The sequence below is a fragment of the Streptomyces sp. NPDC006691 genome (assembly GCF_042869955.1).
Lineage (GTDB): Bacteria > Actinomycetota > Actinomycetes > Streptomycetales > Streptomycetaceae > Streptomyces.
This window is the reverse complement of record NZ_JBIAGW010000016.1, coordinates 89,699-143,908: the sequence shown is the minus strand read 5'-3', so window position 1 is coordinate 143,908 and position 54,210 is coordinate 89,699. Positions and strand designations below refer to the sequence as shown.

Sequence of the window (54,210 nt, the reverse complement as noted above, 5' to 3'; positions counted from 1 at the left end):
TCTGGCTGATCCAGGAGGTGGGCGAGGGCGGCACCTTCACGAAGGAGCGCCTACGCGACGCCTTCCCCGGAGTCTCCCAGGCTGATCGCCGTCTGCGAGACCTACGTGCCTACTCGTGGCAGATCCTGACGAACACCGAAGACGCGACGTTGCAGGCTGAAGACCAGCGCTTCATTAAGGCGGGGGTTCCAGTTTGGGATCCCGTAGCCCGCCGCACTGCGGCACCGCAGAAGGCGGTGTCCGCCAAGGAAACACAGGCTGTCCTCGCACGGGATGACTACATGTGCACCGTTTGCGGCATCTCCGCCAGCGAGCCGTACTTCGACGACTCAAACCAGACCGGCGTCCTCTCCGTCACCCGTCGGGAAACAGTGCTGCCCGACGGGGCCACAGAGACTCTGTTGGTAACAGAGTGCAAACGCTGCCGCGCTGGCCTCGGCGGCAGCCCTTCCCGTGCCGATGAGGTCCTCCAGAGCATCGAAGACCTCACACCGGACGACCGGCGCCGACTGACTCGTTGGATGGAACGTGGCCGCCGAGGTACCACGGCGTTGGATCGGGCGTGGACGGGGTACCGGCGCCTTCCAGGGGATGCCCAGGATGAAGTGCGCGCTGCCCTGGAAGGTTGACCTCTTCAGCCCTTACGCACCAGGCAAGAGCCCAGGCTGTTCTTGGGGAGAGCAGAGGCCACAGATGGCAGGCGGACTGTGTGGGGCCCTTTAGACTTCACAGTCCTGCCTGCTCGTCACGCCGCGGCCCCGCCTCTTGCCACCTGCGGCTATGGTGCAACCGGGTGTTGCCCGTGTGGTCGCGGATGTCTGTACAGCCAATGCGGAGACACTGCAGCTTTGCTTATTCGTGCGCTGGCCTGTCTGGCGCGTCTGGAAGGGGATCACGTGTCGACAGCGAAGCGCGAGGAGCGACTCGAAGCCGTCGAGATCTGCGCAGGCGCTGGAGGGCAATCCCTCGGACTTGAGCGAGCAGGTTTCACACACAAGCTGGCAATCGAACTCGACGCTAATGCCGCGGCGACTCTGAGGCACAATCTCCCGAATGGCAATCAAGTCGTCCGGGTTGGAGATGTCGCCGATCCGAGCACATGGGACCCTGCCGAGTTCAAGGGAATTGATCTCCTGGCTGGTGGCGTACCTTGCCCGCCTTTTAGCTTCGCGGGGAAGCAACTAGGGGCGAATGATGAGCGAGACCTGTTCGCTTGGGCAATTAACAGTGTCGCAGTAGTCAAGCCTCGGGCTCTCATGCTGGAGAACGTCCGAGGGCTCAGCGCCAACCGGTTTTCCGCCTACCGACAGCACGTGCTCGACACCTTGCACGAATACGGCTATATCGCCGAATGGAAACTGCTGCATGCTTCGGACTTCGGCGTGCCGCAACTGCGGCCCCGATTCGTTCTCATCGCCCTGCAACCTGAGTATGCCGAGTACTTCACCTGGCCTGAGCCCAGCCAAGAAAAGGCACCCACCGTCGGCGAAGCGCTGGCGGACCTCATGGGGGAGGGCGGCTGGGGCGAGGCAGAGGTCGAGAAATGGGTAGCGAAGGCCAATAGCATCGCGCCTACGATCGTTGGCGGGTCCAAGAAGCACGGCGGTGCCGACCTCGGGCCCACGCGCGCAAAGCGTGCCTGGGCTGAACTGGGCGTCGATGCAATGGGCGTTGCAAATCATGCTCCCAAGCCCGGATGGGTGCCGATCAACGGCGCCCCGGGCCCTAAGCTCACCACGCCGATGGTCGCCCGCATCCAAGGGTGGAGAGGCAAAGAGTTCGCAGACTGGGAATTCCAGGGAAAGAAAACCAGTGTGTACCGGCAGATCGGTAACGCGTTCCCTCCCCCCGTAGCCAAGGCTCTGGGCCTGGCGATCAAGAGAGCCCTCTTCAAAGAAGGGGAAAAGCGAATCCTTATCGAAACGGTCAACACCGTACAAGATCCAGTATATAAGCTTCTGCGCGAGGCTAAGCGTCCGATGACTGTGGAACAGATCATCGTTGTACTCGCCAAGGCGGGGGTCACCATGGACCAACCTGAAGTCGAGCGCCATTTGAATCACATCAGTCACGATTTCGAGCTGAACATGACGGAACGCAAGACGGGCGGGACGACGTACGGTCTCGGCGAGTTCAAGGCGTTCATTGGGCAGGACGACCACCAACGTCATGACCTGTTCTCCCAGCACCGCACAAGAATCAGCTGATTTAGCAAGGACGGGGATCGCCCTGCCGACGCTCCCTCCCCGGCCCGCCGCCAAGCCACCGGACCCCCCGAGCTAGCCTCAAAGGAAACCGCATTCCAGGAGGCAGACCATGGCAAAGGTGCCCGCAACGTTGATCGCGGCCGGTGGGCTCGTCGGGGGGTATGGGGTGGCCCGGTGGACCAAGAAGCGGCCGCTTGGCGGGGTGGCGCTGGCCGGGGCCGGGGCGCTGGCGGCTCGGCAGTGGCAGCAGGCGGCCGGGACGAAGGCGGCCGTCGGGCTGACCGCCGCGTACGTCGCCGCGTTCGCCGGGTCGCACCCGCTGGCCAAGAAGGTCGGCGCCTGGCCCTCCGTGTTCGGGGTGGCCGGGGCCGTCGCCCTCGCGTCCTGGGCCGTCACGCGCACCTCGGGTGAGGAGTAGTCCCACCCCGCGGAAAAGAAGGTTCGGGGGGCGTGAACGCGCGGCGCCCCACGCCCGTACTTAGGGGCAACTCCCCCTGGTGGTCGGGTGCATGGCCTTACGTTCGGCAGGGACAGGCAGAAGCCGGCCGTTCTCGGTTGTGCACCCGGCGGGAGGGGGCCGTCGAGCCGCGGCACGCGCGTCGGCCAAGCCCCGGCGCCCAAGCCCGGGCCCGGGCCCGGGCCCGGGCCCGGGCCCGTCACAGCGTCCCCGGATCGATCGCCGCCCCCACCGCCCGGTACCCCGCATCGCTCGGGTGCAGGTGGTCCCCCGAGTCGTACGGGGGCGACAGCTCGCGCGGGGAGTCGGGGGCTCTCAAGGTGCGGTCCATGTCGATGACGCCCTCGTAGACCCCGCCCCTCCGGATCGCCGCGTTCACCGTTTCCCGTACCGCCTCGACCTCCGCCGTGCAGGCGCGCAGGCCGCCGCACGGCGCAAGGGTGGTGCCCAGGACTCGTACGCCCCGCGCGTGGCCGCGCCGCACCAGGTCCCGCATGCCGGCGAGCAGCGCGTCCGCGTTGCGTTCGCCGTCGCTGAGCAGGTCGTTGATGCCCAGCTCGACGATGACCGTCCGCACCCCTGCCCGGCCCAGCGCGTCCCGCTGGAAGCGGTCCAGGCCGCTCGGGCCGCTGCGCCCTGTGAGCAGGCCGTTTCCGCCGATTCCGGCGTTCAGGACGGCCCGTGGCGCACCGGCCGCCCGCTCCCGCAGGTTCCTCAGGCGTTCGGCCAGCACATCCGTCCAGCGACGGTCCGCGCCCGGCGTGGAGCCGACCCCCTCCGTGATCGAGTCGCCGAGCACCACGACGCTGCCGTCCGCCGACTCCGGGCCTTGTACGTCCAGCGCGGTCACGTACCGCCAGGCGCCTGTCGTGCCCGCGAACGCCCCAGGATCGGCGGCGCGGTCCGTCTCGCCCGGTACCGCGTACGAGGTCCCCAGCGCCTGAGGGTGCCAGGTGACGGGGCCGGCCGCGTACACGGATACGTACAGGTCGGCCGCTGCCGGTACCTCGAACGTCAGCGGGTCGCTCACGGCCTGCCCGCCCGGCGGTACGGAGATCCTCGCGCGGCCGTGGAAGGTCAGCGTCCGCATGGTCCGGGCCGGGGCGGCCGCGGTCGCGAGGGTGGCGTGGCGCAGGTCGAGCGGGGCCGTTCCGAACAGGTTCGAGACGGTGATGCGGGCCCGGCTGCCGCCCATCGTGGTGTGCACGACATTGCGTACGGTCCGCGCCGCGCCGCCCCCCGGCTCGGCCTCGACGGGGGCGGAGTACCAGGTTCCGGCCCAGCCATCACCCCCTGTTCCCGGGTCCGGGCCCGCCTCCGGGCCCGCCTCCGGGCCCGCCTCCGGGCTCGGGCCGGCTCCAGGGTCCGCGCCCGCCACGGAATCGAAGCCCCTCCCCATGCTCCCGCCCACCCCCACGCCCGCCGCCGCCTCCGCCCCGCTCGGCACGACCACCGCACACAGGACGGCGACAACCAGCACCGTCACCGCCGCGAGCCAGGCCGGACGAGTCCGCGTGGACATGATCCGAATGTACGGAGCCACGGCCAGTCCGGCCACGCGAACGGGTGACGGGACGCCTGTACGGGAACTGAACATGCGGCCCACGAGTACTTCCTGTAGAGGTCGGTGGAGGTGAGCGGAGGGCCGCCACAGGCACAGGGGCCGTACGGAGGTCGTACGGAGGTCGTACGGAGGCCGCACAGGGCCACCGGCCGAATCCGGCCTCGTGGACGTGAATGATCGGGGCGCGGGTACCCGCGGACAGGTGGAGCGAATGGATCGGGAACGGGAACGTACGAGAACGGGGCCCGGGGCCGAGAACGCCGGGAACGCCGAGAACGCCGAGAACGCCGGAGATTCCGGGGCCGACGGGAACGCCGCGGTGATGGCCGCGGCGGGCACCGCCGCGCGCACGCCCCGCGCGGCCTCCTCGTCCCCCTTCGCCTATACGGCGGCGGACGAGGAGAAGCGCCGGGGCGTGCGCCGGATGAAGGCCACCGCGACCGGGCTGCTGCTCCTGGTCGCGGTGATCTTCGGGCTCGCCACCTGGGCGGACCGGTCGGGCGCGGGCGCCTGGGCCGGGTACGTGGCGGCGGCGGCCGAGGCCGGCATGGTGGGCGCCCTCGCCGACTGGTTCGCGGTGACCGCGCTGTTCCGCCGCCCGCTGGGCCTGCCCATCCCGCACACGGCGATCATCCAGAACAAGAAGGACCAGTTCGGGGCCTCGCTCGGCACCTTCGTGGGCGAGAACTTCCTGTCCGCCGCCGTGGTGCGCACGCGCCTTCAAGCGCTCGGCATCGGCCGCCGCCTCGGCACCTGGCTCGCCGAGCCCGATCACGCCGAGCGCGTCACGTCGGAGCTGGCCACAGCACTGCGCGGGGCGCTCACAGTGCTGCGGGACTCCGACGTCCAGGCCGTGGTCGGCGAGGCCATCACGCGCCGGGCGGACGCGGCGGAGATCGCGCCGGGCGTCGGCAAGGCCCTGGAGCGGATCGTCGCCGACGGCAGCCACCGCAGGGCCGTGGACCTGGTGTGCGTCCGGGCCCACGACTGGCTGGTCACGCACGGGGACTCGGTGATGGACGCGGTGCAGGGCGGCGCCCCCGGCTGGACCCCCCGGTTCGTGGACCGCAAGGTCGGCGAGCGGGTCTACCGGGAGCTGCTGCGCTTCGTGACCGAGATGCGGGACATGCCGGCCCACCCGGCACGCGGCGCCCTGGACCGGTTCCTGGCGGATTTCGCGGCGGACCTCCAGTCCGACTCCGAGACCCGGACCAGGGTGGAGCGCTTCAAGTCGGAGATACTGGCCCGCCCCGAGGTCCAGGACATCATCGCCTCGGCCTGGTCCTCCGTACGGTCAATGATCATCGCGGCGGCGGAGGACGACCACAGCGAGCTGCGGCTGCGCGCCCGGGCGTCCCTGCTCTCGCTCGGCACCCGGCTGTCCACCGACCCCCGTCTCCAGTCCAAGATCGACGGCTGGCTGGAGGACGCGGCGGCATACGTGGTGTCGACGTACCGCGCCGAGATCACCTCTCTGATCACGGACACCGTGGCGTCGTGGGACGCGAACGACACCTCCCGCAAGATCGAGGCGAACATCGGCCGCGACCTCCAGTTCATCCGCATCAACGGCACGGTGGTGGGTGCGCTGGCCGGTCTCGTGATCTATACGGTGTCGCATGCGCTGGGCGGGTAGACCCGGCTCAGCCCCGGTTGGCCCGGCTCAGCCAATTCGGCCCAACTCAACCCCGGTTGACCCACCTCAAACCCGGTTGACCCGCCTCAGCCCCGGTCGGCCCGGCCCCGGTCGGCCCGGCCCAACCCCGACAGACCCGGCCCGACCCATTCGGCCCCGCTCAGCCGGGTCGGCCCGGCCCCGCCCAGTGACCCGGCTCCGCCCCATGAGGACCCGGCTCAGCCCAGTTCCTTGCGTTCCCGCTTCTCCAGCGTCTCCCGCTGCTTCTCCGACCGCAGCCGCTCCTTCTGCGCCTTGCGCAGCTTGCGTTCGACGCCGATGCCGCCCATCAGGGCGTACGCGACGATCGTGACATCGGGGGAGCCGGGGGTGCCGTCGCCCATGGCCTTGCTGCCGTCGACGGCGCCCATGAAGCCGAAGCCCTTGACCCGGACGGTCAGTTCGGGCGGTACGGTCACGCCGATGCCGCCCATGACCGTGAAGAGCCGCAGCACCGTGTCGCGATCCTCGAAGCGGGCCTCGCGCAGGTCGATGTCGCCGCCGCCCCACATGGCGAACGCGGTGAACCTGCGCGCCACCGTCCACGTCCCCTTGCGCGAGAACCCGCTCCAGAAGGCCAACCCGCCCTTGGAGGTGGGTGAATGGCCGATGCGGGAGGGCCAGTGGACCTCGGATTCGTCCTCGGTGCGGCGCACGGCGGAGGCCGCCGGGCCCACCGCGACCACCGAGCCCGGCGCCGGAAGGTCACGGACCAGCGGCTCCAACTCCCCATGTGTGCGCGCCTTGTAGGCCGCCTCCAGGCGCTGCTCGAACTCCTCCATGTCGAGACGCCCTTCGGCCACCGCGTCCCTCAGCGACTCGGCGACCCGCTCCCGCTCGGCGTCCGAGGCACGCATCTCCGGTGGCCCGCCCGTTGGTTCACTCGTCATGGTGCGCAGACTAGTGAACCCGTGGGCCCTCGTACATGCGCGCGATCACTGCCTCGATGTCCGGCTCCCGCACCGACAGGTCCACCAGCGGGTACTCCGCCGCGATGTGCGCGACCAGCGGCGCCGCCGACGCCGACGCGGGGAAGGCGAGCCACTGGCGCGGGCCCTCGACCTTGACCACCCGGGCGCCCTCGGCCCGTACCGGCGGGAGTTCGCGCTCCAGGTCGACGACCAGGGTGCGTTCGCTCTCACCCGCCTCGTGCAGCCCGGTGAGCGCGCCGTCGTACATCAGACGACCGTGGTCGATGACCATCACCCGCCGGCAGAGCTGCTCGATGTCGGTCAGGTCGTGCGTGGTGAGCAGGATCGTGGTGGCGCGCTCGGCGTTCAGGTCGCGCAGGAACTGGCGGACCTTGGCCTTGCTGACGACGTCGAGGCCGATCGTCGGCTCGTCGAGGTACAGCACGTCCGGGTCGTGCAGCAGTGCCGCCGCGATGTCGCCGCGCATCCGCTGGCCGAGCGAAAGCTGGCGGACCGGTACGTCCAACAGGCTTGCCAGATCGAGGAGTTCGACGCACCGGTCGAGGTTCTCGCGGAAGCGGGCGTCGGGAATGCGGTACATGCGGTGGGCCAGGCGGTAGGAGTCGTACAGCGGCAGGTCCCACCAGAGCGTGGTGCGTTGACCGAAGACGACGCCGATGCGCTGTGCCATTCTCGTACGCTCGCGGGACGGGTCGAGGCCGGCGACGCGCAGGCGCCCGGCGCTCGGGGTGAGGATGCCCGTCAGCATCTTGATGGTGGTGGACTTTCCGGCGCCGTTCGGCCCGATGTAGCCCACCATCTCGCCGCGCGGCACCCGGAAGCTGATCCCGTCCACCGCCCTGACCTGCCGCTTCTCGCGCCGCCAGCGGCCTGTCTTGCGACGCACGTCGAACACCTTCTCGACGCCGTCGAGCTCGACGATGTCTGTCATTACGTCAACTCCCTTCGATCAGAGGTGAGTTCGCTTCCTACGGGCCGATCCTGGCCCGGCTCCCGCCCAGCTCCCCCGTCGGCCCACCTCAACTCCCCGTGCTGCGGTACGCCCTGACGCCCACCCGCCATGCCATGCCCGCCAGGGTCAGGCACAGCGCCGCGACCACGGGGGGCGCGAAGGCGAGCCAGGTCGGCAGGGCCAGCGGGTAGGGGCGGCCCATGATGTAGAGCGCGGGCAGCCAGTTCACGAAGGCCAGCGGGAAAACGTAGGTGACACCGCGCACCATGTCCTTGGCGAACACCGTCGGCGGGTACTGGAGCAGCGTCTGGCCGCCGTACGTGAACGCGCTCTGCACCTCGGCCGCGTCCTGCGCCCAGAACTGGAAGGCCGCGCCCGCCACGAACACCGCGCAGAAGATCGCGGTACCGCTGAGCAGCATCATGGGCACGAGCAGCGCCTTGAGCACCGTCCAGTGCACGTCCAGGGCGAGCAGCGAGCCGCCGAGGACCAGGAGGCCTTGCAGCAGGCGGCCGAGCCGCTGGAGGCCGAAGCGGTCGGCGGCGACCTGGGCGAGGACCGGTGCCGGGCGCACCAGGAGGGTGTCGAGCGTGCCGTCCCGGACCCGCGCCCCGAGCTTGTCGATGGAGCCGAGCAGCGCGTTCGCGAGGCCGAACGCCGTCGTCGACGTCCCGTACAGGAAGGCCACTTCGGCGAAGGAGTAGCCGCCGAGCGAGCGGACCTGCGAGAACATCAGGGCGATCACCACGAAGTCGAACGCCGTCACCAGGAAGTTGCCGACCAGCATCATCGCGAAGGACGCCCGATAGGCGAGTGTGGAGCGGATCCACATTCCGGCGATCATTCTGTACGTGGCCCACATACCCGGTGCGGGAAGGCGTTCGCGCACCCCGGCCGCCCCGGGCATCCCCGCCCCCTCGCCCCTCGCGTCAGCCTTATAGTCAGCCCTCGCGTCAGCCTTCGGGTCAGCCACCCTGCACCACCACCCTCCGTACCGCCGCGGACTGGAGCACCCGGCCCGCGCCGAGCAGCAGCGCCGCCCAGCCGAGCTGGAACCCGTAGGCGCCGAGCAGGCCCGTGCCGTGGTGGCGGCCCATCAGGACGTCGGCCGGGATCTGGAGCAGACAGGACCAGGGCAGCGCCCGGGCCACCTCGCCGAGCAGGCCGGGGAAGGCGTTGAGCGGCAGCAGCATCCCGGAGAAGAACAGGCCCGCGATGGAGACGAGCGAGGAGACGCCGGCCCCGTCGAGCAGCCAGAACGCCGCGAGGGCCACCAGGAACCGGAGCGCGAAGCTCACCACCACGCCGAGCAGCACCGCGAGCAGGAAGGCGAGCCAGGTCCCCGGGGCCGTGGGCAGCGCGAGGTCGAAGAACAGCGCGCCGAAGGCGAGCGGGACCACTCCGCGCCCCAGGAAGTGGAACAGGGCCCGGCCCAGATCGGCCGACAGCCACCACAGCTGGAGGTCGGCGGGGCGGTAGAGGTCGATCGCGATGTCACCCGTACGGATGCGTTCCACGAGTTCGTCCGCGAAGCCCCCGCCGAACATGTTGACCGTCATCAGCATGGCCTGGCTGACCCACACATAGGTGAGCGCCTGGGACTGGTCGTAGCCACCGAGGTTGGGGCGCTGGTCCCACAGGGCTATATAGGTGTACGCCACGATCACACCGAAGACGGTGTTGGTGAACACCCCGGCCGCGGTGGCGACCCGGTACGTCGTATAGCGCCGGAACCCACCCGCGGCCACGACCCCGTACAGCCGCACTAACGCCCCCTCTCCCGTCATGGACACCAAAGCGCGGGAGCCTAGCCCAGCCCCCCGGCCCTTCGCGACGGAATTTCCGCGGTTGGACATGCAAGATGTCCTTACGGTGCGAATCGTCCGAATTGGTCGATTCTTATCGACAACCAGCCCGTACCTCACCCCGCACGCGACCGAGACGCAAGGGCCGGAGAGAGCCGGAGAGACATGAGCGACGACGAGCAGCCGGAGCCACCGCACCCCGGACCCGGACCCAAGGCGCCACGGAAGTGGACGCCCCGCGACCTCGGCGCCACCGGATCCACCCCGCCGGGCCGCGACGCCGCAGCCGAGGGGCCCGGCGGCCCGGCCGACCCCAGCGCGCCCACAGGCCCGCCCGGCGCCGCCGCCGACACCACCGGTGCGAGCGCGGGCACCGGCACCCCCGCCGGCCCGGGCAAGCGGCCCGGGCGCACCGGCTGGCGCCGGTTCGTCCCCCGCTGGCGGGTCGTCCTCGGCATCGTCCTGCTCTTCGCGCTGCTGCTCATCGGCGGCTTCATCGCCGGCTACACGCTCGTGTCGATCCCCGCCGCCAACGCCGGGGCCACCGCCCAGTCCAACGTCTTCCTGTACGCCGACGGCACCCAGCTCGCCTCGGACGGCGAGGTCAACCGCGAGAACGTCCAGCTCGCGCAGGTCCCGCTGACCGTCCAGCACGCCGTACTGGCCGCCGAGGACCGGGACTTCTACTCCGAGCGCGCCGTCGACCCCAAGGCGATGGTCCGCGCGGCCTGGAACACCCTCACCGGCAAGGGCACCCAGGGCGGCTCCACCATCACCCAGCAGTACGTCAAGAACTATTACCTCGGCCAGGAACAGACCGTCACCCGCAAGGTGAAGGAGTTCTTCATCGCGATCAAGCTCAATCGCGAGGAGACCAAGGAGGACATCCTCGCCGGGTATCTGAACACCAGCTACTTCGGCCGCAACGCGTACGGCATCCAGGCCGCGTCCCAGGCGTACTACAGCAAGGACGTCGAGAAGCTCACCACCGGCGAGGGCGCCTACCTCGCCTCCCTGCTCAACTCCCCCAGCGCGTACGACGTCATCGCCCATCCGCAGAACAAGCCCCGGGCGCTGGCCCGTTGGAACTACGTGCTCGACGGCATGGTCAAGAAGAAGTGGCTCGGCGCCTCCGAACGGGCCGCGACCACCTTCCCGGTGCCCGGAAAGGTCAAGCCGCGGGCGGGCCTGGCCGGCCAGCGCGGCTACCTCGTCGAGGCCGTCAAGGACTACCTCACCGGCAACAAGATCATCGACGAGAACACCCTGGCCACCGGCGGCTACCGGATCACCACCACCATCCAGAAGGACAAACAGGACGCCTTCGTCAAGGCCGTCGACGACACCGTCAACTCCAAGCTGAGCGCCGACCGCAAGGCCGACCGCAACGTACGGGTGGGCGGCGCCTCCATCGACCCGGCCAGCGGCAAGGTCCTCGCGATGTACGGGGGCATCGACTACACCAAGCAGTACGTCAACAACGCGACGCGGCGCGACTTCCAAGTGGGCTCCACCTTCAAGCCGTTCGTCTTCACCTCGGCCGTCGTCAACAACTCCAGGACCCAGGACGGCCGGCCCATCACCCCCAACACCGTCTACGACGGCACCAACAAGCGGCCCGTACAGGGCTGGGACGGCGGCAGCTACGCACCCGCCAACGAGGACGACGCCTCCTACGGGCCCATCACCGTGCGCACCGCCACCGACAAGTCCGTCAACGCCGTGTACGCACAGATGGCCGTCGACGTCGGCTCCGCCAAGGTCAAGCAGACCGCGATCGAACTCGGTCTGCCCGCCGACACCCCCGACCTGAACGCGTCCCCCTCGATCGCGCTCGGCCCGGCCACCGCGAGCGTCCTCGACATGACGCAGGCCTACGCCACGCTCGCCGGACACGGGCGCCACGGCACGTACACGATGGTCGAATCCGTCATCAAGGACGGCGAGAAGACCGAACTGCCGTCCCAGGACCCGGAACAGGCCGTCACCCGCGAGGCCGCCGACACCACGACGTCGATGCTGCAAAGCGTCGTCGACGGCGGTACGGGCACGGCCGCGCAGGCCTCGGGGCGGCCCTCCGCCGGCAAGACCGGCACCGCCGAACAGGACAAGGCCGCCTGGTTCGCGGGCTACACGCCGGACCTGGCCACGGTCGTCGCGCTGATGGGCGCCGATCCCGACACGGCCGTACAGCAGCCGCTGTACGGGGCGCTGGGCTTCCCCCGCATGAACGGCGGCGGGCCGCCCGCGCAGATCTGGGCGCAGTACACCAAGGGCGCCCTGCGGAGCAGTGAACCCAAGGACTTCGACCTGGAACTCCAGGACGGCGCGAACGTCCCCGTCGAGCCGCCGGCCCCGAACCCGTCCCAGCCCTCGACGCCGGGCCGCGACCAGGGCCAGACGCAGGGACAGAACCAGGGCCAGGACCAGGGACAGACGGGCGGCCGCAACCAGGGCCAGACGCAGGGCCAGAACCAGGGGCAGACCCAAGGCCAGAGCCAGGGGCAGAACCAGGGTGGCCTCAACCAGGGGCAGACCCAGGGGCAGACGCAGGGACAGACCGCCCAGGGCCAGAACCAAGGTCAGGACCAGGGACAGACGCAAGGCGGCGCCGACAACGGCGGCACCAACAACGGCGGTCAGACCCAGGGCCAGACGCAAGGTCAGATCCAGGGCCAGGACCAGGGCCAGACCCAGGGCGGCACCACGAACGGCGGCACCAACTCCGGCACCACCGAAGGGCCCGGCGCCACCACGAACGGACTGGCCGCACGACCCCGGGGCTCACGAAGTCCGTGAAGGACCGTTCCCGGCGGGCCGGGCGTACCGGGCCCGCCGGGCGGTTCCTTCAGTGGCCGCTCGTCGCCTTGAGGCCGACCACGGAGACGAGCAGCAGACAGACGAAGAAGATCCGGGCGGCCGTGGCCGGTTCGCCGAGCACCACCATGCCGAGCACCGCCGCACCGGCAGCGCCGATCCCCACCCACACGCCGTAAGCGGTGCCGATGGGGAGCGTCTTGGCGGCCTGCGAGAGCAGCATCATGGAAGCGACGATCCCGGCGCCCGTGAGCACACTGGGGACCAGACGGGTGAAGCCGTCGGTGTACTTCATGCCGATCGACCAGCCCACTTCGAGCAGACCGGCGACGACGAGCAGAACCCAGGCCATGAGGACCTCCGAGACGCGTGAGGAAAATACGGGGTGCGTCGTCTTGTCCTGACCCGGTACGACGCGTCTCGTCGGGGTCCCACCACGATAACAAAGGGCAGGCAAAAGGGCCGGTGACAACGGTCACCAGCCCTTGCGCGCGGCTGCGGGACGCCCCTGAAGCGCCCTGCCCGTGCCTACAAATACAGCCCCGTGGAGTCCTCCGACACCCGCTCGGAGGCCACGGCGTGCAGATCGCGCTCCCGCATCAGGACGTACGCCACGCCCCGCACCTCGACCTCGGCCCGGTCCTCGGGGTCGTACAGCACCCGGTCGCCCGGCTCCACGGTGCGGACGTTCTGGCCGACCGCGACCACCTCGGCCCAGGCCAGCCGTTTGCCGACGGCGGCGGTCGCGGGGATGAGGATGCCGCCGCCCGAACGCCGCTCGCCCTCGGGCGTATCGGACCGGACCAGCACACGGTCGTGCAGCATCCGGATGGGCAGCTTGTCGTGGGTGTTCTCGCTCACGGGGTCGAACCTACCCGCACCGGCCGCGGCCGTACGCGGAAGGGTCAGGACCGGCGCTTGCGGGCCGACAGGGCGAGCAGCCCCACCAGACCGACCGCCACGAGCGCGACCGGCACGATCCGCTCCACGCGGGGCGCGCCCTCGTCCGAAACGAACTGCGCCTTCACGTCGCTCACCGTGCGGTTCACCGCGACGTACGCGCGGCCCGCCGTGTGGTCCACGGCCGAGGCGAACCTGGCCTTCGCGTCGCCGACGATCGTGGACGGGTGCAGCCGCACCCCGATCTCGTCGAGGGTCACCGCGAGCTGGTTCCGCCGGCTCCTGATGTCCGCCTCGATCTGCGCAGGGGTCCTGGCATCCGACACTGCGCCGCCTCCGGTGGTCGTATGGGTCATCCGTCATCCACAGTCTGTCAGTTCCACCGACAATGCACTGTCACAGGCCCCCATTAGGCTCTGTCGGTGTACGCCACCCCCTCGGCCATTCCGGAGGAAACCCCATGAGCGAGCGACTTCAGCCCGGCGACACCGCCCCCGCCTTCACCCTGCCCGACGCCGACGGCAACGACATCTCGCTCGCCGCCCACAAGGGCCGCAAGGTCATCGTGTACTTCTACCCCGCCGCGCTCACGCCGGGCTGCACCAAGCAGGCCTGCGATTTCACGGACAACCTGGAGCTGCTCGCGGGCGCCGGTTACGACGTCATCGGCGTGTCCCCCGACAAGCCCGAGAAGCTGGCGAAGTTCCGCGAGAAGGAGTCCCTGAAGGTCACGCTGGTCGGCGACCCCTCCAAGGAGGTCCTGGAGGCGTACGGGGCGTACGGCGAGAAGAAGCTGTACGGCAAGACGGTGACGGGCGTCATCCGCTCGACGGTGGTGGTGGACGAGGAGGGCAAGGTGGAGCGCGCCCTGTACAACGTGAAGGCCACCGGCCATGTAGCCAAGATCATCAAGGACCTGGGCATCTGACCCACCCGGGGCCGCAGCGTGCCGCACCGTCCCCCGCCCGGCGGGGCCACCCCGTCCTGCGCGGCCCCGCCGGGCGGGGGGGCACGGGAGTTGTCCCGGGTACCGGAACGCCGATCGGCACGCGTCGGCGGTCGGCGGCGGCATGCGGTGGCATGGGCCGCCGAGGGCGGAGAGGGTGCGATACCTCTGCCCCCATTGCCGTGCGGCCACTGCTTCCTGGGGCCGCTCCCGCCGACCGGGACCACTCGTCACCTGGGCCCACCGCCCCGTACACTGACGCTGCCGTCCGGCCGCGAGAGGCTGGCGGCATGCGGCCTTGGCGGAACGGCAGACGCCTCGCGTTTAGGGCGCGATGGGAGAAATCCCGTGAGGGTTCGAATCCCTCAGGCCGCACGGATCATGGAATCGAAGGCCCGACTCATTCACTTCCCGAGCCGGGCCTTCGGTGTACCCTCCTCAGCCCAGCAGCTCCCGCACCACCGGCACCAGCGCCCTGAAGGCCTGCCCCCGGTGGCTGATCGCGTTCTTCTCGTCCGCCGTCAGCTCCGCGCACGTCCGCGTCTCCCCCTCCGGCTGGAGGATCGGGTCGTAGCCGAAGCCGCCTCGGCCCGCCGGGGCGTGGCGGAGGGTGCCGAGGAGGCGGCCCTCCACCACTCGCTCCGTGCCGTCGGGCAGGGCGAGGGCGGCGGCGCAGGCGAAGTGGGCGGCGCGGTGTTCGTCGGCGATGTCGGAGAGCTGGGCGAGCAGGAGGTCCAGATTGGCCTGGTCGTCGCCGTGGGTGCCGGACCAGCGGGCCGAGAAGATGCCGGGGGCACCGTTGAGGACGTCGACGCAGAGGCCGGAGTCGTCGGCGACGGCGGGCAGGCCGGTCGCCTGCGCCAGGGCGTGTGCCTTGAGGAGGGCGTTCTCGGCGAAGGTGACGCCGGTTTCCTTGACGTCGGGGATCTCGGGGTACGCGTCGGCGCCCACGAGCTCGTGGGGCAGCCCGGCGGCGGCCAGGATGGCGTGGAGTTCGGTGATTTTGCCGGCGTTGCGCGTGGCGAGGATCAGGCGGGTCATGCCCACCAGTATCGGGGGCCGGCGGGAGCACCCGGAGCAGGCGGTCGGGCCCGACAGGGGCGGGGGCCCGGCCGGGGGCGCGAGGGGCAGGGCGGCCAGGCCGCCAGGCCGCCAGGGGTGCCGGCGGGCAGGGCGGCCAGGCCGCCAGGCCGCTAGAGGTGCCGGCGGGCAGGGCGGCCAGGCCGCCAGGCCGCTAGGGGTGCCGGTGTCGGGGGCCGGGACGCGGGGTCAAGGCGTGCAGACCTTGCCGACTTCCTTGGCCGCGGCGGTGACGCCGCTGATGTCGGGGGTGTTGTCGCCGTTCTTGATGGCCGTGCGGACGTTGTCCACGGCCTTGCCGAGGTCGTCGACGGCCTTGGACAGGTCGGCGTCGCCGGTCCTGCTCTTCAGGGACGACAGCTCTTTGTCGATGTCGTTGAGCGCCTGGTCGGCCTGCGCGGGGTTGTCGGTGGCGTTGCCGACGGCGCGGCCGAGGTTGCCGACGCTGGTGCCGATGGCGTCCGCGGCGTTGACGCAGTCGACCGCCTTGTCGATGGCTCCGCAGCCTGCGGCGGCGGTGACGGTGACCGCCAGGGCCGCGGTGGCGAGGGCGAGCATGGTTCGGCGCATCGGTCGGGTCCTCCCCCGGGCGTTCCGGAAGCCGTTCCGGAAGGTACGGACGGGCGCACGGTTGGCCCGTACGCCCGTGCTCGTAGGGACGCGAGGAGCGCCCTGCCCGGTTGCTTCCCTGCTCTCCGTTGCTTTCCTACTCTCCCGACACCGCGGCCAGTGCCCGGAGTTGGAGGGCGGCGAGGTCGGCGCAGCCTCCGGTGGCGAGGTCGAGGAGGGCGTTCAGCTCCTTGCGGTCGAACGGCTCGGCCTCGGCGGTGCCCTGGACCTCGACGAAGCGGCCGTCGCCGGTGCAGACGACGTTCATGTCGGTCTCGGCGCGGACGTCCTCCTCGTAGCAGAGGTCGAGGAGGGGGGCGCCGTCGACGATGCCGACGGAGACGGCGGAGACGGTGCCGGTGAGGGGCTTGCGGCCGTGCTTGACGAGCTTCTTGTTCTGGGCCCAGGTGATGGCGTCGGCGAGGGCGACGTAGGCGCCGGTGATGGCGGCGGTGCGGGTGCCGCCGTCGGCCTGGAGGACGTCGCAGTCGAGGACGATGGTGTTCTCGCCGAGGGCCTTGTAGTCGATGACGGCGCGCAGCGAGCGGCCGATGAGGCGGGAGATCTCGTGGGTGCGGCCGCCGATCTTGCCGCGGACGGATTCGCGGTCGCCGCGGGTGTTGGTGGAGCGGGGCAGCATCGAGTATTCGGCGGTGACCCAGCCTTCGCCGCTGCCCTTGCGCCAGCGCGGGACGCCTTCGGTGACGGAGGCGGTGCAGAAGACCTTGGTGTCGCCGAAGGAGACGAGGACGGAGCCCTCGGCGTGCTTGCTCCATCCGCGTTCGATGGTGACGGGGCGGAGCTGTTCGGGGGTGCGGCCGTCGATTCGAGACATGGCTATGAGCCTAGGTGATGCGGCCGGTGGCGAGTTCCGCGCGGGCGGGGGTTCCGGATGGGCGGAACGTGTGTGCGGAACGGGTGCGCGTACGCGAAAGGCCGGCCCCGGTCGGGGGCCGGCCTTCGGCGGTGTGGGTCAGCGACTCACATCATGTCTTCGATGTCCGCGGCGATGGGGTCCGCGTCGGTGCCGATGACGACCTGGACGGCGGTGCCCATCTTGACGACGCCGTGGGCGCCGGCGGCCTTGAGCGCGGCCTCGTCGACCTTGCTCGGGTCGATGACCTCGGTGCGCAGGCGCGTGATGCAGCCTTCGACCTCTTCGATGTTCTCGATACCGCCGAGGCCGGCGACGATCTTCTCAGCCTTGCTGGCCATGTGTCTCTCCTGGTTCTTGAAGAACGCTGTGTCGGCCCACGGTAGGTCCGCTTTGTCACGGTAACCCACGTTTGGCTCAGCTATGCGCGCGGGCGCATTCTGCCTGGCCAAGGATGGCGATCACCGGAGCCATGTCCCGCGAGGGGCCGCTCCGGACGATACCGCAACTGGTCTACACCAGTTTGCAACGACCGTCCTAGCCGGCTTGTTCCACAAGCCTGGAGGTTGCCGATGAGTGCCAGCAGCGCGGCCGCAGTGCCGCAGCCCAAGTGGTGGAACGGGCTGTTCCAGGGGCTGCAGAAAATGGGCCGCAGCCTCCAGCTGCCCATCGCCGTGCTACCCGCGGCAGGCATTCTCAACCGGTTCGGCCAGGACGACATGTTCGGCAAGACCGGGCTCGGCTGGAACGACGTCGCCAAGGTGTTCAACGGTGCGGGCGGCGCCCTGCTCAACGGCTCGCTCGGACTGCCCCTGCTGTTCTGCGTGGGCGTCGCCATCGGCATGGCGAAGAAGGCCGACGGCTCGACCGCGCTCGCCGCGGTGGCCGGCTTCCTCGTCTACTACGGGGTGCTGCTCCAGTTCCCGAAGGACTGCGCCGCCGGCTCGACGCTGACGGCCGGCGCCTGTGTCGCCAAGGACGGCTCGGCGGTCCTCGCCACGTACCAGAACCCGGGCGTCTTCGGCGGCATCGTGATGGGCCTGCTGACCGCGTACTTCTGGCAGCGCTTCCACCGCACGAAGCTGGTGGACTGGCTGGGCTTCTTCAACGGGCGCCGGCTCGTACCGATCATCATGGCCGGCATCGCGATCGTGTTCTCGGTGCTGTGCCTGTGGGTGTGGCCGCCGGTCGGTGACGCGCTGACCAGCTTCAGCAAGTGGCTCGTGGACCTGGGCTCGTGGGGCTCGGGCATCTTCGGTGTCGCCAACCGGGCCCTGCTCGTGATCGGCCTGCACCAGTTCCTGAACACCTTCATCTGGTTCCAGTTCGGCGACTTCACCAAGCCGGACGGCACGGTCGTGCACGGCGACATCCCGCGGTTCCTCGCGGGCGACCCGACGGCCGGGCAGTTCCAGACCGGCTTCTTCCCGATCATGATGTTCGCGCTGCCCGCGGCCGCCCTCGCGATCGCACACTGCGCCAAGCCGCACCGCCGCAAGGAGGTCGGCGGCATGATGCTCTCGGTCGGCCTGACCTCGCTCGTCACCGGCATCACCGAGCCGATCGAATACTCCTTCGTCTTCATCGCGCCGCTGCTGTACGCGATCCACGCGGTGCTCACCGGCGTATCGATGGCGGTGAGCTGGGCGCTCGGCGTGAAGGACGGCTTCAGCTTCTCGGCCGGGCTGATCGACTACGTCATCAACTGGGGCCTGGCGACTAAGCCTTGGATGATCATTCCGATCGGGTTGTGCTTCGCCGTCGTCTATTACGTGGTGTTCCGCTTCGCGATCACCAAGTTCGACTTGCCGACGCCGGGGCGCGAGCCGGACGCGGACGAGCTGGAGCAGGAGAACATCAAGGCGTAGGACATCAAGGCGTAGGCGCACCCCGCTTACGGCGCCCCTTTTCGCCGGGCTTTTCGGCCCGGACCCGCAAGGCCCTCGGACCCGCTCGGTCCGGGGGCCTTCGCACGTTCCGCGACGGGCCGTTCGGCCGCCGCCCAGGGGCCGTTCGGGGCTCGGCGCGGCTACGGAAAGGTCACGGCGCGGAGACGGCGGGGAGTCGCTGTTGCCCGTATTGCCAGGTATGGCTCAGACCACAAAAAACGAAGGTTCCTTATCTAACCCACACCGTGCTACAACTGGTCTACACCACTCATTGGTGTAGACCACGCGGGCTTGACCGCGTTCCCCCGAGACGCCGCCGTCCCCCCGTATTTTCCCATGTCCCCCGGGCGGCGCCTTGCCTACTGGAGGATGTTGATGAGTACGGCCACCGCGAAGGCGGCGCCCGCGAAGAAGCGGGGCTCCGGCCTGTTCCAGGGCCTGCAGAAGGTCGGCCGCAGCTTGCAGCTGCCGATCGCCGTGCTGCCGGCCGCGGGCATTCTGCTCCGCCTCGGTCAGCCCGACGTGTTCGGTCCCAAGGGTCTCGGCTGGGACAACGTCGCCAAGGTCTTCGGGGGCGCCGGTGGCGCTCTGCTCGACGCCTCGTTCGGCCTGCCCCTGCTGTTCTGCATAGGCGTGGCGATCGGCTTCGCCAAGAAGGCCGACGGCTCGACCGCGCTCGCCGCGGTGGTCGGCTTCATGACGTACTACGCCGTGATCCACCAGTTCCCGACCGATGGGACGGGCGCCGACTACACGAGCACCGGCCTCTTCGGCGGCGCCTATCTGAAGGACGGCGTGGTCACCGCGGCCACCTTCCAGAACCCGGGTGTGCTGGGCGGCATCATCCTCGGCCTGTTGAGCGCCGTGCTGTGGCAGAGGTTCCACCGCACCAAGCTGGTCGACTGGCTCGGCTTCTTCAACGGCCGCCGCCTCGTCCCGATCATCATGGCCTTCGTAGGCACCGCCCTCGGCGTTCTCGTCGTCCTCGGCTGGGAGCCGATCGGCGACGTCATCACCAGCTTCGGCAAGTGGATCACCGGCCTCGGCGCCGCGGGTGCGGGTCTGTTCGGTCTGATCAACCGTGGTCTGCTGCCCATCGGCATGCACCAGTTCGTCAACACCGTCTCCTGGTTCCAGATCGGCGACTTCACGAAGCCGGACGGCACCGTCGTCCACGGCGACCTGACCCGCTTCTTCGCCGGTGACCCGTCCGCCGGACAGTTCATGTCGGGCTTCTTCCCCATCATGATGTTCGGCCTTCCGGCCGCCGCCCTCGCCATCGCGCACGCGGCTCGTCCCGAGCGCCGCAAGGCCGTGATGGGCATGATGATCTCGCTCGCCCTGACGTCGTTCGTCACCGGTGTGACCGAGCCGATCGAGTTCTCGTTCATGTTCATCGCGCCGCTGCTGTACGTGATCCATGCGGTTCTGACGGCCCTGTCCATGCTCGTTACCTGGGCGCTGGGCGTACACGCCGGCTTCACCTTCTCGGCCGGCGCGATCGACTATCTGCTGAACTGGAACCTCGCCACCAAGCCCTGGCTGATCATCCCGATCGGTCTGGTCTTCGCGGCGATCTACTACGTCCTGTTCCGCTTCGCCATCACCAAGTTCAACCTCACCACCCCGGGCCGTGAGCCCGAGGAAGAGGTCGAGGACCTGACGAAGGCGTAAGCCCTCGGCGCGGCACGACGAGGCCCCCGGAACCGAACGGTTCCGGGGGCCTTTCGCGTGCCGCGGGCCCGGGCGAAGTGCGGCGGGGTCAGAACTCGTAGACCGCGCCCGGCGCGGCCAGTTCCGTCGGGCCGGAGTAGACCGCGCGGGCGTCGGCCAGGTTGACCTCGGCGTCCGTCCACGGCGGGATGTGGGTGAGGACCAGGCGGCCCGCGCCGGCCCGGGCCGCGTGCTCGCCGGCCTCGCGGCCGTTGAGGTGCAGCGCCGGGATGTCCTCCTTGCCGTACGTGAAGGAGGCTTCGCACAGGAACAGGTCGGCGCCCTCGGCCAGTTCGTCGAGGGCGGCGCAGACCCCGGTGTCGCCGGAGTAGGCGAGCGTGGAGCCGCCGTGCTCGACGCGGATGCCGTACGCCTCGACGGGGTGGCAGACCCGCTCCGTACGCACCGAGAAGGGGCCGATCTCGAACGTGCCCGGCTTCAGGGTGTGGAAGTCGAAGACCTCGCTCATCGAGGAGGCGGAGGGCGTGTCCGCGTACGCCGTGGTCAGGCGCTGCTCGGCGCCCTCCGGCGCGTACACCGGCATGGGGGCGCAGCGGCCGCCCTCGTGGCGGTAGTAGCGGGCGACGAAGTAGCCGCACATGTCGATGCAGTGGTCGGCGTGCAGATGGGACAGGAAGATCGCGTCCAGGTCGTACAGTCCGATGTGGCGCTGTAGCTCACCGAGGGCTCCGTTGCCCATGTCGAGGAGCAGCCGGTAGCCGTCTGCCTCAAGGAGGTAGCTGCTGCAAGCCGATTCCGCGGACGGGAACGACCCGGAGCAACCGACGACGGTGAGCTTCATGGAGCGTGAACCTCCGGAACAGAGGGGCCAGGCGAAGCCTGTCGTTGCGGGGCGGCCGGGGCTGGCGGGGAGGCCGCGGGAAAGGGCTGCGGTGGATCGAGCGTAAGGCGCGCCAAGGCCCCTCGCTCCTTCGGAGCGGGCCGTTGTGGGGGAACTCACCTGCGCTGTCACCGGTTCGGATGGTGTTGTCGGGGAGCGCGCGCCACGGGTGGTGCGCCGGTAACGTCTGCGCTATGGACACGTCGTGGTGGCTGGCGCTGGGGGCCGTGGTGGCGCTCGCCGCCGTGGCGGCTCTGATGGACGGACGCGGGCGCGGGCGGCGTCGCCCCGGCGGGCGTACTCGGCCGCCCGGGCGGCCGGACGGGTCCGGGCGGGCTCGCGGGCGGCTGCCGAAGGCCGGCGAGATCTGGTGGGCGCAGGTGCCGTACGAGGACGTGCCGGGCGCCAAGGACCGGCCGTGTCTGGTGCTGCGGGTGCGCGGTGGGACGGCGACGGTCGCGAAGATCACCAGCAAGTTCCACGACGAGCGGGCCGGGGTGATTCCGCTGGCGCCGGGCACGGTGGCCGACGCGCACGGGCGGCCCAGCTTCCTGGAGACCGACGAGCTGCGCGAGGTCGGGGTGGGCGAGTTCCGCCGCCGGGTGGGCGTGGTGGACCCGGCCCTGTGGGACCAGGTCCGTCACCTGGCGGGATGACGGACCCGCGGCACCGGCCTCCGGACCCTGGGAGCGGGCCCGGCCCTCAGGCCCAGAGCTGGCCGTGCAGGGTCTCGATCGCGGCCTCGGTGGTCGGCGCGGTGTAGACGCCGGTCGACAGGTACTTCCAGCCGCCGTCGGCCACGACGAAGACGATGTCGGCGGGGGTGCCCGCCTTGACGGCCTTCTTGCCGACGCCGATCGCCGCGTGCAGGGCGGCGCCCGTGGAGACGCCCGCGAAGATGCCCTCCTGCTGGAGGAGCTCGCGGGTGCGGGTGACCGCGTCGGCCGAGCCGACCGAGAAGCGGGTGGTCAGGACGGAGGCGTCGTACAGCTCGGGCACGAAGCCCTCGTCGAGGTTGCGCAGGCCGTAGACCAGGTCGTCGTAGCGGGGTTCGGCGGCGACGATCTGGACGCCGGGGACGTTCTCGCGCAGGTAGCGGCCGACGCCCATCAGGGTCCCGGTGGTGCCGAGGCCCGCCACGAAGTGGGTGATGGAGGGCAGGTCGGTGAGGATCTCGGGGCCCGTGGTGGCGTAGTGGGCACCCGCGTTGTCCGGGTTTCCGTACTGGTAGAGCATCACCCAGGACGGGTTCCGCTCGGCCAGTTCCTTGGCGACCCGTACGGCCGTGTTGGAGCCGCCCGCGGCCGGCGACGACACGATCTCGGCGCCCCACATCGCGAGCAGGTCGCGCCGTTCCTGCGAGGTGTTCTCCGGCATCACGCACACGATGCGGTAGCCCTTGAGCTTCGCGGCCATCGCGAGGGAGATGCCGGTGTTGCCGCTGGTGGGCTCCAGGATGGTGCAGCCCGGCGTCAACCGGCCGTCCTTCTCGGCCTGTTCGACCATGTGGAGGGCCGGCCGGTCCTTGATGGAACCGGTCGGGTTGCGGTCCTCCAGCTTGGCCCAGATCCGCACGTCGTCCGAGGGGGACAGACGCGGGAGCCGGACCAGCGGGGTGTTGCCGACCGCGGCGAGAGCGGAGTCGTAGCGCATGTCAGACGGAACCGCCCGCGACCGCGGGCAGGATCGTCACGTTGTCGCCGTCGGCGAGCTTGGTGTTGATGCCGTCGAGGAAGCGGACGTCCTCGTCGTTGAGGTACACGTTCACGAAGCGGCGCAGGTTGTCGCCGTCGACGATCCGCTCGCGGATGCCGGTGTGCCGGGCGTCGAGGTCGTTGAAGAGGTCGGCGAGGGTGGCGCCGCTGGCCTCGACGGCCTTGGCGCCGTCGGTGTAGGTGCGGAGGATGGTCGGGATGCGGACCTCGATGGCCATGGCGTGGGCTCCTGATCTGAAGGGAGAGGCAGGTGGGCGCGGCTCGGGCTCGGGTCCGCGCGCCGCACGCGCTGGGGCGTGCGGTGGTGCGTTGGTGCGGGGCGCGCGGCGTCAGACGGCGGCTGCGCGGGCCGTACAGATCGCGCTGGCGAGCCGGCACAGGTCGACGTGCAGCCGCGCCACGAGCAGCAGGGCGGGGCCGCTGCTCGGCGTCTTGTCGCTCACGTCGTTCGAAACCATGGGGTCATCGTATAGATTCCCGGTCCGCTTCCCGGAATGTGATCTCGCATCCTGGACCGATCCCGCTCAGGATGCGGGCAGCCCGGGTGCGGGCGGGACGCGGCCGGCGCTCGGCGGCAGGTAGACGACGGTGGGCGCGCCGGTCGCGGGGTGGACGCTCACCTCGGCGTTCACCCCGTACACCGCGCCGAGCAGGTCCGCCGTGAGGACGTCCGCGGGCGGGCCCGAGGCGACGACGCGGCCGGCCGCCAGGACGCAGATGCGGTCGCAGTAGTACGCGGCGAGGTTCAGATCGTGCAGGGCCAGCAGGTTGACGGTCCCCAACTCCCTTACCAGGGACAGGACTTCGAGCTGGTAGCGGATGTCGAGGTGGTTGGTCGGCTCGTCCAGGACGACGACGTCCGGCTGCTGCACCAGGGCCCGGGCGACCAGGGCGCGCTGGCGTTCGCCGCCGGACAGCGACGGGAAGGGGCGGGCCGCGAGGTCGGCGATGCCGACGCGGGCGAGCGCCTCGCGCACGAGCGCGTGGTCGGCGGTGGTGTCGGCCTCCCAGAAGCGGTGGTGCGGGGAGCGGCCCATGGCGACGATCTCGTGGACGCTCAGCTCGATGCCCCCGGCGTCGGCGTCCTGCGGGACGGTCGCGATGCGCCGGGCACGGGCCTTGACCGGCAGCGCGTGCAGGTCGGTGTCGTCGAGCAGGACGCGTCCGGCGGTCGGGCGCAGGGCAGCGTAGACGCAGCGGAGCAGGGTCGTCTTGCCGCTGCCGTTGGGGCCGACCAGGCCGACCGTCTCGCCGTCGGCGGCGCCCAGGGTGATGCCGTGGAGCAGGGTGCGGCCCTGGGGCGTGGTGTACGAGAGCGACTCGGTGCGCAGCGTCGTCATGCGGGGCCGCCTTCCGCGCGGGTCCCGTGGCCGCGCAGCATCCACAGGAAGAACGGGCCGCCGGTGAGCGCGGTGAGGACGCCGACGGGGATGTCGCTGGGGGCGGCGACGGTACGGGCCGCGAGGTCGGCGAGGACGAGGAAGGCGGCGCCGCCGAGGGCCACGACGGGCAGCAGGGTGCGGTGTGCGGCGCCGACGGCCAGGCGGGCGGCGTGCGGAACCATCAGGCCGACGAAGCCGATCGCCCCGGTGTACGCGACGAGGACGCCGGTCAGCAGCGAGGCGAGCACGAAGGCACCGGCGCGGAAGCGGCCGGTGTCGAGGCCGAGTACGCCCGCGCCCTCCTCGCCGACGAGGAGCAGGTCGAGCGGGCGGGCCAGGGCGATCAGGACGAGCGTGCCGAGGACGAGGGCGACGGCGGGCAGCGCGAGCATGTCCCAGCGGGCGCCGCCGAGTCCGCCGAGCGTCCAGTGCAGGACTTCCTGGGCGTGGGCGGCGCTGGCCGAGGTGACCAGGATGAGGCTGGTGAGCGCGGACAGGACGTACGAGACGGCGACCCCGGCGAGCACCAGGCGCCCGCCCGTCATCGAGCCGGCGCGCCGGGCCAGGGCGTACACGAGGACGAGGGCGGCGAGCGCGCCCGCGAAGGCGGCGGCCGGCAGGGCGACGGTGGTCGCCACCCCGGCCCCCACCCCGAGCACGATCACGGCGACGGCTCCGGCGGAGGCCCCGCTGGAGACGCCGAGCAGGAACGGGTCGGCGAGCGGGTTGCGCACCAGGGCCTGGAGCACGGTCCCGATGACGGCGAGCCCGGCACCGGTGACGGCGCCGAGCACCACGCGGGGCGCCCGGACCTCCAGGACGATCGTGCGGTACGGGCTCGGCTCGGCGCGGCCGGCGACGATCGCGAGCACCTGGCCGACGGGAATCCGCACCGACCCCAGCGCGAGCCCGGCGACGGCCGCGGCGAGCAGCACCAGGGCCAGCGCCGCGAGAACGAGCGGGTAGCGCGAGCGGGTTGTCCTGCGCGGGCCCCCGCGCTCCCGGGCCGGCGGTGCTGCCGCTCGCGGCAGGACCTTCACTCCCCCGTCCCGAGCTGCGCCGCCAGCTTGGCGACCGCGTCCGGGGCCCGTACGCCGGTGACCATGTCGGAGAGGGGCAGGACGGCGAACCGGTTGTTCTTGACGGCGGGGACGGAGGCGAGGGCCGGGTCGTCGCGCAGGCGCTTCTTCTTGGCGTCCACGCTCGTGCCGCCGTAGTCGAGGATCAGGATGGTCTCGGGGGCGCGGGCCACCACGTTCTCCCAGCTCGCGTCGCCGAAGGACTGCGTCTTCAGGTCGTCCGCGAAGACGTTGCGGCCGCCGGCGCGGGTCACGATGTCGTTGCCTATGCCCTTGCCGCCCACGGTGAACGCCGTCTTGTCGCCGCTGTCGTAGACGAAGACGGGGGTGGGCGCCTTGTCCTCGCGCGCCGTGCGGGTGCGTTCGCTGGTGGCCTCGGCCGAGCGGATCCAGGACTCCGCGCGGTCACCGACACCGAAGGTGCGGCCCACCTCGCGGACCTCCTCGTACACGTCGTCCATCGTGGTCGCGGCGCCCTGGGGGCAGTTCTCCACGTTGAGGCGGGACTTGATGCCGCTCTTGGCGAGGGCCTCGCGCGCGCGGCCCTCGCCAGCGGCGAAGGCGGAGGCGTAGCCGCCGTAGACGAAGTCCGGGTTCACCGAGAGGAGCTTCTCGTACGAGGGGTACTCGGCGGCCAGGACCGGGACCGAGCGGTAGTCGGCCGCGTACTTCGGCAGCACCTTGTCGTCCAAGTAGGCGGTCCCGGCGAGGGACTTGGCGAGGCCGAGCGCCAGCATCACCTCGGTGGCGTGCTGGTTCATGGTCACCGCCCGCTTCGGGGGCGCGGTGTACGTCGTGGTCACCCCGCAGTTGGTGACCGTGTAGGGGAAGCCGGGGGCGGTGGCGCCGCCGGCTTCGGGCTTCGCCTGGGTGCTGGTGCACGCGGCGAGCGGGAACAGCAGGGCGGCGGCCAGGGCCGCACGGCGCCAGAGCATGGCTGAGCTCCTCCAAGGGGATTTCCACGTCCCCTGTCGTCGGGAGAAGGCGGCAGGTCAGTTCCTGGCTTCCGGCTCCGCGGGCTCGCCGCGGGGCCGGTCACAGTGGCGGGACCGTGCCGGATTCGCACCGGCTTCCTGGCCCTGCCGCCCGATGATCAAAAAGTGCGTATGCACAGTATGCGGGATCACCGGGCACGCGTATCCGTCAGTAGGCCTCTACGACCCTTACGTCTTCCTCCGTGATCACGCCGTCCACGATGCGGTACGAGCGGAACTGGAACTCCCCGGCCCCGTCGGTGTCCGCCGTGGAGACCAGGACGTAGTGCGCGCCGGGTTCGTTGGCGTACGTCACGTCGGTGCGCGAGGGGTAGGCCTCGGTCGCGGTGTGGGAGTGGTAGACGATCACCGGCTCCTCGTCGCGGTCGTCCATCTCGCGGTAGAGCTTGAGGAGGTCCTGCGAGTCGAACTCGTAGAACGTGGGCGAGCGGGCCGCGTTCAGCATCGGAATGAACCGCTCGGCGCGGCCGGTGCCCGCCGGGCCCGCGACCACACCGCACGCCTCGTCGGGGTGGTCGGCGCGGGCGTGCGCGACGAGCTGGTCGTACAGGGCCTGGGTGAGGGTCAGCATGTCGGCAAGGATAAGCATGCGGGCCGCCCCGTATCGAGGTGCGATACGTAACGGCCCGCATGGTGAGAATGTGCTGGTCAGAGCCTCAGCTGCGCTTGGCGAACGCCTTGTTGTCGGGGTTCTTGGCCTTGAGGACCAGGTAGGAGACACCGAGGATCAGGGCCCACAGCGGCGCGCAGTACAGCGAGACGCGGGAGTCCTTGTCGATGCCCATCATCACGATGACCATGAAGATGAAGAGCAGCGCGAACCAGCTGGTGTACGGGGCGCCGGGGGCGCGGAAGCTGGACTGCGGCAGCACTCCGGCGTCCGACTGGCGGCGGTAGCGGATCTGGCAGACCAGGATCATGATCCAGGCCCACATGCCGGAGATGGTGGCGAAGGAGACCACGTAGTCGAAGGCCTTGCCGGGCGCCACGTAGTTGATCCACACGCCGACCAGCATGAGGGCGGCGGAGACCGTGGTGCCGACCAGCGGCGTGCCGCTCTTCGTCAGCTTGGTGAAGACCTTCGGGCCCTGGCCGTTGAGCGCGAGGTCGCGCAGCATGCGGCCGGTGGAGTACATGCCCGAGTTGCAGGAGGAGAGCGCGGCGGTCAGCACGACGAAGTTGACGATGCCCGCGCCGACGCCGAGGCCCATCTTCTGGAACGCCGCGACGAAGGGGCTCACGCCCGGCTGGAACTCGTGCCACGGGACGACCGAGAGGATCATGATCAGGGCGCCGATGTAGAAGACGGCGATGCGCCACGGCACGGTGTTGATGGCCTTGGGCAGCGTCTTCTCGGGGTCCTTGGACTCGCCCGCGGTCACACCGACCAGCTCGACGGCGAGGAAGGCGAACATCACGATCTGGAGCGTCATCAGCGTGCCGCCGATGCCCTTGGGGAAGAACCCGCCGTCGTTCCAGAGGTTGGCGACGGTGGCGGTGTCCGCGGCGTCCGAGAAGCCGACGGTGAGGATGCCGGCGCAGATCAGGATCATGCCGACGATGGCGGTCACCTTGACCATGGAGAACCAGAACTCCAGCTCACCGAAGAGCTTCACGGAGATGAGGTTCACGGCGTACAGGATGAGCGTGAAGATCAGCGCATAGGCCCACTGCGGGATGCTGCCGTGGGTCCAGAAGGACATGTACTGGGCGGCCGCGGTCACTTCGGTGATGCCGGTGACGACCCAGAAGAGCCAGTACGTCCAGCCGGTCACGAAGCCCCAGAACGGGCCGATGAACTCACGGGCGTACTCCGAGAAGGAGCCCGACACCGGGCGGTACATGAGCAGCTCGCCGAGGGCGCGCATGATGAAGAAGATGACCAGGCCCGCGATGGCGTAGGCCAGGATGAGGCTGGGGCCGGCCTTCGAGATGGCCTTGCCCGCGCCGAGGAAGAGGCCGGTGCCGATGGCACCGCCGATCGCGATCATCTGGATCTGCCGGGCCCCGAGGCCCCGCTGGTATCCCTCGCCCGAGCCTTCGCCCGAGCCATGGGCGGTCCCCGCGGCCTCAATGCCGGCAGGACGGTCGTCGTGCTGGTCGACCTGCGCTGAGGTCATGGTGGTGCGCCTTTCTCCATGCCGACCCGTCCGCCTCGGTCACGAAGCGACGGATCAGGTCCTGATCCCCCCGGATATGGATGGAGTGCCACCGGCGGTCAGCCGGTCGAAGCGCCCCCGGGAACATGGGTGGCGTCCCCGGGTGGTCGTGAAGATTTATCACGGGCTTATGGGTGATCCCCAGTCGGCTTTGTGGTGCACGCCACAGGAAGAAGCGGACAAAAGTCCCTCGACAGGGCAAAGCAGGTCGATGTGGTGATGCGATCGTTATACGGATTTGAGCGTCCGCTGAGCGAACGGCCATCCAGAGGTCGATCCGTCAGGCCATGAGCGTCTCGATGAGTGTTTCCTGGAGCACACCGAGCCACAGATACGCCATCACCATCGGCTTGCGCGGATCGTCGTCCGGCAGCCGGTACAGCTCGCCGCTCTCGTCCTCGTCGGTCACGTCGAGGCGGGTGCCGATGGTCAGGCGCAGGTCGTTGAGCGCGCCCAGCCAGTGCCGCGAGTCCTCCGCGGTCAGCCTCAGGACCGCCCCGCCGTCGCCCTCGGGGGTCAGCGAATCGAGGCCTTGGACCACCGCGAGGGCGTCGGCGCGCTTGCGGGCCCGCAGGTCGTTCTCGGTGAACCGCCTGAACTCGCTTGATTTGGCGCGCAGTTCATCGCTCTCCTCGCTCGCGTAGGCCTCGGGGAAGAGCCGGGCGAGCGCCGGGTCGCTGGGCGGCTCGCTCGGGCCCTCGGCGAACAGGGCGGCCAGCGGGTCCTCGTCCTCGGCCGGCCCGTCGCCCGGCCCGATGAGTTCGAGCAGCTGGACGGCGAGCGAGCGCAGGATGGCGATCTCGACCTCGTCGAGCGCTACGGCCGCGCCACCGCGGGGCAGCGCCTCGAAGTGCCCGGCCATCAGCCGCGGTCCTGGGTAAGCGTGGCCCACAGGCCGTAGCCGTGCATGGCCTGCACGTCGCGTTCCATCTCCTCGCGGCTGCCGCTGGAGACCACGGCCCGTCCCTTGTGGTGCACGTCGAGCATCAGCTTGTGGGCCTTGTCCTTCGAGTAGCCGAAGTAGGACTGGAAGACGTACTGCACATAGCTCATGAGGTTGACGGGATCGTTGTGCACGAGCGTCACCCAGGGCACGTCTGGCTCGGCGACGGGGAGGCTCGACTCCGCCGACTCGGGGCGTTCGATCTCTACCGGGGCAACGCTCACGACTCTGGGCGACCTTTGCTCTCTTTGCCGGGGGTCCGGGGGCCCCGGGAAAGTGCGGCGCCGGGGGTCCGGGGGTTGCGCCCGGGAATCACGGCTCCCGGGGTCCCGGGAGTGGCCCCCGGGATTTACAGCCACGGCCTCCATGCTGCCACCCGGGGCCGGTCATCGCACAAACGGACCCTAGAAATCGTCAGAGTGACGAGTATTCGGGGTAGCATCCCCCCAGGCCCCCGCTTTCGGGGCCGGTGACCGAATACCCCGGCCGGCGTGTGCCCGGCCCGGACGAAAGTGCGAGGTGGCTCGCTGTGAATGCCCCGGACCTCGGGCTGCCGGTGGACGTGCCGTCGACCGCGCTCTTCACCGACCAGTACGAGTTCACGATGCTCCAGGCCGCCCTGAAGGCCGGCACGGCCGACCGGCGCTCGGTCTTCGAGGTCTTCACCCGCCGACTGCCCGAGGGCCGCCGCTACGGCGTGGTCTGCGGCACCGGGCGCGTCCTGGACGCCGTCGAGAACTTCCGCTTCGACGCGGACGTGCTCGGCTTCCTGCGCGACCGGAAGATCGTCGACGAGCCCACCTTGCGCTGGCTCGCCTCCTACCGCTTCAGCGGCGACATCTGGGGCTACCCCGAGGGCGAGGTCTACTTCCCGGGCTCGCCGATCCTGCGGGTCGAGGGCTCCTTCGCCGAGTGCGTGCTGCTCGAAACCGTGATCCTCTCGATCCTCAACCACGACTCCGCGATCGCGGCCGCCGCATCGCGGATGTCGGCCGCGGCCGGCGGGCGCCCGCTGATCGAGATGGGCGCGCGCCGCACCCACGAGCTGTCCGCGGTCGCCTCCGCGCGGGCCGCCTACGTCGGCGGCTTCAGCACCACGTCCGACCTCGCGGCCGGCTTCCGGTACGGCATCCCCACCGTGGGCACCAGCGCGCACGCCTTCACCCTGCTCCACGACAGCGAGCGGGACGCCTTCCGGGCCCAGGTCGACTCGCTCGGCCGCGGCACGACCCTCCTGGTCGACACGTACGACGTGGCCGAGGCGGTGCGCACCGCCGTGGAGATCGCCGGGCCCGAGCTCGGCGCGGTCCGCATCGACTCCGGTGACCTGCTCCTGGTCGCCCACCGGGTGCGCCAGCAGCTGGACGAGCTCGGCGCGACCGACACCAAGATCGTGGTCACCTCCGACCTCGACGAGTACGCCATCGCCTCGCTCGCCGCGGCCCCCGTGGACGCGTACGGGGTCGGCACCCAGCTGGTCACCGGCTCGGGGCACCCGACCTGCTCGATGGTCTACAAGCTGGTCGCCCGCGCCCAGTCGGCCGACCCGAAGGCCCCGCTCCAGCCCGTGGCCAAGAAGTCCCTCGGCGCCAAGTCCTCGATCGGCGGCCGCAAGTGGGCCGCGCGCCGCTCGGACGCGTACGGGATCGCCGAGGCCGAGGTCATCGGCACCGGGGCGGTACCGACCGGGCTCGCCGACCGCCAGCTCCTGGTCGAGCTGGTCAAGGGCGGCACGGTGGTGGCCCGCGAGCCGCTGGACACCGCCCGCGAGCGGCACATCGACGCGCTGGCCGCGCTGCCGATGTCCGCGGGCCAGCTCTCGCGCGGCGAGCCGGTCATCCCGACCGAGTACGCCTGAGTCGTGCCCGGCGGGGTTTTCCGCCCCCGTTTGCCCCCTGCCGTGCGCCGCGCGAAGTCTCTACGCTCAAGGAACAGTGCCCGTGACGGGCCCGCAGACCGAAGGAAAGCCGACATGCACCGCGCCTTGATCGTCGTGGACGTCCAGAACGACTTCTGCGAGGGCGGCTCCCTCGCGGTCGCGGGCGGCTCGGACGTCGCCGCCGCGATCACCGACCTGGTGGGCCAGGCCGCCGGCTCCGCCTACCGCCATGTGGTGGCCACCCGCGACCACCACATCGACCCGGGCGCGCACTTCTCGGACGCCCCCGACTTCGAGCACTCCTGGCCGCCGCACTGCGTGGCCGGCACGGAGGGCGTGGGCTTCCACCCGAACTTCGCTCCCGCGGTCGCCTCCGGGGCGATCGACGCGGTCTTCGACAAGGGTGCGTACGCGGCCGCCTACAGCGGCTTCGAGGGGCTGGACGAGAACGGACTCTCGCTCGCGGACTGGCTGCGGGCCCGGCAGGTGGCCGAGGTCGACGTGGTCGGCATCGCCACGGACCACTGTGTGCGGGCCACCGCCCTGGACGCGGTGCGGGCCGGGTTCGCGACGACCGTGCTGCTGGACCTCACGGCCGGGGTGGCCGAGCGCACCACCTCGCTGGCCCTGGAGGAGCTGCGGGCGGCCGGCGTCGAGCTGTCCGGCAAGCCCGTGGTGTAGCGCGCCGCCACTTGAGCAGGACCGCGGGGCAGGACTGCGGGGCAGGACTGCGGGAGCCGGGCTACTTGAGCAGGGCGCGTATCGGGTGCCAGAGCTCTTCGGTGGTCTCGGGGGCCGTGCGCCACAGCAGGCCGTCGGGGTGGTGCAGGACGGCCGTGATCTCGTCCAGGGTGGGCGGCTCGGTCTGGCCGCGCAGATAGACCGCGCGCAGGCCCAGATTGCGGAGCCGGGTCAGGGCCCGCGCCCGGTTGACGGCGTGCACCAGGACGCGCACGTTCGTACCCGGCGCGGCCGGGTTCGGCAGCGTGAGCGCGACGACTACGCTGCCGCCTGGCAGCTTGCAGAAACCTCCGCCGGGCATGCCGGACCACTCCCCCTGTAAGACGACGCGTTGGACTCGCTGTCAATAAGGACTCGTAGGACGCACCTAAACACGATCGGCCGCCGCCCGCTAGAGGGCGACGGCCGATCATGGTTTGACCTGCGGTTTTGAAAATTACTTGGTGGAGGTGCCGACCTTCACCGTGATCGTCTGGCCGTTCCACGGCTGGTCGACGATGGAGATCTTGGTCCCGGTGTCAGGAACCTTGACGCTCCCCGTCGGGTTCTCGGCGTACCAGTACGTGCCCTTGTGGTCGTCGAAGACGGGCACGCCCGGCTGCGACTTGATCTTCGTCGCGACGTCGGCCTTGTGCAGCGTGAAGGCGTCCGTCCGGTACTGGCTGAACGGGGCGTCGAAGGGCTGGATCTTGTTGCGGAGCAGCGTGCCGTCGGCCCACTTGAGCGGCTTGGCGTGCGCGTCGACCGGCAGGATCAGGCCCTGGCCCGGGTGGGCCGAGACGTTGTTGTCCTTCTGGGAGGTGTCCCAGAGCCAGATGAGCAGGCCCCGCTGGTACGGGTAGTGCTCGACCCAGCTCGGACGGGTCGTGGAGAAGCCGAAGTTGTACGGGCCGACCTTGAGGGTCGTGTCGTACGAGACGTACTGGCGGTTCTCCGCGAGGTAGTACTGCGGGTAGTCGTTGGTGAAGGACTCCCCGATGCGGCTGAAGTTCTTCGCCGTCCAGCCGTTGTCGCCGCCCTCGGCGCCGTCGGTGACGACGGGGGTGCCGTCGGCGGTGACGGTGATCGCGTCGGCGGTGAAGCCCTTGCCGCCCGCGCCGCCGTCCGTCTGGTAGCGGAAGCGGAGCTGGATCTGCTTGCCCGCGAACTGGTCGAGCGGGTACGACAGCTTCTTGTACGCGCCCGAGGCGTCGGTCAGGGCCGGCTTGTCGCTGGAGTCGCGCGGGATGGCCTTGCCGTCGGCGGTGCCGTCGACCGCGGTCCAGCTGGCGCCGTTGTCCGTGGAGACCTCGGTGTAGAGGAAGTCGTAGTCCTTCTCGATGTCCCACCAGCCCGAGAGGTCCAGGGACGCCTTGGACTTGCCGGTGAGGTCGACCGACCGGGTCAGGGTGTTGTTGAGGTTGTCACCCATCCCGCTCCACCACTGCTTGGTGCCCTCGACGGGCTTCACGACGGTGGTGGTGACTTCCTTCTTGGGCAGCTCGACGACGAGCGCCTGGTTGTTCTTGGTGTTGTACTCCGAGACGCCCAGCTTGGCGGTGATCTTCGAACCCGCCTTCACCGAGGCGTAGTCGAGCCAGCCCAGCTGGAGCTTGTCCCAGGCCGTCATGTCGCCGGGCAGGTCTCCGATGGAGTCCTTGCCGGTGCCGAGCCAGGAGCCGGCCGACATCAGGGACCAGAAACCGACCGAGTTCTCGGCGGTGTTGGTGGTGTCGTAGAGGTCCGGCAGACCGAGGTCGTGGCCGTACTCGTGGGCGAAGACACCGAGGCCGCCGTTCTCCGGCTGCATGGTGTAGTCGCCGACCCACATCCCGGTGTCGCCGATCTGGGTGCCGCCCGCCTTGTTGTAGGCGGGGCCGGTCTTGCCCGCGTCGGTGCCGTACGCGTACCAGCGGTGCGCCCACAGGGCGTTGGTGCCCTGGACGCCGCCGCCCGCGGACTCGTCCTCGCCGGCGTGCACGATCTGGAAGTGATCGATGTAGCCGTCGGGCTCGTTGAAGTTGCCGTTGTTGTTGTAGTCGTTGCGGTCCCACTGGTCGTACTGACCCAGGGTCGCCTTGATCTGCGCGTCCGTCTGGCCCTTGGCCTTCTGGTCGGCGACCCAGGCGTTGACGCCGTCGCGGACGGTGTCCCACACGTTGGCGCAGTTGGTCTGGCCGCAGTAGTTGGAGCCGTAACGGGCCTCGTTGTACGGGATCTTGACCCAGTCGGTGACCTGGCCGTCGACCGAGTAGCGGCCCGAGGACGTCTTCTCGTAGTACGTCTTCAGCGAGTTGACGTTCTTGCCCGTACCGAAGTACAGGTCCTGGAAGTGCTTCTGGTTGTAATCGGCCTGCCAGGCGGTCGAGTTGTCCTTCGACCGGTCCGGCTTGGCTATCTGGTTGTGCGCCGGGCCGGGGTTGCCGCCGTACTTGGGCTGCGGCGGCTTGGGGCCGTCCGGACCGTCCGGGTCGTACATGGTGGTGTTGTCGACCTGGTCGCCGAACTCCACCAGGATCGTGAAGATCTTGTCGGTCTTCTGCCGGCCGAGCTCGACGTACTTCTTGTCGCTGAGCTTGACGACGTCGGAGCCGCCGCGCTTCTCGACCTGCTTCTTGCCGGACAGCACGCCTTCGAGCGCGGCCTGGCGCTGCTGGGCCTGCTGGTCGGTGAACGGGCCCTTGAGGTTGTGCTCCTGGCCGTTGGCCGTCGACGGGTCCTGGCGCTGTACCGCCACCGGAGCCTTCGAGTCCGCCTGGGCGGTGGCGTACACCGAGCCCGTGGCGCCGGCCGTGGCGAGAGCCACGAGCACGGCGGCGGCTCTGGCCGCCCTCCTGCTGCTGGTCACTTGACGATTTCCTCCCCCGCGGCCGGCAGGAACCGGGGGGTGAGGGGTTGGCTCCGGTGCTCGACACGCGTCTCAAGTGACGACATTGGACCGGAGTTACCAAAGAAAAGACAGATCTTGACTTGTTCGTGCCAAGTACATTATGCAGAAGGCCAGTTCCGCTATCCGAACATGACGGGCGTGGTAACAGACCGGGACAACAGGTGCACGCATCTCGGCATGTGGACCGGGCCGCTTCGCGGAATGACTCCGTGCGCCCCCCGTGCACCGGCACCGTGGGTTAGGTCACGCTTACCAACAGTTCCGCTCGGGCATGGACCGACGTAGAGTCGCTTGGCAGTGCGATCCGGTGGCCAGGCCCGCCGGTTGAGAACGGTCGAGAGGCTCACCCCCTATCCGAACCCTCAGGACGGATGACTGCCATGCCGCGTCCCACTGCCGCACAGCTCTCCTACGGTTCGGCCACCGTCGTCTTCTCGACCGTCGCCATGCTGCTGCTGTCCCGCACCGAGTCCGGCGTCGGAGTCGCGGTCATCGTCCTGGCCGCGCTGCTGCTCGGCCTCCTCGTCGCCGTGACGGTTCCCATGCCGCTGCCCCGCCGGGCCCGTGCCGAAGCCAACGCCAACGCCGACGGCCGCACGGTCCCGGTCGCTGGTGCGACACCGGAGAACCGTGCGGCCGTCGGCGGGAGCTCCGCCGTGCGGGTTCCCGCCCCCCGCGAGCGGCGGGCGGTCACGCGCGAGCACTCACTGCGGGGTTGAGACCACCACCACCGTCTTGCCGGCCTTGTCGTGCCAGCCCTGCCGGTACGGCTTGTCCGCCACGATCGTGATGGCCAGGACGATGTCCCACAGGCAGTAGCAGCACAGCACGAACGGCGCCCACAGCACGGCGGCCCGGGCGAGTGCCGAGTTGGTGGTCGGCACGCTGCCGTCGTTGAGCATCGCGACCCGCAGCCCGAGCCACTTCTTGCCCAGCGTCTGACCGGACTTGGACACCATCAGGGTGTCGTAGCCGATGTAGACGACGAGGGTGATCAGGAGCCAGAGCAGACCGGTGCCGGAGTACGCCTTGCTGATCACCTCGGTGCCGGAGTCGCCGTTGTCCGTGGTGGAGATGACGACCCGGTTGCTGGTCGCCCACTCGATCAGGCCGAGCGGTACCGCGATGATCAGGAAGTCGATGACACGGGCCAGGAACCGCTTGCCGTAATCGGCGAGCGGCGGCATTCCGGCCAGCGGGTCGACCCCGCCGTAGCCGCCCCCGTAGGGGTCGGAAGGCGGTGGCGGCGCGCTGCCGTACGGCGAGCCGCCACCGGGGGGAGGCGGTCCGCCGTACGGACCTCCGCCGCCGGAGGGCGGGGGCGCGCCATAGGGGCCCGCACCGCCGGGCGGTGGACCCGAGCCGTAGGGGGAGTCACCGGGCGGCGGCCCCGGGGGCGGCTGCGCGCCCCCGTAGGGGGACCCGCTCCCCGGAGGCTCTGACGGCTTCTTGAGGAACGGGTCGTCCTCGGGCGGCTGACCGGGCGGCGGCTGATCGGTGCTCATGCCGGTAGTGCAACGCGCGCGCGTTGCCCCCGCGACCGGGGGGACGCCGTTCGGGGGACGCCCGGCCCCGGACTCCGGGCCCCGGACTCCGGCCCCGGGGAGCCGCCCCGGACCTCACCACGGGACCGGCCCGGGACCTCAGCCCTGCGCGACGAAGGTGCGGGCCGCCTTGTCGTGCCAGCACTGGCGCCACGGTCGGTCGAAGACGCACCACATCACGTTGATCACGCCGACCGCGAGGAGACCGAGCACCCCGTAGAGCAGCCAGCGCCGCGCCGCCTGGCCGAAGGTGGGCGGCTCGTACGACTCGATGCCGCGCACCTGCACCCCGCAGAGCCGCTTGCCGAGCGTGCGGCCCCACTTGGCGGTGGGCAGCGCCTCGTAAAGCAGACCGAGGACGAGGAATCCGCCGAGCACGATGCCGAGGAGGCCGGCCGTCGTGCCGTCGAGGAGATAGACGGTCACCGTCTGCCCCGACAGCTTCGCCGCGTCGATCTTCTGCTGGATGTGGTCGCCCGCCTTCGTCAGGAGCGGTACGGCGAGGCCTCCGACGAGGGCGCCGAGCAGCACGGTGTCCACGAGCCGCGCGATCAGGCGCCTGCCGAGCCCGGCGGGCCGGGCCGAGGCCTGCGCCTGCGCGGCCGCGAGGAACGGGTCGGAGACCGGGGGCTTCCACGGCACGACAGGTTCCTGCGACTGCGGCGGCGACTGCGGCTGCGGCTCGGGCTGCGCGAGCTGGTGCACCTGCTGCGCCCAGGACGCGGCCCCTCCCCCGGGCCCCGCCGTCATCGGCGACCCGGCCACCGCGGAGTGCGGCTGTCCGGGCAGGGGCTGTCCGGGCAGGGGCTGTACGGGCTGCGCCTGCGCGGGCTGGTGGTGCGAGGGCTGGGGCTGGACGGGGTTCGGCTGAACGGGGTTCGGCTGGACGGGCTGGGGCTGTGCAGGACGTGGCTGCACGGGCTGGGGCTGGACGGGGGCCGTGTACGCGCCGTCCGCGCGGCCCGTCGGTGACGACGCCAACGGGCCTGCCGTGGACGGCAGTTGGGCCCGGGCGGGGGCCGGTTCCACAGCGGGCGGCATGGCCCCCGCCGGGCGTCCCGACTGCTGCTGGCTCTGGTGCGGCACCGAGCTGCCGGGCCGCACGGAAGCCGTCGGCGGCACCGGCTGCGGGGACTGCGCCGGCTCCGCGCGCCGGGGGTCGGGCAGACGCGGGTCGGCCGCCTCGGGCAGCCCGCGCGGATCGACCGGCCGGCCCCAGGAGACCCGGCGGTCCTGGTCGCCGCCGAAGCCGGACTGGTGGGCGGCGTCCGCGTGCCAGGCCGGCTCGGGGCGGACGCCCTGGCCCGGCGCGGGCGCGGCCGAGGCCTCGGGCTCGTCCAGGAAGACGGGGCCGGTCTCCTCGACGGGGGCGGCCTGGACCGGCGGGGCGGCGGCGAGCGAGGGGGCCGGGGCGGGAGCCGCGCCCGGCGGCGGGGCGGGGGGCGCCTCGCCCGCGGCGGGGGCGGGCCGGCTCGTGCCGGGCACCCAGGAGACCCCGTTCCAGTACCGGACATATCCGGGAATGGAGGGGTCCGGGTAATACCCTTCCCGGGCTACGCTCCCGCCGCTGTCAGGAGGAACCGTCGCCATGTCCCCAACTCCGTTCCGATCCAGCACACTTGATCTCTGCCGCGGCGGCCCGGCCGGACCGGGCACCGACCGCGCGCTTCCGCTTGTCCCAGGAGGACAGTAACGAAGAACGCGCGGCCGGTAGCAGGAAGCCGGGGAGTAAGACCGCGTACGAGCGACTCCGGGCCGCGCGGGGCACCCCGGGGCGGGGCCGCGCGGCGGAGTCCCACCAGTGCGTACAGTCGTTGCCGATCGAACTGGTGCACCCGGCCCGGCCGGTCAGGAACGTGCCCGGCCGGTCAGGAAAGTGAGTGGGGAATGCGCGTGGGGCCTGGCCGAACCGGTCACGACGATCCGGCGACCGGCTCCCTGCCGCCGGCGTCCGCGCCACGGCGGGCCTGGTCGGCCGTCGCGGTCTTCGCGGCGATCCGCGCGCTCGGCCTGCTGGTGCTCGCCCTGTGGTCGCGCCTGGCCGGCTCCGACGCCCACGACCTGCTCTCGGCGCGCTGGGACTCGATCTGGTACGTGCGGGTCGCCGAGTCGGGCTACGACTTCACGCTGACCGCACCCGACGGCCGGGTCCTCTCCGACATGGCCTTCTTCCCGCTGCTGCCCTGGCTGGAGCGGGCCGTCGCCGCGGTGAGCCCGCTCGGGCCCGGCGACGCGGGGCTGCTCATCAGCGGGCTCGCGGGGCTGCTCGCCGCCTGGGGCATGTATCTGATGGGCCATCACCTGTACGGGCACCGGGCGGGGCTGCTCCTGGTGGCGCTGTGGGCGGCGATGCCCGTCGGGATCGTCCAGTCGATGGCGTACAGCGAGGCCCTCTTCGCGGCGCTCGCCGTCTGGGCGCTGTACGCGGTGCTGCGGCGGCGCTGGGTGGAGGCGGGGCTGCTCGCCTCGCTCGCGGGGCTCACCCGCCCGGTCGGGCTCGCGGTGGCCGCCGCGCTGTGGGCCGGGGCCGTCGTCGAGGCCCGGCGCACCCGGCGCCCGGACGCGCGGATGCTCACCGGGATGGTGCTGGCCCCGCTCGGCGCGGCCGGCTACGTCCTGTGGGTGGGGGTGCGGCGGGGCAGTCCGTTCGCCTATCTCGACGTGCAGGGCGAGTGGGGCAACGGCTTCGACGGGGGCCTGGCGTACGGGGAGTTCATCCTGGACCACCTCGGCGGGTGGCCCGTCGTGCTCGCCGGGATCGCCCTGATCGCGGGCACCGTGCTCGCCCTCGGGGCGTTCGCGGCCTGTGTGCGCGGGCGTCAGCCGCTGCCGCTGCTCGTCTACACCGGCATCGTCATGGCCCTCGCGCTGTGCTCGTCGGGCTACTTCGGCTCCAAACCCCGGCTGCTGCTCCCCGCGTTCCCGCTGCTGCTGCCGGTGGCACTCGCCCTGTCGCGGGTCCGGCGCGCCCGGGCGGCGGCGGTGGTGGCCGCGCTCGCGCTGGGCTCCGCGGTGTACGGAGCGAGCTGGCTCAACGGCTCGGGGCCGCCGTAGCAGCGGCCGGCCGGGGCCGGTTCCGAAGGAGCGGCCGGGCGAAGCCGGTCGGCCGGCCCGATCGCGGGGGGGGGCCGGTTCCGATCGCGGGGGGGGGGGCCGGTTCCGGTCGGTCTCCGCGAATCCGCTGAGAAAAACTTCCCGAAGTCGCGTAATGACCTCGGGGGAACGCGCTCTCACCCTGTACGGCCCCGCACGGGCCCGTACCGCAGCACGCAGACGTACGAGCCCCGCGCCGGGGCGTACAGGGAAGAGAAGAGGGACCCCATGCACACCGTGGTGGAACGCGAGCTGGAGCTCAAGCTGGTGCTGTCGCCCGAGCGCAGCATCCCCGTCCCGGCCCGGCTCACCTACCGCACCGACGACCCGTACGCCGTGCACATCGCCTTCCACATCGGCTCCGAATCGCCCGTGTACTGGACGTTCGCGCGCGAGCTGTTGGTCGAGGGGGTGTTCCGGCCGTGCGGCCACGGGGACGTGCGGATCTGGCCGACGAAGGTGGAGGGCCGCAGCGTGGTCCTGATGGCACTCAGCTCGCCGGACGGCGACGCGCTGCTCGAAGCGCCCGCCGCCCAGGTCTCGGCGTGGCTGGAGCGGACGCTGCGGGCGGTGCCGCCGGGCTCCGAGTGCGAGCGGCTCGGCCTGGACGACGGCCTGGCCGAGCTGCTCGCGCCGACCACGGGTGGCGTGGTCGACGAGCTGTGGCTGCGCGACCCCTGGCCCTCCGACGAGTCCCGGCCGGAGGAGGGCGCGTGAGCGGGCGGGGCGTCGGGGCGCAGAACCCGCCGGAACCGGCTCAGAACAGCTTGCCCGGGTTCAGCAGACCGAGCGGGTCGAAGGCGTGCTTGACCGCGCGCTGCATCTCGATGCCGACCGGTCCGAGCTCGCGGGCCAGCCACTCCTTCTTCAGGACGCCGACGCCGTGTTCGCCGGTGATGGTGCCGCCCAGCTCCAGGCCGAGCGCCATGATCTCGTCGAAGGACTCGCGGGCGCGCCGCGACTCGCCCTCGTCCTCGGCGTCGAAGCAGACCACCGGGTGGGTGTTGCCGTCGCCGGCGTGGGCGCAGACGCCGATGGTCAGCTCGTACTTGGCGGCGATCGCCGAGGTGCCTTCGAGCATCGCGGCGAGCTTCGAGCGCGGCACGCACACGTCGTCGATCATCGTGGCCGATTTGATCGTCTCCAGAGCGGTGAGCGACAACCGCCGTGCCTGGAGCAGCAGTTCGGACTCGGCCACGTCCTCGGCCGGGACGACCTGGGTGGCGCCCGCGGCGGTGCACAGCTCGCCGACGGCGGCGAGGTCCGCGGCCGGGTCCGGGGAGTCGAAGGCGGCGAGCAGCAGCGCCTCGGTGGTGTCGGGCAGGCCCATGTTCGCCATGCGGTTGACGGCCCGGATGGTGGTGCGGTCCATGAGTTCGAGCAGCGAGGGGGCGTGCCCGCCCTCCATGATCCGGACGACCGCGTCGCAGGCGGCCGCGGCGGAGCCGAACTCGGCGGCGAGCGCGAGCTGGGGCGGCGGCGAGGGCCGCAGCGCGAGCACCGCTTTGACAACGATGCCGAGGCTGCCCTCGGAGCCCACGAAGAGCCGGGTCAGGTCGTACCCGGCGACGCCCTTGGCGGTGCGCCGGCCGGTGCTCATGAGCCGCCCGTCCGCGAGCACGACCTCAAGGCCGAGGACGTACTCGGCGGTCACCCCGTACTTCACGCAGCACAGGCCGCCGGAGGCGGTGCCGATGTTCCCGCCGATGGTGCACATCTCCCAACTGGACGGGTCCGGCGGGTAGTAGAGCCCGTGTTCGTGGACGGCGCGGGACAGCACGGCGTTGACGACGCCGGGCTCCACCACCGCGACCCGGTCGACCGGGCTGATCTCCAGGATGCGGTCCATCTTGACCAGGGACAGCACGATGCAGCCGTCGCTGGCGTTGGCCGCGCCGGACAGGCCGGTGCGCGCGCCCTGCGGCACGACGGGCACCCGCAGCGCGGTCGCCGTGCGCATCACGTGCTGCACCTCTTCGACGGTGCGGGGCAGCACCACCACGGCCGGACGGCCCGCCGCGCAGAAGCTCGCCATGTCGTGGGCGTAGGAGGCGGTGATGTCGGGGTCGGTGACGACGGCGTCCGCCGGGAGGTGCTCGCGCAGCCGTTCGAGAAGATCGTCCATGTCTTCAGCCTGGCACCCGGGGCCATCGGTGTGAACCCTTTCCCCGGCCGGTCGGGCGGGGCCGGTGTGGTCTTCGTATTGACGCACAGTGAACGCCATGGAGATCGCGAAGACCGAACACGATGCGGACGCGGCCCGGCGGGCGGCGTGGCAGTCGACCGCGGCCGCGGCCCAGCGGACCTCGCCGCGGTCCGGGCCGCGCCGGGCCCTGAAGCGGGCGGTCCTGGTGGCCCTCGCGGCGGGCGTGCTGGTCGGCGGCGTCCTGCTGATCATGCCGGACGGCCGGGAGCCGAAGGCCCCGCCGCCCGCTCCGGGTCCGGCGGCCCGGGCCCTGACGGCGGTGACCGGCGGCGCACCCGCTTCGGTGGCCGATGTGACGGCCCTGATCACGGACCGCGCCGCCTGGGTGCGCACCCACCCCGACGACGACGCCTCGTGGACGGTGCTCGGCTCCGCCTATCTGGAGCGGGGCGTGCGGGGTGCCGACTCCTCGTACTACCCGCGCGCCGAGTGGGCGCTCAAGCGCTCGCTCCAGGTGCGCCCGAAGGACAACCTGGACGCGGAGACCGGGCTCGCGGCCCTCGCCAACGCCCGGCACGACTACGCGGCGGCGCGCACCCTGGCCGAATCCGTACGCGCCCGCAAGGCCGACCGCTGGACGCTGTACCCGCCGCTGATCGAGGCGTACAACGGGCTCGGCGACCCGAAGGCGGCGGCCAAGGCGGTGGAGCAGATGCTCGAACTGCGCTCCGGCACACCGGCGTTGACCGAAGCCGCCGAGGTCTACCGGCAGCACGGCTGGCGCGAGGACGCCCTGGTGGCCCTGGACGAGGCGGTCGCGCACGCCACCTCGCCCGTGCAGAAGGCGGCCGCCCTGGTCTCGGCGGGCGACCTGGCGTGGGAGCGGGGCGAGCCGGACGCGGCCCTCGCCCACTACGAGGCGGCGCTGCGCACCGATCCGGGCGCCCACGCGGCGCTCGCGGGCCGGGCCAGGGCCAAGGTGGCGCTCGGCCGCAAGGCGGACGCCCAGCGGGACTACCTGGCGGCGGTCGCGGTCCTGCCGCGGCCCGAATACCTCCTGGAACTGGGCGAGTTGTACGAGTCGCAGGGACTGGACGGCGACGCCCGCGCCTGGTTCGACAAGCTGCACGAACTGGCCGCGAGGGACGGGTCCAACGGCGTGGACGACGCCCTGGTGCTCGGCCGGTTCGAGGCCGACCACGGGGCCGCGCACGCGGCCGTGGACCGTCTCGAAGCCGAGTGGAAGGCCCATCCCAGCGCGGCGGCCGAGGACGCGCTGGGCTGGGCGATGTACCGGGCGGGCGAACCGGAGGAGGGCCTCGCCCATGTGCGCAAGGCCACCGACTCGGGGGTGCGCAGCGCCCTGTTCTCCTACCACCAGGCCACCATCGAACGGGAGTTGGGCCAGTCCGGCGCGGCCCGGCGGCACCTCCAGGACGCACTGCGTACCAATCCGCAGTTCTCACCGGTGCTCGCGCCGAAGGCGGCCGAGGCACTCGCGGCGCTCGGTGAGCCTGCGGACGGCGGGCCACGGGACATGTACGGCCATGTGGCCGCCGCCGCGCAGTCGGGCTCCGGGGGTGGCGGGGGCGGGGGCGGCAGTTCCGCGTCGTCGGGTTCTTCGTCGGGCCAGTCGTCGAGCCAGGGGTCCAAGCGCCCGGCGAGGCCCCGCCCCGCGAAGCCCTCGCGGCGCGGCTGAACCGGCGCGGACGCGGGCCCGGGGCAGGGCCGGGCACAGGACGGGGAGCGGGGCCGGAAAGGCCACGGCCCCACGGGTCAGGTCCGTGGGGCCGCAGACTAGTGACGGTAACTCAATTACCGTACGCGCGTGGTGCGTTGCAGGTCAGAGGTTGCCGCGGAGCTCCTGCTCGCGCTCGATCGCCTCGAACAGGGCCTTGAAGTTGCCCTTGCCGAAGCCCATCGAACCGTGCCGCTCGATCATCTCGAAGAAGACGGTGGGACGGTCCTGGACCGGCTTGGTGAAGATCTGGAGGAGGTAGCCGTCCTCGTCGCGGTCGACCAGGATCTTCAGCTCGCGCAGCGTCTCGACCGGGACCCGGGTCTCGCCGGCCCATTCGCCGAGGGTGTCGTAGTACGAGTCGGGGGTGTCCAGGAACTGGACGCCGGCCGCGCGCATGGAGCGCACCGAGGCGACGATGTCGTTGGTGGCGAGCGCGATGTGCTGGACGCCGGGGCCGCCGTAGAACTCCAGGTACTCGTCGATCTGCGACTTCTTCTTGGCGATGGCCGGCTCGTTGAGCGGGAACTTCACCTTGAGGGTGCCGTCGGCGACGACCTTCGACATGAGCGCGGAGTACTCGGTGGCGATGTCGTCGCCCACGAACTCCTTCATGTTGGTGAAGCCCATGACGTTGTTATAGAACGCCACCCACTCGTTCATCTTGCCGAGCTCGACGTTGCCCACGCAGTGGTCGATCGCCTGGAAGAAGCGCTTCGGCGTCTCCACCAGCGGCGCGGCCTCGACGAATCCGGGCAGGTAGGTGCCGTGGTAGCCGGTGCGCTCGACCAGGGTGTGCCGGGTCTTGCCGTACGTCGCGATCGCGGCGAGGACGACGGTGCCGTGCTCGTCGCCCACCTCGTGCGGCTCCTCGATGCCGGTGGCGCCGTGCTCGGTGGCGTACTTGTACGCGGCGCGCGCGTCCGGCACCTCGATGGCGAGGTCCACCACACCGTCGCCGTGCTCGGCGACGTGCTCGGCCAGGAAGCGTCCCCGGTCGGTCGTCGGCTTGATGACGGAGGTGAAAACGAAGCGGGCGGCGCCGCTGGTCAGCACGTAGCTGGCGGTCTCGCGGCTGCCGTTCTCCGGTCCGGAGTACGCGACCAGCTTCATGCCGAAGGCCGTCGAGTAGTAGTGCGCGGCCTGCTTGGCGTTGCCCACGGCGAAGACGACCGCGTCCATGCCCTTCACCGGGAAGGGGTCGGCCTGCCGCGCGGTTTCGGGGGTCTGATCGATGGTCTCAGTCATGGCCGCAGAGTCTCGCTGTCCGGCAAGCTGCGCAATAGTTCGCGTTTTCACTGGTCAATCTGTGCAGTGGATGGGCAGTATCTAGGGGCGTCTTGTACACGATGACCATCCGGAGGCGGCCATGTCGATCGATCATTTGGACGGGCGTCTGATCGTGCTGCTCGCCCGGGAGCCCCGGATCGGGGTCCTGGAGGCCTCGCGCCGGCTCGGGGTCGCGCGCGGCACGGTCCAGGCGCGGCTCGACCGTCTTCAGTCGAATGGAGTCATCCGGGGCCTCGGCCCCGACGTCGACCCCGCGGCGCTCGGCTACCCCGTCACGGCCTTCGCGACGCTGGAGATCAAACAGGGCCAGGGGGCGGACGTACGGGCCCACTTGGCGTCCGTGCCCGAGGTCCTCGAACTGCACACCACCACCGGCCAGGGCGACATGCTGTGCCGGCTCGTGGCCCGCTCCAACGCCGATCTCCAGCGTGTGATCGACCGGGTTGTCGGTTTTGATGGCATCGTCCGGGCCGCCACGGCGATCGTCATGGAGAACCCGGTCCCGCTGCGGATCATCCCGCTGGTGGAGCAGGCGGCACAGGACTCCGTCCCCGGCGACGGCTGACCGGCGACCGACAGGGGTGAGCGCGCATGGGCTTCTGGGACTTCCTGTCCAGCAGACACCAACAGCTGCTCACCGATGCCTACCAGCACGCGAGCGCGGTGTTCCAGTGCATGGTGATCGCGACCGTGCTCGGCGTTCTCATCGGCGTGGTGACGTACCGCAGCGGCTGGGCGGCGGGCCTGGCCATCACCACCACGTCGTCGATCCTCACGATCCCCTCGCTCGCCATGATCGGCCTGCTGATCCCGCTGGTCGGCCTGGGCGTGGCCCCCACCGTGGTAACCCTGACGCTGTACGGGCTGCTGCCGATCGTGCGCAACTCGATCGTCGGCCTGCGCGGAGTGGACCCCTCCCTGGTGGACGCGGCCAAGGGCATCGGGATGTCACGGGCCGCCCGCATGCTGCGGGTCGAACTCCCGCTGGCCTGGCCGCCGATCCTGACCGGGATCCGGGTCTCCACGCAGATGCTGATGGGCATCGCGGCCATCGCGGCGTACGCCTCGGGCCCCGGCCTCGGCAACGAGATCTTCCGCGGCATCGCCTCGCTCGGCAGCGCCAACGCCATCAACCAGGTGCTCGCCGGCACCCTGGGCATCGTGGTGCTCGCCCTGCTCTTCGACGCGGCGTACGTCCTGATCGGCCGTCTCACCATCCCGAGGGGGATCCGTGTCTGAGCGATTCGAGCACGAGCGGTCCGAGCACGAGCGGTCCGAGCACGAGCGGTCCGAGCACGAGCGGTCCGAGCACGAGCGGTCGGACTACGAACGGTCCGGGTACGGCCGGGGCGAGCACGAGCGGATCGAGGAGGAGCGGATCGAGGAGGAGCGGGCCGAGCACCAGCGGGCCGCGGCCGCGCCCGCGCCGAGCGGGGCCGCGACCTCCGGGGCCTCCATCCAGCTGGAGAACCTCACCAAGCGGTACGCGGGCAACCCCGAACCGTCCGTGGACAACGTCACCATGGAGATCAAGGCGGGCGAGACCGTCATCTTCGTGGGCCCGTCGGGCTGCGGGAAGTCGACCACGCTCAAGATGATCAACCGGCTGATCGAGCCGACGTCCGGCCGCATCCGGATCAACGACGAGGACGTCACCGACATCGACCCGGTGAAGCTGCGCCGCAAGGTCGGCTACGCGATCCAGTCGTCCGGGCTCTTCCCGCACATGACGGTCGCCGAGAACATCGCGCTCGTCCCGAAGATGGTCGGCTGGTCCAAGTCGAAGGTGAAGGACCGGGTGGAGGAGATGCTCGACCTGGTCGGGCTCGACCCGCGCGAGTTCCATGGCCGCTATCCGCGCCAGCTCTCCGGCGGACAGCAGCAACGCGTGGGCGTGGCAAGGGCGTTGGCGGCCGATCCCCCGGTCCTCCTGATGGACGAGCCGTTCGGCGCGGTCGACCCGATCACCCGCGACCACCTCCAGGACGAGCTGATCCGGCTCCAGCACGAACTGCACAAGACGATCGTCTTCGTGACCCATGACTTCGACGAGGCGATCAAGCTCGGCGACCGCATCGCGGTGCTGCGCGAACGCTCGCACATCGCCCAGTTCGACACCCCCGAGGCCATTCTCACCAACCCGGCCGACGACTTCGTCTCCGGTTTCGTGGGTGCGGGCGCCGCCCTCAAGCGGCTCAACCTCACCCGCGTACGGGACGTGGAGATGGCCGAGTTCCCCACGGTCACCGTCGACGACCCGCTCCAGTCGATCTTCAACAAGCTGCGCAGCGGCCCGCACAACGAGCTGCTCATGCTGGACCGCAGGAACCGCCCCTACAAGTGGCTGCGGCGCGGCGACCTGATGCGCGCCAAGGGTTCTCTGGCGCGGGCCGGGCAGTTGGTGCACGACACGGTGACCCGGGACGCGACCCTGCACGACGCCCTGGAGGCCGTGCTCACCGACTCCGGCGGCCGGGTCGCGGTGACCGGGCGGCGCGGCGAATACATCGGCGTCGTCGACATGGAGACGCTGATGAACTCCGTGCACGAACTCCTGGAGGCCGACCGGCTCGCCGCCATCGAGCACCAGCACGACCTCGCGGAGCTCCGCCACCACCAGACCGAACAGGAGCTGGAGGGCGGTGCGGAGACGTCATGACGCCGCCCAGGAGCCCCGCCCCCGCCGACCGTCCGCCGGGCGAGCACGAGGTCAAGGGCCACGCCTTCCGGGACGAGCTGTCCGATCCGCTGGCCGACCCGCTCGCGGAGCCCGAGGACGCGGCGGGCCCGGCACCCGGAAGAACGGCCCGCCGGATCACCTGGCAGAAGCTGGTCATCCTGCCGGCCGTCCTCGCGGTGATCCTCCTCCTCACCTACTTCTGGATCACCAACGTCCACCTGGACGCGATCGCGCGGAACTCGATCGACAACGGCAACGTCCAGCTGCGCCTGTGGCAGCACGTGAAGCTGACCGCGATCTCCACCTTCTGGGTGCTGATCATCGCGATCCCGCTGGGCATCGCGCTGACCCGGCGCGGGGTGAGCCGGGCGGCCCCGCTGGTCACCGCGGTCGCCAACATCGGGCAGGCCACCCCCGCCATCGGCCTGCTCGCCCTCCTGGTGATCTGGCTCGGCATCGGCCCCGGCACCGCGATCATCGGCATGGTGATCTACGCGGTCCTGCCGGTGCTCTCCAACACGGTGGCGGGCCTGAAGGCGATCGACCCCCAGCTCGTCGAGGCGGCCCGGGGCATCGGGATGTCGGCGCCCGGCACCCTGGGCAAGGTCGAACTGCCGCTCGCGGTACCGCTGATCCTGGCGGGGGTGCGCACCGCGCTCGTCCTGAACGTCGGCACCGCCACGCTCGCCACCTTCGGCGGTGGAGGCGGGCTCGGCGACCTGATCACCTCGGGCATCCAGACCCAGCGCATGCCGGTCCTGGTGCTCGGCTCGATCCTCACGGTGGCACTCGCCCTGCTCGTGGACTGGCTGGCCTCGCTGGCCGAGCTGGCGCTGACCCCGCGCGGACTGGAGGTGGAGTGATGCGACACCCGCATCGACACCGGCGACACCCGCGTCGACACCCGCGTACGGCACTGGCCGCCGCCGGGGGCGCGCTCGCGCTGCTGGCCGTGCTGGCCGGCTGCGGGCTCAAGTCCGGCTCCCCGCTGGTGGACGACGTGGTGCCCGGGTCGGTCGGCAAGGGGCTGCCCCTCAAGGGGGCTTCCCTGACGGTCACTTCGAAGAACTTCAGCGAGAACATCATCCTGGGCCAGATGGTCGGCCTGGTCTTCAAGGCGGCCGGTGCCGAGGTCCTGGACCGCACCAACCTGCCCGGCTCGATCAGCGCCCGCGAGGCGATCGTGAAGGGCGACGCGGACGCGATGTACGAGTACACCGGCACGGCCTGGATCACCTACCTCGGCAACAGCAAGCCGATCGTCGACCCGCAGGCGCAGTGGCGGGCGGTGCGCGACGCCGACCGGAAGAACGGCGTGACCTGGCTGCCCCAGTCCACCCTCAACAACACCTACTCGCTGGGCATCAGCCAGGCCAACAACGCCAAGTACCACTTGAAGACGCTCTCGGACGTGGCCGCGCTGTCCCAGAAGGACCCTTCGGCGGTGACGATCTGCGTGGAGAACGAGTTCGCCTCGCGCGAGGACGGGCTGCCCGGCATGGAGAAGGCGTACGGGATGTCGATCCCCGCTTCCAACATCCAGAAGATGGACGCCGGGATCGTCTACACCCAGGTGTCCAAGTCCAACTCCTGTCTGCTCGGCGAGGTGTTCACCACCGACGGCCGCATCAAGGCGATGGACCTGGCGACCGTGGAGGACGACAAGCACTTCTTCCCGAACTACAACGCGGCGCCCGAGCTGCACAGCAGGACGTACGACAAGTACCCGGCGATCGCGGACCTGTTGAACCCGCTCAGCGCCAAGCTGACCACGCAGGTCGCCCGGGAGCTCAACGCCAAGGTCGACGTGGACGGCCAGGACCCGCACGACGTGGCGCTCGACTGGCTGATCCGGGAGGGGTTCATCAAGAAGGGGTGAGGCGAGCCCTGTGGCGGGCGTGGCGGGCGTCGGCGGACGCCGGGGGTCGTCGGCGGACGCCGGGGGTCGTCGGAGGAGGCCGGGGGTCGTCGGAGGAAGGCGGGGCGCCGGGACGGGCGTCACCAAGAAGTCGATGCAAAGAAAGCGTTGCAAGGCTCTCTTTGCATAGCTATCTTTGGACCATGCCCGAGAACAAGCGGCCCGACGCCTCGTCCGCCACGAACGCGAGCGGGGAACGCATCCTCGACGCCCGCTCCCTGCGCGGACTCGCCCACCCCTTGCGGATCCGCATCCTGAAGTCCCTTCGGCACGACGGACCGGCCACCGCCTCGCGCCTGGGCGAGCGGCTGGGCGAGTCGAGCGGCGCGACCAGCTACCACCTGCGCCAGCTCGCCACGCACGGCTTCGTCGAGGACGACCCGGAACGCGGCAAGGGCCGGGAGCGCTGGTGGAAGGCCGTGCACAGCGGCGTGTCGTTCGCCGACGAGTTGCACGCCAGCAACGACCCCGAAGTGCGGGGCGCGGCCAGCCTGTTCCGGCACGAGATCGCCGACATCCACACCCAGGAGGTCTCGACCTGGCTCGCGACCATGGGCGACTGGCCGGAGATCTGGTCCACCAGCTTCGACCTGAGCGACTTCACGCTGGATCTGACGCCAACTCAACTCACCGAGCTGAACGACAAGTTGCACGCCGTGGTCGAGACGTACCGCGGCCTGGCCCAGGATCCGGCGTCTGCCGCCGACGCCGCACAGGTCCGCGTCCATCTGCACTCCTTCCCGCGCTCCACCCCGCCCCGCTGAACCCCGGCGCCCACCGACACCCACAGCACCGGCACCCACAGCGCCGGCACCCGCACCGCTGAAGTCCGCGCCGTCGACACCCGTACCAGCCGAAGGGAATCGCGCCATGCACAGCGACATCCACCTCCTTCTGCACCACCAGCGCGCCGCCGAACTGGCGGCCCTGGCCGCCAGTTCGGCGGCGCGGACCCGCGCCGTCACGCTTCCCCGCGAGCGTCACCTGCGCAACCAACTGGGTTGGCTCCTGGTCGAGTTGGGCCTGCGCCTGACCGAACAGAAGCCCCGTAGGCAAGCCCGCATCGCATGAGCGGGCCGGGGGGACACCGCGACAGACGGCCGCTCGTGGCCGTGCTCACCGCCAACGCCGTTTCCGCGAGCGGCAGTTCACTCACCCTGATCGGGGTGCCGTGGTTCGTGCTCCAGACCACGGGCAGCGCGGGCCGGGCCGGCGTGGTCGCCTTCTGTGCGACGCTGCCGATCGTGGTCTCGGCACTGATCGGCGGCCCGGTCATCGACCGTGTGGGGCGACGCCGGATCTCGGTGGGCTCCGATGTGGTGTGCGGGCTCGCGGTCGCCGCCATCCCGCTCCTGCACCACGCCGGGCTCCTGGAGTTCTGGCTGCTCTGCGCCCTGATGGCGCTCGGCGGGCTCGCCCACACCCCGGGCGCCTCCGCCCGCTACGTCCTGCTGCCCGACCTGGCCGGCCGCTCGGGCACGACCCTGGCGCGCGCGGCCAGCGTCTACGACGCCGTCTCGCGCGGCGCCCGGATGACCGGCGCGGCCCTCGCGGGGGTGCTGATCGCGGTGACCGGGGCCGGGAACGTCCTGCTCATCGACGGGGCCACCTTCGCCGTCTCGGCGGCGCTCGTCGCGACCGGGCTGCGCGGGGTGCGCGAGGCCCGGCCCCGGCGAGACGCTCCGCCGGTCTCCCTCCGCACCTACCGGGCCGAACTCCGCGAGGGATACGCCTACTTGGGCCGTGCCCGGCTGCTGCTCGCGGTGGTCACCATGGTGATGCTGATGAACGGCACCGATCAGGGCTGGAATTCGGTACTCCTCCCGGTGCACGCCGAGCGGAACCTGGGCGGCGCGCCCCAACTCGGCCTGCTCACAGCCCTGTTCGCGGCGGGCGGCCTGTCCGGTGCGCTGCTGTACGGCCTGGTCGGCCACCGCTTCGGGCGCCGGACGGTGTTCACGGCCTGTGTGCTCCTGTGCGGGGCGCCCCGGTACGCGGTCGCCGCGCTGACCGGCACCACCGCGCCGCTCGCGGTCACCATGGTGGTGGCGGGGCTCGCGAGTGGCGCGCTCAACCCGATCCTCACGACGGTGATCTACGAGAAGGTGCCGGACGCGCTGCGCAGCCGGGTCGCGGGGGTGCTCACCGCGGGCTGCGAACTGGCCATGCCGCTCGGCGGGCTCGCCGCGGGCCTCCTCGTCCAGAGCGCTGGGCTGCGCGGCGCGCTGCTCGTGGTCGGCGGGGTGTATCTGCTCGCCACGCTGAGCCCGCTGGTCCTCCCGGCGTGGAAGGACATGGACGCGCCGGCCGTCAGCAGGACGGAACCGGGTCGCCCTTCGGCAGCGCCCGGAGCGCGGACACCGCACCCTTCAGCGTAGTCACGGGGATCAGGCGCAGCCCCTTGGGCAGCTCCGACTTGGCGTCCGAGCACTCGGCCTCCGGCACGAGGAAGACGGTCGCCCCGTCCCGGGCGGCGGCCTGCGTCTTGAGCGCGACCCCGCCGACCGCGCCGACGTCCCCGCCGTCGCTGATCGTCCCCGTCCCGGCGATGGTGCGACCGCCGGTGAGGTCCCCGCCCGAGCCGTCGCCGTTCAGCTTGTCGATGATGCCGAGGGTGAAGAGCAGCCCGGCACTCGGGCCGCCGACGTCGGCGAGGTGCAGATCGACCTTGACCTTGTCCGGGCTCAGACCGAGGTAGCCGAGGGCCGCGACGGACGCGGCGTCCTGCGACTGCTTCATCTGGGCCTGGTTGTGCGCGGAGATCTCCTTCTCGCTGCCGCCGCCCGGATAGACCGAGTCCCGGGGCATCACGGCCCGGTCGGTGCGGAACCAGCCGTCGACGACGTCGGAGATGCCGACGTCCTGGTTGGGCCCGGTGGCCACGATGGTGGTCATCCGCAGCTGACCGGTGGTGGGGCGGGTGGGTGCCCCGGAGATGGTGATCACCGGCTTGCCCTCGTCGTTCCCGAGCACGTTCGCGGTCGGCCCCGGCTGCGCCACCGCGAACGGCAGCGGCGCGAAGCAGGCGACGGCGAGCAGCGCGACGACCGGTGCGGCGCCGATGGCGAGGTTGCGGAGGCGGGAGTGACGAGTGAGCACGCCACCAATCTATCCGTACGCGCTCGGCCGCCCGGGCCGGGTGCGTACGGACGCGGGGGGCGGCCGGGCTGGGCGCGTCGGCCCGGCTCGGGGTGCGGCCGGGCTGGGCGCGTCGGCACGGCTCGGGGCGCGGCTCAGCACGGGGCGCGGCTCAGCGCGGGCCGTCGGCGACTTCCCTCACCGCGTCGGCTCAGCGCAGGGCGTCGGCGACTTCCCTCACCGCGTCGGCTCAGCGCAGGGCGTCGGCGACTTCCCTCGCCGCGTCGACGACCCGGGGCCCGACCCGTTCGGGTACGGCGTCCGCGAGCATCACCACGCCCACGCTGCCCTCTATCCCGGTGACCCCGACCAGCGCCGCGGCCGCGCCGCTCGCCCCGGCCTCCAACTCGCCGTGGGTGAGCGTGAAGCCGGGCTCGGTGAGACCGCCGGACTGGCGGGCGGCGAGGATCGCCCGGCCGGCCGCACCCTTGTCCAGCGGGTGACGGAACCCGGCCCGGTAGGCCACGTGGTAGTCCGTCCAGGTCGGCTCGACCACGGCCACGGCGAGCGCGTCCGAGCCGTCGACGAGGGTGAGGTGGGCGGTCGCGCCTATGTCCTCGGCGAGCGAACGCAGCGCGGGCAGCGCGGCCTCGCGGACCAGCGGGTGCACCTGGCGGCCCAGGCGCAGCACGCCGAGCCCGACCCTGGCCCGGCCGCCCAGGTCGCGGCGGACGAGGGCGTGCTGCTCCAGGGTCGCGAGCAGGCGGTAGACGACCGTGCGGTTGACGCCGAGTTTGTTGGACAACTCGGTGACCGTCAGACCGTGATCGGTGTCGGCGAGCAGCTTGAGGACACGCAGTCCCCGGTCGAGGGTCTGGGAGGTCTCCGCGGTCACGACACCCACTCCTTAAGTGGTGAGTCGCGGCGGCACTCTCACGTGGTTCGCGGCGCCGGTCCCATCGGCGTCGCGCGCAGAGCCCGCCGGCGAGGCCAAGGCACCGGCTGCGCTCCGCGGCGACGCTGCCACGGGGCGTTTGCATGGCGGGGACAGTAGCGAGCGGACACCGCTCAGCGGAAGACCTCGTCCAGAATCCGGGCGCGAGCGGAATTCCGGAGCCGGCGGAATGGACGGAACCGCACCGGCAGATGGACGAATAATGCCCGTGGCCGACGAATTTGGTCCCTGTTCGCGTCTGTTCGGGACCTAAGTCCGTCTTAGCGGGGACCTTGGCCGACCGACACGGATTTGCCGGGACATTACTGTGGCAGACGTTCGAGGGGCGTCCGTGGGGGCCGGTCCTCGTACACATCCCGATCCCTTGGGATCCCGAACGGGGCCCGGCAACGCACGCCGGGCCCCGTTCGTTGTGCGGGGTTCGCCCCCCGGCACAGCCGCTACTTCATGCGGGTGGCCCACTCCTGGACCTTCTTGATCCGCTCGCGGAGCTGCCCGGCCGTCGCCTCCGCGCTCGGCGGGCCGCCGCACACCCGGCGCAGCTCGGTGTGGATCACACCGTGCGGCTTGCCGCTCTGATGGACGTACGCGCCGACCATCGTGTTCAGCGACTTGCGGAGCTCAAGCAGCTCCTTGTGCGAGACGACGGGCCGGCGCTCCGCGGGCATCTCCAGGAGGTCGGCCTCCTCGGCCGGCTTCTGGCGGCTGTGCGCGATCTGCCGGGCCTGCCGCTTCTGGAGCAGCA

General features: G+C 70.9%; 55 protein-coding genes, 1 tRNA gene and 2 riboswitches (2 of these 58 only partly in view). Of the genes, 24 read left to right on the top strand and 32 right to left on the bottom strand.

Annotated features, from left to right (window positions below; all coding sequences use genetic code 11):
- The 3 genes from ACFYNP_RS29070 to ACFYNP_RS29060 form a co-directional block, all read left to right on the top strand.
- Positions 1–629 carry the 3' portion of a hypothetical protein gene (locus tag ACFYNP_RS29070; RefSeq protein ID WP_388789452.1) on the top strand. Its footprint begins 61 nt before the window's first position, so the window shows 629 of its 690 coding nt (coding positions 62–690); its start codon lies beyond the left edge, outside the window; it ends in the stop codon at positions 627–629.
- A 267-nt stretch (positions 630–896) separates the two neighbouring features.
- Positions 897–2,207, top strand: a complete 1,311-nt coding sequence (locus tag ACFYNP_RS29065; RefSeq protein ID WP_388789450.1) for a DNA cytosine methyltransferase — start codon at positions 897–899, stop codon at positions 2,205–2,207.
- A gap of 109 nt (positions 2,208–2,316) precedes the next feature.
- A complete protein-coding gene (locus ACFYNP_RS29060; RefSeq protein WP_388789446.1) occupies positions 2,317–2,625 on the top strand; it encodes a hypothetical protein in 309 nt (102 codons plus the stop codon).
- 238 nt (positions 2,626–2,863) lie between these two features.
- Here ACFYNP_RS29060 and ACFYNP_RS29055 read toward each other — a convergent pair whose 3' ends face one another.
- Positions 2,864–4,186, bottom strand: a complete 1,323-nt coding sequence (locus tag ACFYNP_RS29055; protein WP_388789443.1) for an SGNH/GDSL hydrolase family protein — start codon at positions 4,184–4,186, stop codon at positions 2,864–2,866.
- A gap of 364 nt (positions 4,187–4,550) precedes the next feature.
- On the opposite strand from ACFYNP_RS29055, the gene ACFYNP_RS29050 reads away from it, so the two are divergent.
- Complete coding sequence (locus ACFYNP_RS29050) at positions 4,551–5,864, top strand: DUF445 domain-containing protein (RefSeq protein WP_388789530.1); 1,314 nt, start codon at positions 4,551–4,553, stop codon at positions 5,862–5,864.
- Between the two features lie 218 nt (positions 5,865–6,082).
- Here the strand turns inward: ACFYNP_RS29050 and ACFYNP_RS29045 are convergent, their stop codons facing one another.
- From ACFYNP_RS29045 to ACFYNP_RS29030, 4 genes are all read right to left on the bottom strand, one after another.
- Positions 6,083–6,760, bottom strand: coding sequence for a DUF1707 domain-containing protein (locus tag ACFYNP_RS29045; RefSeq protein ID WP_388789528.1), 678 nt, complete (start codon positions 6,758–6,760; stop codon positions 6,083–6,085).
- A gap of 43 nt (positions 6,761–6,803) precedes the next feature.
- Entirely contained in the window at positions 6,804–7,766 is a 963-nt protein-coding gene (locus ACFYNP_RS29040; RefSeq protein ID WP_388789441.1) for an ATP-binding cassette domain-containing protein, read from the bottom strand.
- Positions 7,767–7,854: 88 nt separating this feature from the next.
- A complete protein-coding gene (locus tag ACFYNP_RS29035; RefSeq protein WP_388789438.1) occupies positions 7,855–8,694 on the bottom strand; it encodes an ABC transporter permease in 840 nt (279 codons plus the stop codon).
- A gap of 58 nt (positions 8,695–8,752) precedes the next feature.
- Entirely contained in the window at positions 8,753–9,553 is an 801-nt protein-coding gene (locus ACFYNP_RS29030) for an ABC transporter permease (RefSeq protein WP_388789435.1), read from the bottom strand.
- A gap of 204 nt (positions 9,554–9,757) precedes the next feature.
- Here ACFYNP_RS29030 and ACFYNP_RS29025 point away from each other — a divergent pair, with 204 nt between their 5' ends.
- Positions 9,758–12,391, top strand: a complete 2,634-nt coding sequence (locus ACFYNP_RS29025; protein ID WP_388789433.1) for a transglycosylase domain-containing protein — start codon at positions 9,758–9,760, stop codon at positions 12,389–12,391.
- 49 nt (positions 12,392–12,440) lie between these two features.
- On the opposite strand, the gene ACFYNP_RS29020 is transcribed toward ACFYNP_RS29025, so the two are convergent.
- The 3 genes from ACFYNP_RS29020 to ACFYNP_RS29010 all read right to left on the bottom strand — a co-directional run bounded on the left by ACFYNP_RS29020 (position 12,441) and on the right by ACFYNP_RS29010 (position 13,635).
- Complete coding sequence (locus tag ACFYNP_RS29020; protein WP_100578560.1) at positions 12,441–12,761, bottom strand: multidrug efflux SMR transporter; 321 nt, start codon at positions 12,759–12,761, stop codon at positions 12,441–12,443.
- Between the two features lie 32 nt (positions 12,762–12,793).
- Positions 12,794–12,864, bottom strand: a riboswitch (guanidine-III (ykkC-III) riboswitch).
- Between the two features lie 73 nt (positions 12,865–12,937).
- Positions 12,938–13,270: a co-chaperone GroES gene (locus ACFYNP_RS29015; RefSeq protein ID WP_100578561.1), complete on the bottom strand. Its 333-nt coding sequence runs from the start codon at positions 13,268–13,270 to the stop codon at positions 12,938–12,940.
- A 44-nt stretch (positions 13,271–13,314) separates the two neighbouring features.
- On the bottom strand, positions 13,315–13,635 hold the full coding sequence (locus tag ACFYNP_RS29010; protein ID WP_388417326.1) for a DUF3618 domain-containing protein: 321 nt from the start codon (positions 13,633–13,635) through the stop codon (positions 13,315–13,317).
- Positions 13,636–13,769: 134 nt separating this feature from the next.
- Between ACFYNP_RS29010 and bcp the strand changes: the two genes are divergently transcribed.
- Both bcp and ACFYNP_RS29000 read left to right on the top strand, forming a co-directional pair.
- Positions 13,770–14,237, top strand: coding sequence for a thioredoxin-dependent thiol peroxidase (gene bcp / locus ACFYNP_RS29005; RefSeq protein ID WP_388789431.1), 468 nt, complete (start codon positions 13,770–13,772; stop codon positions 14,235–14,237).
- A 310-nt stretch (positions 14,238–14,547) separates the two neighbouring features.
- A tRNA-Leu gene (locus ACFYNP_RS29000) sits at positions 14,548–14,630 on the top strand.
- A 63-nt stretch (positions 14,631–14,693) separates the two neighbouring features.
- Here ACFYNP_RS29000 and rdgB read toward each other — a convergent pair.
- From rdgB to ACFYNP_RS28980, 4 genes are all read right to left on the bottom strand, one after another.
- Positions 14,694–15,296, bottom strand: coding sequence for an RdgB/HAM1 family non-canonical purine NTP pyrophosphatase (rdgB, locus tag ACFYNP_RS28995; RefSeq protein WP_388417129.1), 603 nt, complete (start codon positions 15,294–15,296; stop codon positions 14,694–14,696).
- 228 nt (positions 15,297–15,524) lie between these two features.
- Entirely contained in the window at positions 15,525–15,905 is a 381-nt protein-coding gene (locus ACFYNP_RS28990; protein ID WP_388789429.1) for a hypothetical protein, read from the bottom strand.
- 136 nt (positions 15,906–16,041) lie between these two features.
- Positions 16,042–16,779 (bottom strand): ribonuclease PH, encoded by a 738-nt coding sequence (rph, locus tag ACFYNP_RS28985; RefSeq protein ID WP_100578567.1) that lies wholly within the window; start codon positions 16,777–16,779, stop codon positions 16,042–16,044.
- Between the two features lie 146 nt (positions 16,780–16,925).
- Positions 16,926–17,159, bottom strand: coding sequence for a glucose PTS transporter subunit EIIB (locus ACFYNP_RS28980; RefSeq protein ID WP_053729485.1), 234 nt, complete (start codon positions 17,157–17,159; stop codon positions 16,926–16,928).
- Positions 17,160–17,390: 231 nt separating this feature from the next.
- Here ACFYNP_RS28980 and ACFYNP_RS28975 point away from each other — a divergent pair, with 231 nt between their 5' ends.
- Positions 17,391–18,686, top strand: a complete 1,296-nt coding sequence (locus tag ACFYNP_RS28975; protein ID WP_388417121.1) for a PTS transporter subunit EIIC — start codon at positions 17,391–17,393, stop codon at positions 18,684–18,686.
- Positions 18,687–19,082: 396 nt separating this feature from the next.
- Complete coding sequence (locus ACFYNP_RS28970; RefSeq protein WP_388417118.1) at positions 19,083–20,381, top strand: PTS transporter subunit EIIC; 1,299 nt, start codon at positions 19,083–19,085, stop codon at positions 20,379–20,381.
- A gap of 88 nt (positions 20,382–20,469) precedes the next feature.
- Here the strand turns inward: ACFYNP_RS28970 and ACFYNP_RS28965 are convergent, their stop codons facing one another.
- Positions 20,470–21,222 (bottom strand): MBL fold metallo-hydrolase, encoded by a 753-nt coding sequence (locus ACFYNP_RS28965; RefSeq protein WP_388417114.1) that lies wholly within the window; start codon positions 21,220–21,222, stop codon positions 20,470–20,472.
- 233 nt (positions 21,223–21,455) lie between these two features.
- Between ACFYNP_RS28965 and ACFYNP_RS28960 the strand changes: the two genes are divergently transcribed.
- Entirely contained in the window at positions 21,456–21,917 is a 462-nt protein-coding gene (locus ACFYNP_RS28960; RefSeq protein WP_388417111.1) for a type II toxin-antitoxin system PemK/MazF family toxin, read from the top strand.
- 46 nt (positions 21,918–21,963) lie between these two features.
- Here the strand turns inward: ACFYNP_RS28960 and ACFYNP_RS28955 are convergent, their stop codons facing one another.
- From ACFYNP_RS28955 to clpS, 10 genes are all read right to left on the bottom strand, one after another.
- Positions 21,964–22,914 (bottom strand): PLP-dependent cysteine synthase family protein, encoded by a 951-nt coding sequence (locus tag ACFYNP_RS28955; protein WP_388789426.1) that lies wholly within the window; start codon positions 22,912–22,914, stop codon positions 21,964–21,966.
- A 1-nt stretch (position 22,915) separates the two neighbouring features.
- Entirely contained in the window at positions 22,916–23,194 is a 279-nt protein-coding gene (locus tag ACFYNP_RS28950; RefSeq protein WP_167152992.1) for a MoaD/ThiS family protein, read from the bottom strand.
- Positions 23,195–23,305: 111 nt separating this feature from the next.
- Positions 23,306–23,434, bottom strand: coding sequence for a putative leader peptide (locus ACFYNP_RS28945; protein WP_264198279.1), 129 nt, complete (start codon positions 23,432–23,434; stop codon positions 23,306–23,308).
- Positions 23,435–23,500: 66 nt separating this feature from the next.
- Positions 23,501–24,316: an ABC transporter ATP-binding protein gene (locus ACFYNP_RS28940; RefSeq protein ID WP_388417103.1), complete on the bottom strand. Its 816-nt coding sequence runs from the start codon at positions 24,314–24,316 to the stop codon at positions 23,501–23,503.
- Complete coding sequence (locus ACFYNP_RS28935; RefSeq protein ID WP_388789525.1) at positions 24,313–25,302, bottom strand: FecCD family ABC transporter permease; 990 nt, start codon at positions 25,300–25,302, stop codon at positions 24,313–24,315. Before ACFYNP_RS28935 ends, ACFYNP_RS28940 begins: the two co-directional genes overlap by 4 nt.
- 92 nt (positions 25,303–25,394) lie before the next feature.
- Positions 25,395–26,372, bottom strand: coding sequence for an ABC transporter substrate-binding protein (locus ACFYNP_RS28930; protein ID WP_388789424.1), 978 nt, complete (start codon positions 26,370–26,372; stop codon positions 25,395–25,397).
- A 33-nt stretch (positions 26,373–26,405) separates the two neighbouring features.
- Positions 26,406–26,539, bottom strand: a riboswitch (cobalamin riboswitch).
- Positions 26,540–26,580: 41 nt separating this feature from the next.
- Positions 26,581–27,003 carry a Mov34/MPN/PAD-1 family protein gene (locus ACFYNP_RS28925; RefSeq protein WP_388417097.1) on the bottom strand — a complete coding sequence of 141 codons (423 nt, stop codon included), beginning with the start codon at positions 27,001–27,003 and terminating at the stop codon, positions 26,581–26,583.
- Between the two features lie 85 nt (positions 27,004–27,088).
- Positions 27,089–28,552, bottom strand: a complete 1,464-nt coding sequence (locus ACFYNP_RS28920) for an amino acid permease (RefSeq protein ID WP_388789421.1) — start codon at positions 28,550–28,552, stop codon at positions 27,089–27,091.
- A 319-nt stretch (positions 28,553–28,871) separates the two neighbouring features.
- The gene (locus ACFYNP_RS28915; RefSeq protein ID WP_388789419.1) at positions 28,872–29,453 is read right to left on the bottom strand and encodes a DUF2017 domain-containing protein; all 582 of its coding nucleotides are present in this window, start codon (positions 29,451–29,453) and stop codon (positions 28,872–28,874) included.
- Positions 29,453–29,758 (bottom strand): ATP-dependent Clp protease adapter ClpS, encoded by a 306-nt coding sequence (clpS, locus tag ACFYNP_RS28910; RefSeq protein WP_100578580.1) that lies wholly within the window; start codon positions 29,756–29,758, stop codon positions 29,453–29,455. Before clpS ends, ACFYNP_RS28915 begins: the two co-directional genes overlap by 1 nt.
- Before the next feature lie 305 nt (positions 29,759–30,063).
- Here clpS and ACFYNP_RS28905 point away from each other — a divergent pair, with 305 nt between their 5' ends.
- On the top strand, positions 30,064–31,392 hold the full coding sequence (locus ACFYNP_RS28905) for a nicotinate phosphoribosyltransferase (RefSeq protein WP_388789416.1): 1,329 nt from the start codon (positions 30,064–30,066) through the stop codon (positions 31,390–31,392).
- Positions 31,393–31,506: 114 nt separating this feature from the next.
- Positions 31,507–32,094 (top strand): isochorismatase family protein, encoded by a 588-nt coding sequence (locus ACFYNP_RS28900; protein ID WP_388417086.1) that lies wholly within the window; start codon positions 31,507–31,509, stop codon positions 32,092–32,094.
- Positions 32,095–32,155: 61 nt separating this feature from the next.
- Here ACFYNP_RS28900 and ACFYNP_RS28895 read toward each other — a convergent pair whose 3' ends face one another.
- Together ACFYNP_RS28895 and ACFYNP_RS28890 are read right to left on the bottom strand one after the other, a co-directional pair.
- Complete coding sequence (locus ACFYNP_RS28895) at positions 32,156–32,455, bottom strand: hypothetical protein (RefSeq protein ID WP_100578583.1); 300 nt, start codon at positions 32,453–32,455, stop codon at positions 32,156–32,158.
- Between the two features lie 135 nt (positions 32,456–32,590).
- Positions 32,591–34,981, bottom strand: coding sequence for an immune inhibitor A domain-containing protein (locus ACFYNP_RS28890; protein ID WP_388789414.1), 2,391 nt, complete (start codon positions 34,979–34,981; stop codon positions 32,591–32,593).
- 422 nt (positions 34,982–35,403) lie between these two features.
- On the opposite strand from ACFYNP_RS28890, the gene ACFYNP_RS28885 reads away from it, so the two are divergent.
- On the top strand, positions 35,404–35,742 hold the full coding sequence (locus ACFYNP_RS28885; protein ID WP_388417067.1) for a hypothetical protein: 339 nt from the start codon (positions 35,404–35,406) through the stop codon (positions 35,740–35,742).
- On the opposite strand, the gene ACFYNP_RS28880 is transcribed toward ACFYNP_RS28885, so the two are convergent.
- Positions 35,728–36,528, bottom strand: a complete 801-nt coding sequence (locus ACFYNP_RS28880) for an RDD family protein (RefSeq protein ID WP_388789411.1) — start codon at positions 36,526–36,528, stop codon at positions 35,728–35,730. The genes ACFYNP_RS28885 and ACFYNP_RS28880 overlap by 15 nt on opposite strands.
- Before the next feature lie 138 nt (positions 36,529–36,666).
- Complete coding sequence (locus ACFYNP_RS28875; RefSeq protein ID WP_388789408.1) at positions 36,667–38,157, bottom strand: RDD family protein; 1,491 nt, start codon at positions 38,155–38,157, stop codon at positions 36,667–36,669.
- A 297-nt stretch (positions 38,158–38,454) separates the two neighbouring features.
- Between ACFYNP_RS28875 and ACFYNP_RS28870 the strand changes: the two genes are divergently transcribed.
- Both ACFYNP_RS28870 and ACFYNP_RS28865 read left to right on the top strand, forming a co-directional pair.
- Positions 38,455–39,621: a glycosyltransferase family 39 protein gene (locus ACFYNP_RS28870; RefSeq protein WP_388789406.1), complete on the top strand. Its 1,167-nt coding sequence runs from the start codon at positions 38,455–38,457 to the stop codon at positions 39,619–39,621.
- A 267-nt stretch (positions 39,622–39,888) separates the two neighbouring features.
- On the top strand, positions 39,889–40,377 hold the full coding sequence (locus ACFYNP_RS28865) for an SsgA family sporulation/cell division regulator (protein WP_388417056.1): 489 nt from the start codon (positions 39,889–39,891) through the stop codon (positions 40,375–40,377).
- A 40-nt stretch (positions 40,378–40,417) separates the two neighbouring features.
- On the opposite strand, the gene ACFYNP_RS28860 is transcribed toward ACFYNP_RS28865, so the two are convergent.
- On the bottom strand, positions 40,418–41,785 hold the full coding sequence (locus tag ACFYNP_RS28860) for an FAD-binding oxidoreductase (RefSeq protein WP_388789403.1): 1,368 nt from the start codon (positions 41,783–41,785) through the stop codon (positions 40,418–40,420).
- A 97-nt stretch (positions 41,786–41,882) separates the two neighbouring features.
- Between ACFYNP_RS28860 and ACFYNP_RS28855 the strand changes: the two genes are divergently transcribed.
- Positions 41,883–43,505, top strand: coding sequence for a tetratricopeptide repeat protein (locus ACFYNP_RS28855; protein ID WP_388789400.1), 1,623 nt, complete (start codon positions 41,883–41,885; stop codon positions 43,503–43,505).
- Between the two features lie 144 nt (positions 43,506–43,649).
- Here ACFYNP_RS28855 and hppD read toward each other — a convergent pair whose 3' ends face one another.
- Complete coding sequence (gene hppD / locus ACFYNP_RS28850; protein WP_388417048.1) at positions 43,650–44,792, bottom strand: 4-hydroxyphenylpyruvate dioxygenase; 1,143 nt, start codon at positions 44,790–44,792, stop codon at positions 43,650–43,652.
- A 121-nt stretch (positions 44,793–44,913) separates the two neighbouring features.
- Between hppD and ACFYNP_RS28845 the strand changes: the two genes are divergently transcribed.
- From ACFYNP_RS28845 to ACFYNP_RS28810, 8 genes are all read left to right on the top strand, one after another.
- A complete protein-coding gene (locus ACFYNP_RS28845) occupies positions 44,914–45,399 on the top strand; it encodes an Lrp/AsnC family transcriptional regulator (protein ID WP_388417045.1) in 486 nt (161 codons plus the stop codon).
- Positions 45,400–45,425: 26 nt separating this feature from the next.
- Positions 45,426–46,073: an ABC transporter permease gene (locus tag ACFYNP_RS28840; protein WP_388417041.1), complete on the top strand. Its 648-nt coding sequence runs from the start codon at positions 45,426–45,428 to the stop codon at positions 46,071–46,073.
- A 139-nt stretch (positions 46,074–46,212) separates the two neighbouring features.
- On the top strand, positions 46,213–47,493 hold the full coding sequence (locus ACFYNP_RS28835; protein WP_388789522.1) for a betaine/proline/choline family ABC transporter ATP-binding protein: 1,281 nt from the start codon (positions 46,213–46,215) through the stop codon (positions 47,491–47,493).
- Positions 47,490–48,377, top strand: a complete 888-nt coding sequence (locus ACFYNP_RS28830) for an ABC transporter permease (protein ID WP_388789398.1) — start codon at positions 47,490–47,492, stop codon at positions 48,375–48,377. Before ACFYNP_RS28835 ends, ACFYNP_RS28830 begins: the two co-directional genes overlap by 4 nt.
- Complete coding sequence (locus ACFYNP_RS28825; RefSeq protein ID WP_388417036.1) at positions 48,377–49,393, top strand: glycine betaine ABC transporter substrate-binding protein; 1,017 nt, start codon at positions 48,377–48,379, stop codon at positions 49,391–49,393. The genes ACFYNP_RS28830 and ACFYNP_RS28825 overlap by 1 nt, the downstream gene beginning before the upstream one ends.
- A 182-nt stretch (positions 49,394–49,575) precedes the next feature.
- A complete protein-coding gene (locus ACFYNP_RS28820; RefSeq protein WP_388417033.1) occupies positions 49,576–50,196 on the top strand; it encodes an ArsR/SmtB family transcription factor in 621 nt (206 codons plus the stop codon).
- A 106-nt stretch (positions 50,197–50,302) separates the two neighbouring features.
- Positions 50,303–50,503 carry a hypothetical protein gene (locus ACFYNP_RS28815; protein WP_388417030.1) on the top strand — a complete coding sequence of 67 codons (201 nt, stop codon included), beginning with the start codon at positions 50,303–50,305 and terminating at the stop codon, positions 50,501–50,503.
- A complete protein-coding gene (locus ACFYNP_RS28810; RefSeq protein ID WP_388417027.1) occupies positions 50,500–51,810 on the top strand; it encodes an MFS transporter in 1,311 nt (436 codons plus the stop codon). The genes ACFYNP_RS28815 and ACFYNP_RS28810 overlap by 4 nt, the downstream gene beginning before the upstream one ends.
- Here the strand turns inward: ACFYNP_RS28810 and ACFYNP_RS28805 are convergent.
- From ACFYNP_RS28805 to ACFYNP_RS28795, 3 genes are all read right to left on the bottom strand, one after another.
- The gene (locus ACFYNP_RS28805) at positions 51,743–52,531 is read right to left on the bottom strand and encodes a S16 family serine protease (protein ID WP_388417024.1); all 789 of its coding nucleotides are present in this window, start codon (positions 52,529–52,531) and stop codon (positions 51,743–51,745) included. The two genes, ACFYNP_RS28810 and ACFYNP_RS28805, sit on opposite strands and share 68 nt — an antisense overlap.
- A gap of 229 nt (positions 52,532–52,760) precedes the next feature.
- Complete coding sequence (locus ACFYNP_RS28800; protein WP_388417021.1) at positions 52,761–53,405, bottom strand: IclR family transcriptional regulator; 645 nt, start codon at positions 53,403–53,405, stop codon at positions 52,761–52,763.
- A 500-nt stretch (positions 53,406–53,905) separates the two neighbouring features.
- On the bottom strand, positions 53,906–54,210 hold the 3' end of the coding sequence (locus ACFYNP_RS28795; protein ID WP_388417018.1) for a DEAD/DEAH box helicase. Its footprint extends 1,480 nt past the window's final position; the window shows 305 of its 1,785 coding nt (coding positions 1,481–1,785); its start codon lies beyond the right edge, outside the window — the gene reads right to left on this strand; its stop codon occupies positions 53,906–53,908.

Coding starts and splice junctions, on each gene's coding strand:
- ACFYNP_RS28930 (WP_388789424.1), bottom strand. CDS start 26,372: ATGCTCTGGCGCCGTGCGGCCCTGGCCGCCGCCCTGCTGTTCCCGCTC.
- rdgB (WP_388417129.1), bottom strand. CDS start 15,296: ATGACCCGCCTGATCCTCGCCACGCGCAACGCCGGCAAAATCACCGAA.
- ACFYNP_RS28865 (WP_388417056.1), top strand. CDS start 39,889: ATGCACACCGTGGTGGAACGCGAGCTGGAGCTCAAGCTGGTGCTGTCG.
- ACFYNP_RS28950 (WP_167152992.1), bottom strand. CDS start 23,194: ATGGCCATCGAGGTCCGCATCCCGACCATCCTCCGCACCTACACCGAC.
- hppD (WP_388417048.1), bottom strand. CDS start 44,792: ATGACTGAGACCATCGATCAGACCCCCGAAACCGCGCGGCAGGCCGAC.
- ACFYNP_RS28940 (WP_388417103.1), bottom strand. CDS start 24,316: ATGACGACGCTGCGCACCGAGTCGCTCTCGTACACCACGCCCCAGGGC.
- ACFYNP_RS29045 (WP_388789528.1), bottom strand. CDS start 6,760: ATGCGTGCCTCGGACGCCGAGCGGGAGCGGGTCGCCGAGTCGCTGAGG.
- ACFYNP_RS28885 (WP_388417067.1), top strand. CDS start 35,404: ATGCCGCGTCCCACTGCCGCACAGCTCTCCTACGGTTCGGCCACCGTC.
- ACFYNP_RS28900 (WP_388417086.1), top strand. CDS start 31,507: ATGCACCGCGCCTTGATCGTCGTGGACGTCCAGAACGACTTCTGCGAG.
- ACFYNP_RS28965 (WP_388417114.1), bottom strand. CDS start 21,222: ATGAAGCTCACCGTCGTCGGTTGCTCCGGGTCGTTCCCGTCCGCGGAA.
- ACFYNP_RS28830 (WP_388789398.1), top strand. CDS start 47,490: ATGACGCCGCCCAGGAGCCCCGCCCCCGCCGACCGTCCGCCGGGCGAG.
- ACFYNP_RS28825 (WP_388417036.1), top strand. CDS start 48,377: ATGCGACACCCGCATCGACACCGGCGACACCCGCGTCGACACCCGCGT.
- ACFYNP_RS29020 (WP_100578560.1), bottom strand. CDS start 12,761: ATGGCCTGGGTTCTGCTCGTCGTCGCCGGTCTGCTCGAAGTGGGCTGG.
- ACFYNP_RS29035 (WP_388789438.1), bottom strand. CDS start 8,694: ATGCCCGGGGCGGCCGGGGTGCGCGAACGCCTTCCCGCACCGGGTATG.
- ACFYNP_RS29055 (WP_388789443.1), bottom strand. CDS start 4,186: ATGTCCACGCGGACTCGTCCGGCCTGGCTCGCGGCGGTGACGGTGCTG.
- ACFYNP_RS28870 (WP_388789406.1), top strand. CDS start 38,455: ATGCGCGTGGGGCCTGGCCGAACCGGTCACGACGATCCGGCGACCGGC.
- ACFYNP_RS28920 (WP_388789421.1), bottom strand. CDS start 28,552: ATGACCTCAGCGCAGGTCGACCAGCACGACGACCGTCCTGCCGGCATT.
- ACFYNP_RS28810 (WP_388417027.1), top strand. CDS start 50,500: ATGAGCGGGCCGGGGGGACACCGCGACAGACGGCCGCTCGTGGCCGTG.
- ACFYNP_RS28820 (WP_388417033.1), top strand. CDS start 49,576: ATGCCCGAGAACAAGCGGCCCGACGCCTCGTCCGCCACGAACGCGAGC.
- ACFYNP_RS28975 (WP_388417121.1), top strand. CDS start 17,391: ATGAGTGCCAGCAGCGCGGCCGCAGTGCCGCAGCCCAAGTGGTGGAAC.
- ACFYNP_RS28875 (WP_388789408.1), bottom strand. CDS start 38,157: ATGGCGACGGTTCCTCCTGACAGCGGCGGGAGCGTAGCCCGGGAAGGG.
- ACFYNP_RS29060 (WP_388789446.1), top strand. CDS start 2,317: ATGGCAAAGGTGCCCGCAACGTTGATCGCGGCCGGTGGGCTCGTCGGG.
- ACFYNP_RS29040 (WP_388789441.1), bottom strand. CDS start 7,766: ATGACAGACATCGTCGAGCTCGACGGCGTCGAGAAGGTGTTCGACGTG.
- bcp (WP_388789431.1), top strand. CDS start 13,770: ATGAGCGAGCGACTTCAGCCCGGCGACACCGCCCCCGCCTTCACCCTG.
- ACFYNP_RS28970 (WP_388417118.1), top strand. CDS start 19,083: ATGAGTACGGCCACCGCGAAGGCGGCGCCCGCGAAGAAGCGGGGCTCC.
- ACFYNP_RS28840 (WP_388417041.1), top strand. CDS start 45,426: ATGGGCTTCTGGGACTTCCTGTCCAGCAGACACCAACAGCTGCTCACC.
- ACFYNP_RS28860 (WP_388789403.1), bottom strand. CDS start 41,785: ATGGACGATCTTCTCGAACGGCTGCGCGAGCACCTCCCGGCGGACGCC.
- ACFYNP_RS29025 (WP_388789433.1), top strand. CDS start 9,758: ATGAGCGACGACGAGCAGCCGGAGCCACCGCACCCCGGACCCGGACCC.
- ACFYNP_RS28925 (WP_388417097.1), bottom strand. CDS start 27,003: ATGCTGACCCTCACCCAGGCCCTGTACGACCAGCTCGTCGCGCACGCC.
- ACFYNP_RS28980 (WP_053729485.1), bottom strand. CDS start 17,159: ATGGCCAGCAAGGCTGAGAAGATCGTCGCCGGCCTCGGCGGTATCGAG.
- ACFYNP_RS28845 (WP_388417045.1), top strand. CDS start 44,914: ATGTCGATCGATCATTTGGACGGGCGTCTGATCGTGCTGCTCGCCCGG.
- rph (WP_100578567.1), bottom strand. CDS start 16,779: ATGTCTCGAATCGACGGCCGCACCCCCGAACAGCTCCGCCCCGTCACC.
- ACFYNP_RS28855 (WP_388789400.1), top strand. CDS start 41,883: ATGGAGATCGCGAAGACCGAACACGATGCGGACGCGGCCCGGCGGGCG.
- ACFYNP_RS28915 (WP_388789419.1), bottom strand. CDS start 29,453: ATGGCCGGGCACTTCGAGGCGCTGCCCCGCGGTGGCGCGGCCGTAGCG.
- ACFYNP_RS29050 (WP_388789530.1), top strand. CDS start 4,551: ATGGCCGCGGCGGGCACCGCCGCGCGCACGCCCCGCGCGGCCTCCTCG.
- ACFYNP_RS28960 (WP_388417111.1), top strand. CDS start 21,456: ATGGACACGTCGTGGTGGCTGGCGCTGGGGGCCGTGGTGGCGCTCGCC.
- ACFYNP_RS28815 (WP_388417030.1), top strand. CDS start 50,303: ATGCACAGCGACATCCACCTCCTTCTGCACCACCAGCGCGCCGCCGAA.
- ACFYNP_RS28945 (WP_264198279.1), bottom strand. CDS start 23,434: ATGGTTTCGAACGACGTGAGCGACAAGACGCCGAGCAGCGGCCCCGCC.
- ACFYNP_RS28990 (WP_388789429.1), bottom strand. CDS start 15,905: ATGCGCCGAACCATGCTCGCCCTCGCCACCGCGGCCCTGGCGGTCACC.
- ACFYNP_RS28895 (WP_100578583.1), bottom strand. CDS start 32,455: ATGCCCGGCGGAGGTTTCTGCAAGCTGCCAGGCGGCAGCGTAGTCGTC.
- ACFYNP_RS28880 (WP_388789411.1), bottom strand. CDS start 36,528: ATGAGCACCGATCAGCCGCCGCCCGGTCAGCCGCCCGAGGACGACCCG.
- ACFYNP_RS28955 (WP_388789426.1), bottom strand. CDS start 22,914: ATGCGCTACGACTCCGCTCTCGCCGCGGTCGGCAACACCCCGCTGGTC.